At 53.3% G+C, this 46,034-nt stretch carries 40 protein-coding genes and 1 tRNA gene; 21 read left to right on the forward strand and 20 right to left on the reverse strand.

Features of this window, described 5'->3' with window-relative positions; all coding sequences use genetic code 11:
• Nucleotides 1-2,354, forward strand: a 2,354-nt coding sequence (locus BMX00_RS12950; protein ID WP_143053112.1) for a non-ribosomal peptide synthetase, incomplete at its 5' end; no start/stop codon positions are given.
• Complete coding sequence (locus tag BMX00_RS12955) at nucleotides 2,351-2,986, forward strand: class I SAM-dependent methyltransferase (RefSeq protein WP_090829443.1); 636 nt, start codon at nucleotides 2,351-2,353, stop codon at nucleotides 2,984-2,986. The genes BMX00_RS12950 and BMX00_RS12955, both read left to right, overlap by 4 nt.
• A gap of 26 nt (nucleotides 2,987-3,012) precedes the next feature.
• On the opposite strand, the gene BMX00_RS12960 is transcribed toward BMX00_RS12955, so the two are convergent.
• The 4 genes from BMX00_RS12960 to hda all read right to left on the reverse strand — a co-directional run bounded on the left by BMX00_RS12960 (nucleotide 3,013) and on the right by hda (nucleotide 6,523).
• The gene (locus tag BMX00_RS12960; RefSeq protein WP_090829444.1) at nucleotides 3,013-3,822 is read right to left on the reverse strand and encodes a 4'-phosphopantetheinyl transferase family protein; all 810 of its coding nucleotides are present in this window, start codon (nucleotides 3,820-3,822) and stop codon (nucleotides 3,013-3,015) included.
• A gap of 66 nt (nucleotides 3,823-3,888) precedes the next feature.
• Complete coding sequence (locus BMX00_RS12965; protein ID WP_245728069.1) at nucleotides 3,889-4,881, reverse strand: FecCD family ABC transporter permease; 993 nt, start codon at nucleotides 4,879-4,881, stop codon at nucleotides 3,889-3,891.
• 305 nt (nucleotides 4,882-5,186) lie between these two features.
• Nucleotides 5,187-5,849: a histidinol-phosphatase gene (locus tag BMX00_RS12970; RefSeq protein WP_090829445.1), complete on the reverse strand. Its 663-nt coding sequence runs from the start codon at nucleotides 5,847-5,849 to the stop codon at nucleotides 5,187-5,189.
• Nucleotides 5,846-6,523, reverse strand: coding sequence for a DnaA regulatory inactivator Hda (gene hda, locus BMX00_RS12975; protein ID WP_090829446.1), 678 nt, complete (start codon nucleotides 6,521-6,523; stop codon nucleotides 5,846-5,848). The genes BMX00_RS12970 and hda overlap by 4 nt, the downstream gene beginning before the upstream one ends.
• A 210-nt stretch (nucleotides 6,524-6,733) precedes the next feature.
• On the opposite strand from hda, the gene purM reads away from it, so the two are divergent.
• From purM to BMX00_RS13005, 6 genes are all read left to right on the forward strand, one after another.
• Nucleotides 6,734-7,792, forward strand: a complete 1,059-nt coding sequence (gene purM / locus BMX00_RS12980) for a phosphoribosylformylglycinamidine cyclo-ligase (protein ID WP_090829447.1) — start codon at nucleotides 6,734-6,736, stop codon at nucleotides 7,790-7,792.
• Nucleotides 7,793-7,834: 42 nt separating this feature from the next.
• Nucleotides 7,835-8,476, forward strand: a complete 642-nt coding sequence (purN, locus tag BMX00_RS12985) for a phosphoribosylglycinamide formyltransferase (protein ID WP_090829448.1) — start codon at nucleotides 7,835-7,837, stop codon at nucleotides 8,474-8,476.
• A 13-nt stretch (nucleotides 8,477-8,489) separates the two neighbouring features.
• Nucleotides 8,490-9,266, forward strand: a complete 777-nt coding sequence (locus BMX00_RS12990) for a DUF3108 domain-containing protein (RefSeq protein ID WP_245728071.1) — start codon at nucleotides 8,490-8,492, stop codon at nucleotides 9,264-9,266.
• Nucleotides 9,267-9,400: 134 nt separating this feature from the next.
• A complete protein-coding gene (locus BMX00_RS12995) occupies nucleotides 9,401-10,657 on the forward strand; it encodes an RsmB/NOP family class I SAM-dependent RNA methyltransferase (protein ID WP_090829449.1) in 1,257 nt (418 codons plus the stop codon).
• A 458-nt stretch (nucleotides 10,658-11,115) separates the two neighbouring features.
• Nucleotides 11,116-12,441 carry a mechanosensitive ion channel family protein gene (locus tag BMX00_RS13000; protein ID WP_090829450.1) on the forward strand — a complete coding sequence of 442 codons (1,326 nt, stop codon included), beginning with the start codon at nucleotides 11,116-11,118 and terminating at the stop codon, nucleotides 12,439-12,441.
• Nucleotides 12,442-12,453: 12 nt separating this feature from the next.
• Nucleotides 12,454-12,750: a hypothetical protein gene (locus BMX00_RS13005; protein WP_090829451.1), complete on the forward strand. Its 297-nt coding sequence runs from the start codon at nucleotides 12,454-12,456 to the stop codon at nucleotides 12,748-12,750.
• Between the two features lie 22 nt (nucleotides 12,751-12,772).
• Here the strand turns inward: BMX00_RS13005 and gloA are convergent, their stop codons facing one another.
• Together gloA and BMX00_RS13015 are read right to left on the reverse strand one after the other, a co-directional pair.
• The gene (gloA, locus tag BMX00_RS13010) at nucleotides 12,773-13,162 is read right to left on the reverse strand and encodes a lactoylglutathione lyase (RefSeq protein ID WP_090829452.1); all 390 of its coding nucleotides are present in this window, start codon (nucleotides 13,160-13,162) and stop codon (nucleotides 12,773-12,775) included.
• A gap of 4 nt (nucleotides 13,163-13,166) precedes the next feature.
• Entirely contained in the window at nucleotides 13,167-13,355 is a 189-nt protein-coding gene (locus BMX00_RS13015) for a rubredoxin (RefSeq protein ID WP_090829453.1), read from the reverse strand.
• Between the two features lie 49 nt (nucleotides 13,356-13,404).
• Here BMX00_RS13015 and thiD point away from each other — a divergent pair, with 49 nt between their 5' ends.
• The 3 genes from thiD to hemL are packed head-to-tail and all read left to right on the forward strand — an operon-like array spanning nucleotide 13,405 to nucleotide 16,203.
• On the forward strand, nucleotides 13,405-14,244 hold the full coding sequence (thiD, locus tag BMX00_RS13020) for a bifunctional hydroxymethylpyrimidine kinase/phosphomethylpyrimidine kinase (RefSeq protein WP_090829454.1): 840 nt from the start codon (nucleotides 13,405-13,407) through the stop codon (nucleotides 14,242-14,244).
• On the forward strand, nucleotides 14,241-14,888 hold the full coding sequence (thiE, locus tag BMX00_RS13025; RefSeq protein WP_090829455.1) for a thiamine phosphate synthase: 648 nt from the start codon (nucleotides 14,241-14,243) through the stop codon (nucleotides 14,886-14,888). Before thiD ends, thiE begins: the two co-directional genes overlap by 4 nt.
• Nucleotides 14,889-14,901: 13 nt before the next feature.
• The gene (hemL, locus tag BMX00_RS13030) at nucleotides 14,902-16,203 is read left to right on the forward strand and encodes a glutamate-1-semialdehyde 2,1-aminomutase (protein ID WP_090829456.1); all 1,302 of its coding nucleotides are present in this window, start codon (nucleotides 14,902-14,904) and stop codon (nucleotides 16,201-16,203) included.
• A 55-nt stretch (nucleotides 16,204-16,258) separates the two neighbouring features.
• Here the strand turns inward: hemL and BMX00_RS13035 are convergent, their stop codons facing one another.
• A complete protein-coding gene (locus BMX00_RS13035) occupies nucleotides 16,259-16,909 on the reverse strand; it encodes a c-type cytochrome (protein WP_342707163.1) in 651 nt (216 codons plus the stop codon).
• Nucleotides 16,910-17,470: 561 nt separating this feature from the next.
• Here BMX00_RS13035 and BMX00_RS13040 point away from each other — a divergent pair.
• The 3 genes from BMX00_RS13040 (at nucleotide 17,471) to BMX00_RS13050 (ending at nucleotide 22,276) form a co-directional block, all read left to right on the forward strand.
• Complete coding sequence (locus tag BMX00_RS13040; protein ID WP_090829458.1) at nucleotides 17,471-18,082, forward strand: SPOR domain-containing protein; 612 nt, start codon at nucleotides 17,471-17,473, stop codon at nucleotides 18,080-18,082.
• 635 nt (nucleotides 18,083-18,717) lie between these two features.
• Nucleotides 18,718-19,518: a type I methionyl aminopeptidase gene (map, locus tag BMX00_RS13045; RefSeq protein WP_090829480.1), complete on the forward strand. Its 801-nt coding sequence runs from the start codon at nucleotides 18,718-18,720 to the stop codon at nucleotides 19,516-19,518.
• Between the two features lie 76 nt (nucleotides 19,519-19,594).
• Nucleotides 19,595-22,276: a [protein-PII] uridylyltransferase gene (locus BMX00_RS13050; protein WP_177171867.1), complete on the forward strand. Its 2,682-nt coding sequence runs from the start codon at nucleotides 19,595-19,597 to the stop codon at nucleotides 22,274-22,276.
• Nucleotides 22,277-22,342: 66 nt separating this feature from the next.
• Here the strand turns inward: BMX00_RS13050 and metE are convergent, their stop codons facing one another.
• Complete coding sequence (metE, locus tag BMX00_RS13055) at nucleotides 22,343-24,670, reverse strand: 5-methyltetrahydropteroyltriglutamate--homocysteine S-methyltransferase (RefSeq protein WP_090829460.1); 2,328 nt, start codon at nucleotides 24,668-24,670, stop codon at nucleotides 22,343-22,345.
• 129 nt (nucleotides 24,671-24,799) lie between these two features.
• On the opposite strand from metE, the gene BMX00_RS13060 reads away from it, so the two are divergent.
• Nucleotides 24,800-25,729 (forward strand): LysR family transcriptional regulator, encoded by a 930-nt coding sequence (locus BMX00_RS13060; protein WP_245728075.1) that lies wholly within the window; start codon nucleotides 24,800-24,802, stop codon nucleotides 25,727-25,729.
• A 212-nt stretch (nucleotides 25,730-25,941) separates the two neighbouring features.
• On the opposite strand, the gene BMX00_RS13065 is transcribed toward BMX00_RS13060, so the two are convergent.
• Complete coding sequence (locus BMX00_RS13065; protein ID WP_090829461.1) at nucleotides 25,942-26,685, reverse strand: 4-aminobenzoate synthase; 744 nt, start codon at nucleotides 26,683-26,685, stop codon at nucleotides 25,942-25,944.
• A 386-nt stretch (nucleotides 26,686-27,071) separates the two neighbouring features.
• Here BMX00_RS13065 and BMX00_RS13070 point away from each other — a divergent pair, with 386 nt between their 5' ends.
• The gene (locus BMX00_RS13070) at nucleotides 27,072-27,494 is read left to right on the forward strand and encodes a YqaA family protein (RefSeq protein WP_090829462.1); all 423 of its coding nucleotides are present in this window, start codon (nucleotides 27,072-27,074) and stop codon (nucleotides 27,492-27,494) included.
• Between the two features lie 180 nt (nucleotides 27,495-27,674).
• Here BMX00_RS13070 and grxD read toward each other — a convergent pair whose 3' ends face one another.
• From grxD to hemA, 4 genes are all read right to left on the reverse strand, one after another.
• Entirely contained in the window at nucleotides 27,675-28,004 is a 330-nt protein-coding gene (gene grxD / locus BMX00_RS13075; RefSeq protein ID WP_090829463.1) for a Grx4 family monothiol glutaredoxin, read from the reverse strand.
• Nucleotides 28,005-28,127: 123 nt separating this feature from the next.
• Nucleotides 28,128-28,958 carry a peptide chain release factor N(5)-glutamine methyltransferase gene (gene prmC, locus BMX00_RS13080; RefSeq protein WP_090829464.1) on the reverse strand — a complete coding sequence of 277 codons (831 nt, stop codon included), beginning with the start codon at nucleotides 28,956-28,958 and terminating at the stop codon, nucleotides 28,128-28,130.
• Nucleotides 28,959-29,070: 112 nt separating this feature from the next.
• Nucleotides 29,071-30,159: a peptide chain release factor 1 gene (gene prfA, locus BMX00_RS13085; RefSeq protein ID WP_090829465.1), complete on the reverse strand. Its 1,089-nt coding sequence runs from the start codon at nucleotides 30,157-30,159 to the stop codon at nucleotides 29,071-29,073.
• Entirely contained in the window at nucleotides 30,156-31,409 is a 1,254-nt protein-coding gene (gene hemA / locus BMX00_RS13090; RefSeq protein WP_090829466.1) for a glutamyl-tRNA reductase, read from the reverse strand. The genes prfA and hemA overlap by 4 nt, the downstream gene beginning before the upstream one ends.
• Before the next feature lie 312 nt (nucleotides 31,410-31,721).
• On the opposite strand from hemA, the gene BMX00_RS13095 reads away from it, so the two are divergent.
• Nucleotides 31,722-31,946, forward strand: a complete 225-nt coding sequence (locus BMX00_RS13095) for a hypothetical protein (protein WP_090829467.1) — start codon at nucleotides 31,722-31,724, stop codon at nucleotides 31,944-31,946.
• Between the two features lie 120 nt (nucleotides 31,947-32,066).
• Here the strand turns inward: BMX00_RS13095 and BMX00_RS13100 are convergent, their stop codons facing one another.
• Nucleotides 32,067-32,861 carry a polysaccharide deacetylase family protein gene (locus tag BMX00_RS13100; RefSeq protein WP_090829468.1) on the reverse strand — a complete coding sequence of 265 codons (795 nt, stop codon included), beginning with the start codon at nucleotides 32,859-32,861 and terminating at the stop codon, nucleotides 32,067-32,069.
• A 513-nt stretch (nucleotides 32,862-33,374) separates the two neighbouring features.
• Here BMX00_RS13100 and BMX00_RS13105 point away from each other — a divergent pair.
• Complete coding sequence (locus BMX00_RS13105; RefSeq protein ID WP_177171866.1) at nucleotides 33,375-34,502, forward strand: acyltransferase family protein; 1,128 nt, start codon at nucleotides 33,375-33,377, stop codon at nucleotides 34,500-34,502.
• Nucleotides 34,503-34,565: 63 nt separating this feature from the next.
• On the opposite strand, the gene BMX00_RS13110 is transcribed toward BMX00_RS13105, so the two are convergent.
• From BMX00_RS13110 to BMX00_RS13125, 3 genes are all read right to left on the reverse strand, one after another.
• Nucleotides 34,566-35,063 carry an NUDIX hydrolase gene (locus BMX00_RS13110; protein WP_090829469.1) on the reverse strand — a complete coding sequence of 166 codons (498 nt, stop codon included), beginning with the start codon at nucleotides 35,061-35,063 and terminating at the stop codon, nucleotides 34,566-34,568.
• A 448-nt stretch (nucleotides 35,064-35,511) separates the two neighbouring features.
• On the reverse strand, nucleotides 35,512-37,074 hold the full coding sequence (locus BMX00_RS13120) for an anti-phage dCTP deaminase (RefSeq protein WP_090829471.1): 1,563 nt from the start codon (nucleotides 37,072-37,074) through the stop codon (nucleotides 35,512-35,514).
• A gap of 94 nt (nucleotides 37,075-37,168) precedes the next feature.
• Nucleotides 37,169-37,244 (reverse strand) — tRNA-Phe (locus tag BMX00_RS13125).
• 787 nt (nucleotides 37,245-38,031) lie between these two features.
• Between BMX00_RS13125 and BMX00_RS13130 the strand changes: the two genes are divergently transcribed.
• Genes BMX00_RS13130 through lspA form a run of 3 tightly spaced genes read left to right on the forward strand, consistent with a single transcriptional unit; the run spans nucleotide 38,032 to nucleotide 42,402 of the window.
• Nucleotides 38,032-39,033: a bifunctional riboflavin kinase/FAD synthetase gene (locus tag BMX00_RS13130; protein WP_090829472.1), complete on the forward strand. Its 1,002-nt coding sequence runs from the start codon at nucleotides 38,032-38,034 to the stop codon at nucleotides 39,031-39,033.
• Between the two features lie 24 nt (nucleotides 39,034-39,057).
• Nucleotides 39,058-41,886: an isoleucine--tRNA ligase gene (gene ileS / locus BMX00_RS13135; protein ID WP_090829473.1), complete on the forward strand. Its 2,829-nt coding sequence runs from the start codon at nucleotides 39,058-39,060 to the stop codon at nucleotides 41,884-41,886.
• A gap of 30 nt (nucleotides 41,887-41,916) precedes the next feature.
• Complete coding sequence (gene lspA, locus BMX00_RS13140) at nucleotides 41,917-42,402, forward strand: signal peptidase II (RefSeq protein ID WP_090829474.1); 486 nt, start codon at nucleotides 41,917-41,919, stop codon at nucleotides 42,400-42,402.
• A 26-nt stretch (nucleotides 42,403-42,428) separates the two neighbouring features.
• On the opposite strand, the gene BMX00_RS13145 is transcribed toward lspA, so the two are convergent.
• From BMX00_RS13145 to BMX00_RS13155, 3 genes are all read right to left on the reverse strand, one after another.
• Complete coding sequence (locus BMX00_RS13145; protein ID WP_090829475.1) at nucleotides 42,429-42,980, reverse strand: cob(I)yrinic acid a,c-diamide adenosyltransferase; 552 nt, start codon at nucleotides 42,978-42,980, stop codon at nucleotides 42,429-42,431.
• Between the two features lie 74 nt (nucleotides 42,981-43,054).
• The gene (locus BMX00_RS13150) at nucleotides 43,055-44,551 is read right to left on the reverse strand and encodes a DEAD/DEAH box helicase (RefSeq protein ID WP_090829476.1); all 1,497 of its coding nucleotides are present in this window, start codon (nucleotides 44,549-44,551) and stop codon (nucleotides 43,055-43,057) included.
• 285 nt (nucleotides 44,552-44,836) lie between these two features.
• Nucleotides 44,837-45,622, reverse strand: a complete 786-nt coding sequence (locus BMX00_RS13155; protein WP_090829477.1) for a hypothetical protein — start codon at nucleotides 45,620-45,622, stop codon at nucleotides 44,837-44,839.
• Nucleotides 45,623-46,034: the final 412 nt, after the last annotated feature.

The raw sequence follows: 46,034 nt of genomic DNA on the forward strand, positions 1-46,034 counted from the left end.
CATACGCGCATCAGGATCTGCCCTTCGAGATGCTGGTGGCCAGGCTCGCCCCGGAACGCCATCTGAGCCAGGCCCCGCTCTTCCAGGTGATGTTTAATCTGCTCAATATCGATGGACGCTTACCTGACGATAAAACGGAATTGCCTGACGCCGAACTCGCTGCCGAAGCTGATTTTGACTCCGGTGAGGAGTCAGCAAAATTCGACCTCACCCTCTATGCCATCGAATATGACCGGACCATCCAGCTCCACGCGGTCTATGCACGAGATCTTTTTGAGCGCGACACCGTGGGATACATGCTTGGCCACCTCACCAATCTCCTGCAAGCGATCGTTGCCGACCCTGACGTGCCGCTCGCGCGACTGCGGCTCACCCGTCAGTTACCTTCGGGAAGCAACACGGTCGCGCCCATGCGTCCATTTATAAAATTTTCCGGGCAAGCGATCGAACAGTCGATAGGAAGCCGTTTTCGCGAGCAGGCAGAGCGTTATCGCGATAGCATCGCCGTCCACACAAAAAATGAGCAGTTGACTTATACACAACTGGAAAAACTTTCCAATCGGATTGCCAACGCGCTCCTCGCCCTGCGCGGCACCGGCGAGGAGCGGATCGCTCTGTATTTTCACCACGGCTGGCAGATGATCGCCGCCATGCTGGGCGTGCTGAAAGCAGGCAAAACATACGTTCCGCTCGATCCTGCTCATCCTGTCTCCCGGGTTGAGAGGCTTATAGCCGATTCCACAGCCACCGCCGTCCTGACCGATATCGATGAATTTTCCACGGAACAGGCACAGGTGATTTCTTTTGTCGAGAACGAGCGCTTCGATGTCAATCCGCCGCCACCCGTCCCGCCTGATACAGTCGCCTATATTCTCTACACCTCGGGATCCACAGGAGAGCCGAAAGGCGTCGTGCAGACTCACCGCAATGTCCTCGCGCAGGTTCGGAACTACAGCAACAACCTGCATTTATGCGCAGAGGACCGGCTCACTTTTGTCGCTTCGTACGGCGTTGACGCGGCTGTTCAGGATATATTCGGCACCCTGCTTAACGGTGCAGCAGTTTATCCGATGTCCGTGCGGGATCATGGGATCGAGGCGCTCATCGACTGCCTGATAGAGCAAGAGATTACGGTTTTTCATTCTGCCCCGACTATATTTCGCCATCTTGTCCATGCACTAACGGGAATGGAGCGTCTGGAAAAAATCCGCCTCGTTGTCCTCGGCGGTGAGGCTGTTTACCGGCGCGACGTTGATTCTTTTCGGGCGCACTTTCCCCGGGATTGCCTGCTGGTCAATGGTTACGGGCTCACGGAGTCGACGATGGCACTGCAATGCTTCATAGATAGTAAATCAACGGTTGTACGCGACGCCGTACCCGTCGGTTACCCGGTTAATGACATCGAGGTTCTGTTGCTGGATGATGCCGGACAACCTGCAGATGTCTACTGCACGGGAGAAATCGTGCTGCATGGTTCCTTCATCGCCATGGGTTACTGGCGGCAGGGCAGTATTGCAGCATTCCCGTCGGATGACGGAGGGCGGCGGCTTTACCGCACGGGTGATCTTGGACGCAGACTTCCGGATGGCAGCATTGAGTTCATCGGGCGACGGGATTTCCAGGTGAAGATTCGCGGCTACCGCATAGAACCGAGCGAGATTGAAAACCACCTCCTTGAGTTTCCTGAAACAAAACAAGCAGTGGTTATCGCGCAAGAATATGCTGGCGAACGGCGGCTGGTCGCCTACATCTCGATGGGCTCGGCGGATTCGCCAGACTCGGCGGACTCGGGCCACCCGCCAGCCGACGACGACTTGCGCCGGCATCTCGCCCATCGGTTGCCGGATTATATGGTGCCGTCAGTGTTCGTTCTACTCGAAAAGCTGCCCATTACACCCAGCGGTAAGATCAATCGGCTGGCGCTGCCGGTGCCAGAAATGCGGGACGAAAGCTTTGTTTCACCCCGCGTCCCTGCTGAGGCAAAGCTTGTGGCGATTTGGCAGCAGATGCTGGGAGTCAGACACATCGGTATTCATGACAATTTCTTCACCCTCGGCGGACACTCTCTCCTGGCGACTCAAGTAATATCCCGGTTACGCGATGAGTTCGGCGTAGAAGTCCCGCTGCAACAGATTTTTGAGACCCCGACTATCGCCGATCTGGCGTCTGTGGTAATGGCAGCACAGGTGGCGAACACGCTTTTGCCAAAGATCGAACCATTGCCGCGCTGGCGCCATCGCGCAAAAATTTCCGCGCTGGGGGAGCTGGTGTTTTCGAGTGAGCTGAAGGCGCTGCTGGGCCGCTTTGCCGCCAATGATATGATTGAAACGCACGTTGAGGAGAGAGCGCAATGAACGCGATACAGCAAAGGGAAAACCCGGAAATCAAACTTATCGAAAGTGATAACGGCGAAGTCACGCTCTACATCGACGATGGCCAGGCAATGCAAGGGTGGGAAAAGGCATTGATGTGGGAATCTGCCGATATCCTGTGTGAATACGGCTCGGAGTTCCTCGAAGTGGGCCTGGGACTGGGCATTTCGGCGTTGCGTATTGCCGGCAACCCGGCCACGCGCCGCCATATCGTCGTTGAAAAATTTCCACATGTCATTGAGCTTTTTCACGAACGCAATCCATCCCCGCCGCCAGCGCTGGAGATCGCTCCAGCAGATTTTTTTGAATATGTCCACGGAATCGAACCGGAGAGCCTCGACGGCATCTTTTTCGATCCCTACCTCGTCCCCGTCACGCTATGGGACGATGAGGCGCTATGGGCGAAAGTAATGCCAGCAGTGACACGCTCGTTGCGGCGAGGAGGTGTTTTCATCCCTTGCTTCTCCACGCGTCCAGTACTTCGTTGGCAGTTCGTCCACCACTTCGATCGCATCATTGTCGAGCGCCGATCCTATTCTTCGTACGCAACCACGGATTATGTTGCAAGAGATACCGGTGATGCCTATATCCAATGTTTCGTCCGGACGCGCTGACGTTCAGTCTGACGCGGCATTAGGGCCTACGTCAGAGCTATACGCCGTAATGCCGTGCCGCGGCCGTATTCACGCAACTCGACTATTTTAGAAGCGCCGTTAACGGCGAGGCAGCCCAGCACATCGCGGCCGGGTTCAAAAAGCACGAGCCGCCACGAGGCCGATGCAGCGCCATCCTCGGAATCGTAAAAAAGCTTGGGTTCTATCCCCTCTATTCCCTCGATTCCTTCTTTTCTTTTTCCAAGTGTTATTTCAAAGCTGTCCAAAGACTTGGAAAGCCCTCGGCCAAGAGCTTTGATGTAAGCCTCCTTGCAGATCCAGAAAGTGAAAAATACAGTATTCCTCTCCTCAGGGTCCGCCGCATGCAGCCACCCTTGCTCACCAGCAGTAAAATATGAGGAAATTGAGGCAAGCCCAACAGAATCGCGGATGACTTCAACGTCTACCCCGACCTCGGTTCCATGCGTGATTGCGTGGACGATGCAATCGCCAGAATGCGTCACATTGAACTGAACAGAACTGGGGGGGTACTGCAGAAACGGTTTACCGTAGTGGTTCTGCTTGAATCGGATGAGAGCGGGGTCAGAACCCGTGTATTGTGCCAGGAGGCAGCGAAGGGAAGCACGACCTAGGACGAATCGGACCCGATCGCGCTCAAAACGGAACCGATGTGTCCGATAACGCTCTTCCTCATCGAGAATCGATAGACAGTGGTCAAGTGAAATATGCGTAGGGGGAACCGTCATATACCAGAGGTGGACCACGCCCTCAGGTAATTCAATAGGTAATTCAAAGGGTAATCCAAGGGTGATGTCTGAATTTACGAATTCATGCATTACCTGACTCCCACAGTGAAGAAGTTAGAGAAAGGTTCAGCCACCCGTCGAGATAGACCAAAACGATCACTGCTTCCTCGACAGTAATATCAACAGCATGGGGACACCCAGCAATGCTGTCAGGACACCCACCGGTAATTGCTGAGGCGCCCATAACGTCCGGGCCAGGGTATCGGCCAAGGTCAGGAAACTGCCTCCCAGCAGCACCGACAATGGCAGAAGCCAGCGAAAATCGTGGACGCCCAGCAAGCGGACAACATGCGGCACAATCAGCCCGACAAAACCAATGGCGCCTGCCAGTATCAGCGCCGCCACCGTCGCCAATGACGCGCAAAAGTATATCCCGAGCTGCAACGGCAGCACCGCCACACCCAGCGTTTTTGCCTTTATCTGGCCCAGGCTGAGAACGTTGAGACTACTGGAAAAGAGCATGCTCATGGCCATCACAACAATTAATACCGCCCACGCGGGCAGCAACTCTTCGGCACGGGAAACGTCGCCCATCAGCCAGAACAGCATGCCTTTTACATCGCCGGCAGGCGCCAGGGTCAGGATCAAAGTAATCAGCGCGGTGCAACCGGCAGATAACACCACGCCTGTCAGAAGCAACCGGTATAGATTCCAGTCGCCCGCGCGAAAACTCAAGCCGAACACGAGGGCGACCACAGCCAACGCGCCTGCCAGCGATGTCAGATTAACCCACACGATGCCCCACCCCAGCAGCATTGCGAGGAGCGCGCCCACCGCTGCCCCGCCGGAGACGCCGAGAATATAAGGATCGGCCAGCGGATTGCGTAATAAAACCTGCAAAAGAGCCCCAGCCAGGGCCAATAGGCCACCACAAGCAAATGCGGCCAATACACGCGGGACGCGAAGCTGCCAGACAATCTGATGAACGCTGCTGTCCGCAGAAAACAGCAGCGCCTGGACGATCTCTGAAAAAGGAACGCTCACGCTGCCAAACAGTAACCCCGTAAACAGGCTGCCAAAGCCAAGCAGAAAAAAGAGCACCAGCAGGACTGGGCGATGTTTCGTGAAAATCACATCAATAGAGGACAATCAAAATCTCAGGATTTCGCTGCCCGGCTATATCCTGAATCCGGCAGCTGGACACGCCCAAGTGAGCGGCGTTCGGGCTTTCCGCCACGCGCGACGCGCCGCAGAGCCGCTCCCCCGTCAAAAGGAGAAACAATGGGAGCAACAACGCCGAGCGGGCCGAGCGATGTGCAATCGGACCTGTAGCGAAATCATCAAGAGGGTAAAAGGTGCAAATCTGATTTCTTCAATAACCGCGATACCTGCCGGCTAATCCCGAGCGATCACCTGCCGGATTTAGGATGACGTACCTGTACAGCGACGCAACGTTATCGCAGACTGATGACGGGCCAGGCTTTTTTTTCCGCGTAACCCTTGAGTGTGGCGTCAGGGTCCACGGCCACGGGATGGGTTACCTTGTTGAGCAACGGAATATCGTTCAGTGAATCGCTATAAAACCAGCTTTCCAGAAAAGACAGCCAGGTGAGGTTGTGCTCGTCCAGCCAGCTTTCCAACCGGGCTATCTTGCCTTCTCTGAAGCAAGGAACACCCAAAACCTTACCTGTGAATTCCCCGTCTTCTTGTTCCGGTTCAGTGGCGATCAGGTGGTTTATTCCTAATGCGCGCGCGATAGGGCCGGTGACAAAACTGTTGGTTGCCGTGATGATGACGCACAGATCGCGGCCGAGCATATGTCTTTTAATCAACTCCCGCGCGCCCGGCGTTATCAGTTGCGCTATCCTGTTCTTCATGAATTCGCTGTGCCAGGCATCAAGCTGGTTGCGAGGATGGCGCGACAGTGGCTTCAACTGAAAATCCAGGAACTCGTGTATATCCAGCGTGCCCGCCTTGTACTGCTCATAGAATTCCATATTGCGCGCCTCGTACACCTCACGGTCGAGTACGCGCTTCTCGATCAGGAATTGAGCCCACTCAAAGTCGCTGTCGCCAGCCAGGAGAGTATTGTCGAGGTCAAACAGGGCCAGATTCATGACACGGCCTGAAATAATTCACGCACCAGCGGGATGGTGACCTTACGCTGGTTAGCTAAAGAAAAACTGTCGAGAGCGTCAAGCGTGGCCATCAACGACGGCAGATCACGCCTCCCATGCCGCAGCAAATAGTCACACACCTCCTGCGGCAGATCGAGTCCGCGGCCCAAAGCATGGCATTTCATGGCTTTTATTTTTTCCTCGTCGCTCAATTCATGAACCTGATAAACCAACCCCCATCCCAGGCGCGTGATGAGATCATCACGCAACCTCAGTTGCGCCGGAGCGGCCGGACCGCTTACCAGAAGAAGCGCATGGCCCTCGTCACGGATGTGATTATAAAGATTAAATAAGCTGATTTGTGCTTTGGCATTGAGACGATCCACGTCATCCACCGTTACGCAATGGGGCTCACTGCTGGCAATAAATTCAGTCTCCGGTGCACAGGAGAAATAGGCCACATTCATTTTGCGGCGCATGCATATCCCCGCTATGGCCTGTAGCAAGTGAGTTCTGCCGCATCCCGCTCCGCCCCATAAATAAATAAAACGCTCCCGTTCCAATCCCGCAACGACATTGCTCAGGGTCTGCAGCAGTTCAATGTTGCGCCCTGGGACGAAGTTAGCCAGCGTAGGTGGCGGCGAAGGGGCGATATCCAGCAGCAGCTGTTTCATGATGAAAGAAAAGATCTAGAGGTTGTCGCCCATGTGCCATGTGTAGATGTACCACATGACGTAAATATAACGCTCAAACGAATCACCTGGATATACGGTCTAGGTTCGGAATCAGTTGCTTCACGGCTGAGCAATGTTCACGCGTCATTTGCGGTAAAATCGACTTTTTTGAAAAGCGACACTCTATCCGCAACAAGACGAGAACTCAACTTGACTTCATCCAAAAAGGGAAATTCTGAACCTGTTCCACTTTCCTACCGCGCAGCGGGAGTAGATATCGATGCGGGCGATCGCCTGGTAGAAACTATCAAGCCCTACGCGAAACGTACCATGCGTCCGGAAGTGCTCGCGGGCATCGGCGGCTTCGGGGCGCTATTCGAGATTTCCAAGAGTTACCGAAATCCTGTACTCGTATCGGGCACCGATGGCGTGGGTACCAAGTTGAAACTTGCCTTCCAGTCCGGCAAACACGACCGTATTGGCATTGATCTGGTGGCAATGAGCGTCAACGACGTCCTGGTTCAAGGAGCGGAACCACTATTCTTTCTGGACTATTTTGCCTGCGGCAGGCTGGACGTCGATACTGCCAGCCGGGTAATCAAAGGTATTGCGGCGGGTTGCGAACAGGCGGGTTGTGCTTTGATCGGCGGGGAAACAGCGGAAATGCCGGGCATGTATCCCGAAGGAGAATACGATCTTGCAGGCTTCGCCGTGGGGGTAGTGGAAAAGGACCGCATCATTACCGGCGCGGCCATCCGTGAAGGTGATGCGATACTGGGCCTTGCCTCCAGCGGCGCGCATTCGAATGGTTATTCACTGATCCGCAAGATTATCGAAAAAAATAATATCGACTTGTCGGCCGACTTCAATGGCGAAACGTTGATAGACGTGATTATGGCGCCAACCCGGATTTACGTAAAACCACTGCTTGAACTGATGCTGCACTTGCCGGTGAAGGGCATGGCACACATCACGGGAGGCGGATTGGTGGAAAATATTCCGCGCGTTCTGCCAGATGGCATTTGCGCGATACTGAAAAAAGACACGTGGGATATGCCTCCGCTTTTTCGATGGCTGCAACAGCAGGGCAGTGTGACCGATAGTGAAATGTACCGCGTATTCAATTGCGGAATTGGCATGGTAGTGATCGTCGCGCCGGAATTTGCCGATACTGCTTTAAGATTATTGCGAATCGCCGGGGAAACGGTATGGCACATCGGCACGATTCGGCCACGCCATGCGAATTCAGCGCAAACTGTCATTGAATGATAGGCAGCATACCAGCCCCCTCTGTGGCCAGCCGCTGATACAGTGAAGTCTCTTGTTATCCTCATCTCCGGCCGCGGCAGCAATATGCAGGCGTTGATCGAGGCGAAACTTCCCGCAAGGATAAGCGCGGTCATCAGCAATAGGCCCAGTGCACCAGGCCTGGAAATCGCGAAAACGCATGGGATTGAAACCGGAGTAGTGGATCGACGGTCTTACCCGGATCGTGAAGCGTTCGATACCGCGCTGGCAAGGACAATCGACGCTTATGAGCCAGACCTGATCGCGCTCGCCGGTTTCATGCACATTCTGGAAGATGGTTTTGTTAAACGCTATCAGGGCAGGTTGATGAACGTTCACCCTTCACTGTTGCCTGCTTTTCCCGGTCTCAACTCGCACAGGCAAGCCTTGAAAGAAGGGGTCAAAATACACGGCTGTACCGTGCATTTTGTCACCCCGCAAACCGATCGGGGCCCAATAGTGCTCCAGGCAGCGGTCCCGGTCCTGCCCTGCGACACCGAGGAAACCCTCGCGGCCCGTGTCTTGCAACAGGAACATCGAATATATCCTGAAGCCGTGCGCTGGTTCATGGAGGGCAGGCTTAAGCTCTCCGATAACGGTGTTGACGTGAGCCATGTCGCTGATCCCGCGGTGAGTGGCTCAGTTTTATATTCGCCAGGATTATGATAAGGAACAGATGATGAAAAAATTGCGTATAGTCTTCTTGGGATTAAGCTTGTCCGCTTTTTCCGCTGCTTTTTCCGCTCTGCCCGCCTTTGGCGCCGGAATTCCGCCCCGCGTGGATATCAGTTATTCGATTACGTCGGGAACCTTGGAAGGCGAAGTGAATGATACACTCGAAATCAAGCAGGAAAATGGCGCGCGCAGCTACAGTATTTCCAGCGAGGGCCGCGCCAAGGGCCTGCTGGCGCTGACGCAACCGGACAACGTCATGCGCGACAGCGAGGGGACGATCACAGCAAAAGGGGTCCTCCGTCCTGCGCGCTTTTCGGATCAGCATGGCAAAAAGTTGCCCAAGGTCGCCATATTTGACTGGAATAAGAAGTCACTGACCCTTCAGTATAAAGGCAGGGAGGAACAAAGATCCTTGCCCACCGACGCTCAGGATAAGCTGAGTCTGCCTTACAGCTTTATTTTCTCTTCCGTTCCAGGCAAGGTCGTACACCTGCATGAAACCGACGGCAAGCGTCTCGAGTTGGTACGTTACGCAGTGAGTAAGGAAACGCTGGATACGCCGATGGGTAAACTGGAAACCATCGTTCTGACAAAGCAGTTGAACAAGAGTGTGGATGAAGACGGCGCGCGCGACAAAAAGATATGGCTTGCGGTCGAACATCATATGCTGCCGGTGCGCATCGTTGCGCATGAAAAAATGGGCATTGTGACGGACCAGATGGTTACAAAAATAAGCTATGGGGAACAGGCCGACAGCCTGAAACAGGGACGGCTGCAATAATCGCAAGGGTCAGCAACAAGGCAGAATCCGGATAAACGTCTCTTTCCGTACGTTTTGACGATTTTTGTCGTGCGTGTGGCCCGGCTTCCGCTGCTGTACTGTTCCGCTCCACTTTTTCCGATATTAACATTTCGATGCGTCTCACTCCTGCTCATCTGGATATGGCTACCGCAGCCCTGCGCGCCGTGCTTCCGCTGGAATTTCCCGCTGACGCGATACTCAGGAATTTTTTTCGCGCAAATCCAAAGCTGGGTGCGAATGACCGTGCATTTATTGCCGAAACCGTGTTTGGCATTCTGCGTCACCGGTTCTTTGTCGAGAATGCAGTTCATAGCGCTACGCCGCGAGCCATGCTGCTCGCCTATCTCGTCAAGTTTCAAGGTCTGAATTTGCGGGAGCTGACACCGATCGTTAGTGAAACCGAAGCAAAATCCTTGGCAGGTATCAAGGCAATGTCTGCGGCATCGCAGCTGCTTGCAATCCAGGCTGAATTTCCCGGGTGGCTGATGGAAAAGCTGAGTGGTTTCATGGCAGAAACCGAAATTCTCGCTCTGGGACGCTCGCTGCAACAACCGGCACCCCTGGATCTGCGTGTAAATACACTGTTGGCGAATCGCAATGATGTACTTGCGTTGCTTCGAAAGGATGGGATTGACGGAAGCCCTACCTTGTATTCGCCCATTGGTATTCGACTCTCCGACAAGCCGGCGATCAACCGGCATGAGCTGTTCGTCGGCGGCAAAGTGGAAGTGCAGGATGAAGGGAGCCAATTGCTGGGCTATCTGCTCGCTCCAAAGCGGCGCGACATGGTAGTCGATTTCTGCGCCGGGGCAGGCGGCAAGGCATTGATGCTGGGTGCAATGATGCATTCACAGGGTCGAATCTATGCATTCGATAATTCTGAAAGCCGGCTGAATAATCTGAAGCCACGCCTCAAGCGCTCCGGCTTATCCAATTTGTTTCCGCAGCTTATCGGAAATGAAAACGACATTAAGATAAAACGTCTGGCCGCAAAGATCGATCGGGTACTGGTGGATGCGCCTTGCAGCGGCTTGGGCACACTACGCCGTAATCCGGATTTGAAATGGCGGCAATCACCACGCAGCGTCGACGAACTCAAGCGCAAGCAGGCAGCAATCCTGTCCTCCGCAAGCCATTTGCTCAAGCCCGGCGGCAGACTCGTTTATGCGACCTGCAGTTTTCTACCGGAAGAGAATCAGGAAATTGTCGAGTATTTTCTGGCCACTCATCCCCAGTTTATACTGCTGAATTGCTCCGAACTGCTGGCACAGCAGAAAATTCCGCTCGACACGGGCGTATTCCTGCAGCTGTCACCCCATCTGCATGGCACGGATGGTTTTTTTGCCGCCGCACTGGAATTGAAAAAATAATCTGCTGCGGATTTTCTTCATCGTCATGGTGGCCTTCAAATGATTTTAACAATCTCGAACCCACAAGAAGGACGTGAGCAAGTCATCTGCTTAGGCAAACCGAGCGACCGAGCAGGGTGGAGCAATGCCTTCCACAGGAAGGTGCAACCTGAGAGTGAGCGGTTTTGAAGTGATGAGTTTCAGGGAACACGGTCGTGGGCATCCCCTCCGCTGCCCGATCCCGGCTTCGCCAGTTCCCTCGTACTACGCTCCCAGGCGTCGACTGCCCGGTCCGGGCTTCGTGGACCGCTCGGACAATGCTTTGGCCGCCACCATTGCGCTCCTTGGCATCGCAGGCCAAACTATGACCCGTCGTACTCCGATTCCATTGTGAGCGTCATCGTTTCAGCTGCATAACTCGGTTATAAATTAAGCCTCGGTAAACTTCGGTGGAGGAGGCTGGTTTCAGGGATTCCTTGATGCAATCCAATAACGAATTCCACAGCCTGCTACGCAACCTGATATCCAACGCGCAGGAAATAGTTGTTCTGTGGCAGATTGCGGTGCTACTCGCGAGTCTGGGGATCGCATGGCTGTTGAAGCGGCAATTGGAAAAGCGGATGGCCTCGCGGGTAGGTCCAGGCCTTACACTGGATGTACTGAACATCAGTGCTCGCAGCATGAGCCGGCTCATGTTTCCGCTTTTCGCGCTTGCGCTGGTCGTTGCGGGCAAATGGGCGCTAAGCCACTGGTATCCGACCCATCTTCTCAACGTCGCCATCCCCCTGTTATTTGCCCTCGCACTCATCCGGGTCACCGTTTACGCCCTTCGCAGAGTTTTCTCCAGCCAGGAATGGCTGCATCCCTGGGAGCGGTTTATCGGTTGGGCCGTGTGGCTCGGGCTGGCACTTTATATTACAGGTTTGCTGCCTGAAATCCTGACGCTCCTTGACGATATTTCCTTCCACATCGGTAAGCATCGACTTTCCGTATTGTTGATCATTCAGGGATTCCTTGCGTTCACGGCAAGCATGCTGCTGGCGCTCTGGCTCGCCAGTTCGCTCGAAACACGCATCATGGAGGCCACGGCGCTGGATATCAACCAGCGAGTGATCCTGTCGAAAATCAGCCGCACCATTCTTATTCTTATAGGCGTGCTGATTGCCTTGCCCATGGTAGGTGTAGATGTCACTGTCCTATCGGTGTTCGGGGGGGCGCTGGGCGTCGGGCTCGGATTGGGACTGCAAAAAATCGCGAGTAACTATATCAGCGGATTCATCATTCTGCTGGATCGCTCGCTGCATATCGGCGATGTGGTAGCGGTCGACAATCGCAAAGGTGAAGTGACGTCGCTCACCACGCGATATGTGGTGCTCAAGAGCGACGATGGCACCGAAGCCCTTATTCCCAATGATACCTTCATTACCTCGGCAGTTATCAGCCAGACTTACTCGAACCGGCGGATGCGCCTGATTCTGCCATTCCAGGTCAGCTACACAAGCCCCGTTGAGACTGCCATGAACATCATGCTGGACGCTGCAAAAAAAAGGCCCCAGATATTGACCGACCCGGAGCCGGTCGTATTTCTCAAGGAATTTGTCGACAACGGGATCAACCTGGAACTGTTCATATGGGTGGAAGACCCAGAGGGAGGGATATTGCGGCTGCGCTCGAATCTCAATCTCGAAATCTGGTCCGAGTTTCAAAAAAATGGTATCGAGATCCCATTCCCGCAGCGTGAAGTGCGGCTACTGCGGCCGGTAAAACAGGAATGCACGAAGGAAATCAATAAGGCACCGGATTGATTTAAGAAACCTATGGGCGCGCTGATCTTTTATACGGCCATTTATTTTATCGGTTATTATGCCGCGCACTTACTCAACCACGTGACCGGCCGCATCGTGATTCAGAACCGTCGGCTCGCGGGCCTCGTCCTCGTCCTCACAGTCAGCCTTTTTCATGGCTACAAGATAACCACCACTCCGCCTCCTCATGATCACGGCGACGGGGCGGGTTATGCACTTGGCTTATACGTTCTCCTGCCCGTCACTATAATCATCATAGCCGTCTTGTATCTCATGTGGCAGGAAAAGCAGGATGAGGATGCGCCTTAGCCTTGGTTGAAGTCCGGCGTGCTCATACGGTCTTTTTCTGTATGAACTCGATCTTGTAGCCATCGGGATCTTCAATGAATGCAATCACGGTGGCGCCATGTTTCATCGGCCCTGCTTCTCGAGTAACCTTGCCGCCGCGCTTTTTCACTTCCTCGCAAGCCTGGTAAGCATTGTCCACTTCGATCGCTATATGCCCATAGCCCGCGCCCAGGTCATATTTTTTGGTATCCCAATTATGGGTCAGTTCCAGTACCGCGCCATCGGCTTCATCCTGATAACCGACAAACGCCAAAGTAAATTTCCCCTCGGGGTAATCCTTGCGGCGCAGCAGCTTCATCCCCACGACGTCGGTGTAAAAAGCAATCGATTTCTCCAGGTCGCCGACGCGCAGCATGGTATGGAGGATGCGCATTTGTTTAAATCTCCACCATCTCAAAATCTTCCTTGCGTGCCGCGCATTCCGGACAAGTCCAATTCATCGGCACATCTTCCCACCGCGTCCCGGGAGGAATACCTTCCGCTGGCGACCCTTCGGCTTCGTCGTAAATGAAGCCACAAATGAGGCACATATAGCAACGGTAAACGCGAGTTTCGGTGGTAGGCATGATGAGCGAGCGTAATCTAGGTTAAAATGATATTTTACGGTATTCGTCTATGTCTCAGCCACCCCCAATTGTACTTTCTTTCGCTGCGAGCGACTCCAGCGGTGGCGCCGGTATTCAGGCTGATATCCTCACTCTGGCGAGCATGGGTTGCCATCCGCTATCAGTGATCACCGCCATTACCATACAGGATACCGCCGGGGTAGACAATGTGCTGGCGCTGGATCCCGAATGGGTAACGGATCAGGCGCGCGCGGTTCTAGAAGATATGCCGGTACACGTGTTCAAAATGGGCATGCTGGGTAGCGTGGAAATTATTACAGCCATCGCCGAAGTAATCTCGGATTACCCCAACATACCGCTGGTGCTGGACCCGGTGCTTGCGTCGGGCCGCGGTGACGAACTGGCCAGCGATGATATGCTGATAGCGATGCGCGAGCTGTTGCTTCCACAAGTCACGATCATCACACCCAATAGCCTGGAAGCACGTCGACTCGCGCAGGATGATGACGATGAAAACGATATGCCGGGTTTGAGTCAATGCGCAGACCGGCTTTTACAGATGGGCTGTGAATATGTGCTGATTACCGGAACTCATGAAAATACTTCTCAGGTGGTCAATAATCTATACGGAACCGGTGGTGTCGTGCGTACCGATTCCTGGCGCCGATTGGAGGGTTCCTACCACGGGTCGGGCTGCACACTTGCTTCCGCAATCGCCGCCGCGCTTGCCAATGGCCTGCCCATGGCTGAGGGTGTATATGAGGCGCAGGAATATACCTGGCAATCGCTGAAAGCCGGATTTCGCCCGGGTATGGGGCAGTTTCTGCCAGACCGGTTGTTCTGGGCTCGCGATGAGCCCGATACCACGGATGTGAATAAGGCAGGATGACACGGCCGAAAGTTGACGGCTTGTATGCGATCACCCCGGATATTGCCGATACCGCAAGCCTGGTTAGCATGACGCGGCAGGTACTCGCGGGAGGAGCCCGCCTGATCCAATATCGTAACAAGACAGCGAATGCTGTGCTGCGGTTGGAACAGGCCCGCTTGCTTGCCAGCCTCTGTCGCGAATTTTACGTACCTTTGATCGTTAATGATCATCTTGACCTCGCCGTCGAGGTCAACGCCGACGGCGTGCATGTGGGACAGGGCGATGCCTCAATTGCTGAAGCGCGGCGCAAGCTGGGGGATGGAAAAATCGTTGGGGCTTCCTGTTACAACCGGCTGGAGCATGCGTTCGAAGCCGAGCGTCAAGGTGCGGATTATGTGGCATTCGGCGCTTTTTATGTTTCCTCAACCAAACCCGGCGCAGTACGGGCATCCATGGATCTGCTGCGTCGCGCGAAGGCAACACTCTGCGTTCCGGTTGTCGCTATCGGAGGCATTACGGCGAGGGCTGCCGGAGAGCTGATACAGGAAGGCGCCGTTGCCGTGGCCGTGAGCAGCGCCTTGTTCGAAGTCCAGAACATTCAATCCGCGGCTGAAAGTTTTGCCGGATTATTCAACCGAAACTGTAATTCCATTACTCACTAGCATGGGCTATTAAATGATCTCTCGTAATCAGCAGCTATTTGAACGCTCCCAAAAATATATCCCTGGCGGCGTTAACTCACCGGTGCGTGCCTTCAAATCGGTGGGGGGTACGCCTGTGTTTTTCCGGCGGGGAAAAGGCGCCCATGTATGGGATGCGGATGACAAAACCTATATCGATTATGTGGGCTCCTGGGGTCCACTGATTCTGGGTCACGCTCATCCCGAGGTGATTGAAGCGGTAGAGGCAGCGGCACAAAACGGCTTGACTTTTGGAGCACCCACGGAGGCGGAACTGGAAATAGCGGAACTGCTGTGCAAGCTGGTTTCTTCGATTGAGCAGGTGAGACTGGTGAGTTCGGGTACGGAAGCCACCATGAGCGCCATTCGACTGGCGCGAGGCTATACCAGCAGGAACCGCATCATCAAATTCGAGGGTTGTTATCACGGCCATGATGACGCCTTGCTGGTAAAGGCAGGTTCGGGCGCCTTGACTTTCGGCCATCCGAGCTCCGCCGGAGTTCCTGAGGAAACCGCCTCCAGCACCATGGTGCTGGACTATAACGATCTCGCTGGAGTGGAACAGGCATTCAACCAGTTTGGCGATAAAATTGCCGCAGTCATCGTCGAACCTGTCGCGGGCAATATGAATCTGGTCGCGCCTAAGCCCGGTTTCCTGGCAGGAATACGTGAGCTATGTACAAAACATGGCAGCGTATTGATCTTTGACGAAGTGATGACGGGCTTTCGGGTGGGATTGGAATGCGCCCAGGGGCTTTTCGGCATCAAACCCGATCTCACCACGCTCGGTAAAGTGATCGGCGGCGGTATGCCGATGGCTGCTTTTGGCGGCAGACGAAACATTATGCAATGTCTGGCTCCGGTGGGAGCGGTATACCAGGCAGGTACGCTTTCGGGTAATCCTGTTGCGGTGGCAGCCGGGCTTGCAACCTTGAAACAAGTGCAAGCACCGCGATTCTATGAGAACCTTGCGGCCAGTACCCGTCAACTCACTGAAGGTCTCGCCGGCGCAGCAAAAAAACACGATATCGATTTTTGCGCGCAGGCGGTGGGAGGCATGTTCGGCCTCTACTTCCGGAATAATTTACCGTCCAGTTATGCCGAGGTGATGGGTTGCGATCGGGAAGCGTTCAATCGCTTTTTTCACGCTATGCTCCGGGAAGGCATCTACTTTGCTCCCTCGGCATTCGAGGCCGGGTTTGTTTCCGCGGCCCATGGTGAAACTGAAATCAGCGATACGCTGGCTGCAGCTGAACGGATATTCAGTGCCTGGAGTCTGGAATCAAGAAATGGATAATTGCAAAATCGCAATAAAAAGCGGCTTGGGTCAGACCGCTTTTTTTAACACAGGCTCAACGCAAGCCGGCAATAAACTCGGAGACTGTCCGCATTTCCCGTTCGCTCATACGCGAGGCGATCATATGCATCACGTTATTGGGATCTTTAGTGCGCTCTTCGGTACGGAAAGCGCGTAACTGGGCCAGCACATACTCCCCGTGTTGCCCGGCAATACGCGGATAGCTGGGTGGAATGCCAACCCCGTTGGGAGAATGACAACCGGCACAGGCGGGCACGCCGGTCTCCAGATTGCCCCCGCGATATATTTTCTCACCCTGTTCCGCCAGCGGCTTGTCCTTTGCTCCTACAGGTTTTGGAACTTGTTGAGCATAGTAAGCGCCAAGATTCTTCATATCTTCCGCTGAAAGCGGCGCCACCATTGCGCCCATAATCGGGCTCGCGCGCTCTGGCGGCTTACCCTCTTGAGACTTGAAATTCTCCAGTTGCTTGGTGATATACTCGGCATGCTGGCCGGCCAGGCTTGGATTAGTTGGGATGACGCTATTACCGTCCGGGTTGTGGCATCCCGCGCAAACCTGCGTCGCAATTTGCTGGCCTTTGGCCGGGTCGCCCTTGGTCTTGCCAGTTCCCGGAGCAGTTTCGGCGAAAATATGATTGGATAGGGCCAGTATGGCCAGTGCGATCATGCTTGAAACCAATTTCATGCCACGCATTCCTTGATGCTCCGGAAGAAAAGTCATAACCATGCCATTAACATTGTATTTTATCAAGACGGCGACTGGTCCACAACAATAAAGTTCTGGCATGCTATTCGTTACGCTAGCCCGAACCTTGGTATTGCACTTACCTTATTCTCCGCGATTATTTTGCAGAGAAACATGGCTGTCAAAAATCGGGTGAATCTACCCGTAAAACTTTAATTAGTCCGCGGAGGTTCCTTAAAAACGGGCTTTACGTTTAATTCCCGTTTACTAATGAGACCGCCGCCTGTGATGGTAGCGGTTCGTGAGCCGATCGCCGCGGGCAATTAAAGATTAAAGGCGCGACTATGCAAGAGGTGAGTTATACAAGTACCTAAATAATAAACTGGACCACAATCTGAACTGGACCACAATCGAATCTGCAGGGCCGCCACAAAGAAAGGAGAGATCGGGGGAAGATCACGGAAGAAATGTGGAGGGAAAGGAGAAACCGGATAATTAGTTTGCTATAAAAAGAGAGACTATACAAAAGAAAGACTTGTGTAACATATAAAGCCAAAAAAAATGAAAATATTGTTTTTCTTGCTGCTATTTTTTAACGTCGCGCTCGCGGCCTATATTCAATTGAAACCGGACACAAGCGGTGCCCTGCAATTGCCGACTGAACTTCAACCAGAAAAAATAAGGTCGGTATCCCAGTTCACCACTTGTCTGGAGTGGGGCAATTTTATTGAAGCCGATCTGCCGCGCGTCCAAGCCGCGCTTGCCGGCCAGCAGTTGATCGACAAAATAAATCCGCAAACCACCGGCAAAGTTCCGGTGTTTTGGGTGCATATCCCCCCGCTCAGGAGTAAATTTCATGCCGAGCGAAAAATCGAGGAGCTGGAAAAGCTAGGGGTCACAACCCATACCCACGTTCAGGATAACAATAAATGGAATAACGCCATCTCTATGGGGTTTTTTCAAAATATAGAAGATGCTCAGGCTTTTTTGGGGGCGCTCAGAAGCAAGGGCGTAAGGTCGGCCATCATCGGCGCCCGCAACCTGGAGCAGATGAAATTTGTTATCGCTGAACCGCCGCAGAGCGTGGTCGACAAGATGGTAGAGTTGAAACAGGCATTCCCCCACACCGAGCTTAAGACCATCAAGTGCGAGTCCACCAATAATAAAGTTTGATAAGCATTGAACCTGGATCCGGCAGTTGACCGCTCATCTTTCAGTTGGAACTGATTCGCAAAGATTTTTTGCGCGCCTGACTTTCACCTTTTTTGCCTTCATTTCTTTGGTGAGTTCGCTACAGGGCGGATTGGAGGGTTTTTGCGGCACATAGCTGCGTTGCAACTCCTCGGAATGGGCGCTGCTCCCCCCCGCAGAGCGTCGCCCAGTGGAACCCGCGAAGCGGGGATCGGTCGGCGTGGGCGATGATCCCGTGCATACCGCGATCGCTTATGGTATGCCCCGGGGCGCCCGTATCCCGCTGCGGGGTCCCACCTTCCTAGGGAAGGCACTGTTGAAGGCGCTGCTCCGCCCTTCGCGGTGGCCCCTTCAGCGTTATTGCGCTTTGCCCTGCACCCCAAAAGCCGCTCACATCAGCCTGTCCAACTACCGCTTTAGGTGATAATCGCCTGGGCGCGACGGGTCGATTGCCTTAACTATCAAAACGGGGGTTCGCGCTCACACGTCATTGCGTCACCCGCAGCGACCAGACTTCGTGATTCTCCGATCTATGCTCCATGCCGGATGCAGATCTTGCAATACGATGCGGCAGCCCCCATCATATAATTCTACTTATTCTATTTAAAAAGCTATTTATGACGGTGCCTCTCAAGTCCCAGGAAGAGATAGAGAAAATGCGCATAGCAGGCAAGCTCGCGTCGGAGGTGCTGGATTACATCACGCCTTTCGTCAAGCCGGGCATTACCACCGCTGAGCTCGATACACTGTGCCACGATTATATGGTCAATGTGCAGGATACAATTCCTGCTCCGCTCAATTACGCTCCGCCGGGCTATCCGCCTTATCCTAAATCGATTTGCACTTCCGTCAACCATCAGGTGTGCCATGGTGTACCAGGTGAAAAAAGGCTTAAATCCGGCGATATCCTCAATATTGACGTGACCGTCATCAAGGACGGCTATCACGGCGATACCAGCCGCATGTACTATATCGGCGAACCGGGGATCCAGGCCAGGCGGCTATGCGAAATTACTTATGAGTCGATGTGGCGCGGTATCGAAGAGATTAAGTCAGGCAAGCAACTGGGCGATATTGGCCACGCCATCCAGCGCTTCGCGGAAAGTCATGGGTACAGCATAGTGAGAGAATTTTGCGGCCACGGTATCGGCGTAAAATTCCACGAGGAGCCGCAGGTGCTTCACTATGGCCGCGCCCATACCGGGTTGAAGCTCGAAGCCGGAATGATCTTCACGGTTGAGCCCATGATCAACGCAGGGAAAGCCCCGATACGTCAAATGGCCGACGGCTGGACTATTGTAACCAAAGACCATAGTCTGTCCGCCCAATGGGAACATACCATTTTAGTCACGGATTCCGGCTATGAAGTGCTGACGCTATCCGCTGGCTCACCGCCGAAACCTGCATTCCGCGTCTGATGTCATGCGTTCCCGCAAGGCCATCGGAAAGTCCCGGAACAATTCCCTAGAAAATCCCTTGAAAAATCCTTTGGATATGGAAGTGATCAAGGAGAAACTCCTTGAGGGCCGAGAGCTGTTGCGCCAGTGTTATTCCGAAAACCGGGATGGCTCGGCCTTGCTAAGAGGCCACGCCAAACTGATCGATGGTATCCTGCGTCGGGTCTGGCATGACATGGCCATGCCCAAAGGCATCGCGCTGGTAGCGGTAGGCGGCTATGGGCGCGGACAGCTTTTCCCCCACTCGGACGTGGATTTGCTGGTGCTATTTCCTTCAGTAGAAGGTAGCGCCCACGAAATCGATAGCGCAACCAGAGCCCGGCTGGAGCATTGGGTAAGTTTTTTATGGGATATCGGACTGGAGGTTGGTCATAGCGTTCGCACGCTCGCCCAATGCATGGAAGAGGCGGCGAAGGATATTACGGTACAGACCAGCCTGCTTGAAGCCCGTCAGCTTGCGGGACCCGGCTCGTTGTTCAGGAAATTCTCGCGCGCGATGCAAGATACGCTTGAGCCACACGCATTTTTCATGGCGAAGCAGCTTGAGCAACAACAACGGCACGGTCGTTATCATGACGCGATTTATAATCTTGAGCCTAACTTAAAAGAAGGTCCCGGCGGCCTTCGCGACTTGCAGAATATTCTGTGGGTCAGTCGCGCTGCGGGGCTGGGCAAATCCTGGCGGGACCTTGCTAAACATGGGTTCATCACTTATCGCGAAGCGCGCCTCGCGCATTGTCATCAAGCGATCCTGCAAGATTTCCGTATACGGCTGCACTATCTTGCGGGGAGGCGGGAAGACCGGCTGGTATTCGATTATCAGACGTCTCTTGCCGAAGAGCTTGGCATAGCCGCCAAACCGCCGCGCCATGCCGTGGAAGTACTGATGCAGCGGTATTATCGCGCCGCCAGAGGGGTAACACAGATCAACGCCATCCTGCTGGTCACTATACATGCGGAGATTTTTCCCGCTTCGCGCGAAGTTCCGGTTGTCATCAATGAGCGTTTCCAGAAGCGCGGCGAATTGCTGGAGGTGCGCGATGAAGCTACTTTTCGCCAGAATCCAGGTGCGATTCTGGAAAGTATACTGCTGCTGCAACAGAACCCCGACTTAAAAGCTCCGAGCGCAGCGACGCTGCGAGGGATGTGGCGGACGGCGTCGCTGATCGATTCGGCGTTCCGGCGTGAACCGCGCCACCGCGCCATGTTCATGGAAATCCTGCGCCAGCCGCGCGGGTTGACCCGCGAACTGCGCCTGATGAACCGGTACGGCATCCTCGGACGCTATCTGCCGGCTTTTGGCCGCATTGTCGGTCAGATGCAACACGATCTGTTCCACGTCTATACGGTGGACGAGCATATTTTAATGGTGGTACGAAATCTGCGCCGCTTCATGGCGCCGGAATTTTGTCATGAATATCCCCTATGCAGCCGGCTTATCGGCGAATTTGAAAGACCTGAAGTGCTCTACCTGGCCGGACTGTTCCATGATATTGCCAAGGGACGCCACGGCGATCACTCAAAATTAGGCAAGGCCGATGCCAGGCGTTTTTGCGAACAACACGGGATGCTGCCAGAAGATGTCGAGCTGGTTACATGGCTGGTGGAAAATCATCTCATCATGTCCATGACGGCGCAGAAAAAAGATCTGTCCGACGTGGACGTCATCGCAGAGTTTGCCGGGCGGATGGGGGATGAGCGCCACCTTATAGCCCTTTATCTTCTCACGGTTGCAGATATCCGGGGCACTAGCCCAAGGGTGTGGAACGCGTGGAAAGGCAAATTGCTGGAGGATTTGTTTTGGGCAACACGGCGGCATCTGTGCGGTGAGGCAGCCCAAACTGCCGGGATGCTGGAAAATCGCAGAAACGAGGCGCTGGAACTACTGCGACGCGACGATATACCCGCCGAGGTGCATGAACAGCTCTGGTCGGCGCTTGATTCCAGCTATCTCCTGCTGCATGAACCGGAGGAAATCGCCTGGCACACACGGCATTTGCGCCACCAGATCAAAGCTTCCGCAGCGGTGGTAAAGGCCCGTCTGGCGCCTGCTAAAACAGGGATCGAGGTGCTGGTTTATACCGCCGACCAGAAGGATTTGTTCGCCCGGATTTGCGATTTTTTCGATCACAGCGATTACAACATCGTTCAGGCCAAAATTCATACCACCCGGCATGGTTATGCCCTCGATACATTCCTGGTGTTGGACTCCGCCAACATGACGGAGCGCCACGGCGACATACTAGGCTTTATCGAACATGAACTGGCAGGGCGACTACAGCAGGAGGAACCCCTTGAGCCTCCACCGCGAGGGCGCCTGAGCCGGCACCTCAAGCATTTTCCTATTACCCCGGAAGTTGACATTGAGTCGGATGAAAAAGGCGTGTTCCATATCTTATCGATCGTTGCGGGCGACCAGCCGGGACTGTTGTCGCGAATCGCGCAGGTGCTGGTGCAGTTTGGCGTAAACGTCCATAGTGCAAAGATTAATACCTTGGGCGAACGTGCCGAGGACACGTTCCTGGTTACAGGAAATATATTGAGCGAAGCGAAAACACTGATCCACTTGGAAACACAGCTGATAAAAGCGCTACAAACTTCACGCGAAACAGCCGGGGAATCTCTGGAAAAAAATGCCGCGGAGCCGATCGCTGAAGACGTGCATAAGGGATTCACTGAGGCTCATAGCGATTCATTGGCACTCGCTGGGGCTCGGTAAGCGCATCGACAAGGAGCCTGCCGGTACTGTTCTGGCCGGATCCTCGTCTCACATCAACGCCTGCGCTCACGCTATAGCATCTGCTGGTGCATCCACTGATTCAGTTTCCGAAACCTCCATGCGGTTGCGCAGCAGGCGTGCAGCTGCAACCATCCGCTTGAGCGCCGTCACAACTTCAGGCCAGGTTCGTGTCTTCAAGCCACAATCGGGGTTAACCCACAACTGTTTCGGATCAATGACCGAACACGCTTTCTCCAGCAATTCCAGCATCTCTTCTGTCTGAGGAATTCGAGGCGAGTGGATATCGTACACCCCGGGCCCAATTTCATTAGGGTATTTGAATTGGCCGAATCCGTTCAGCAACTCCATACGTGAGCGCGAGGTTTCGATGGTAATCACGTCTGCATCCATATCCGCAATCGAAGGCAAGATGTCATTGAATTCGGAGTAGCACATGTGGGTATGTATTTGGGTATCATCCTTCACACCGGAACTGGATACTCGAAACGCTTCTACCGCCCACTTCAAATAAACGTTCCAATCCGCTTTTTTTAGCGGCAGTCCTTCACGAAACGCCGGCTCATCAATCTGGATCATCCCGATACCGGCCTTCTCCAGATCGGCGACTTCGTCGCGGATCGCAAGCGCCAGTTGAAGGGTCGTAATGGGGCGAGGCTGGTCGTCACGCACGAACGACCACATCAGCATGGTGATGGGTCCGGTTAACATGCCTTTAACCGGCTTTGTGGTCTGGCTTTGCGCATACTCAATCCAGTCCACTGTCATCGGTTCGGGCCGGTAAATATCCCCGTAGAGGATAGGCGGCTTTACGCAGCGCGAACCATAGCTTTGAACCCATCCGTTCTCGGTAAAAGCGTAGCCCCACAATTGCTCGCCAAAATACTCCACCATGTCGTTGCGTTCGGGTTCTCCATGCACGAACACGTCCAGCCCGATCTCCTCCTGTTTTTTTACCGCCAGCCGTATTTCATCGCGCATCGATTCCAGATACAGCAAATTGCTGGCTTCACCTTTCTTGAAAGCGGCGCGGACCTTGCGAATCTCCGGTGTCTGTGGAAATGAACCTATGGTTGTAGTGGGTAAAAGGGGCAGTTGAAAGCGTTTATGTTGCAGCAACCGTCGCACCGGAAACGGGTTTGCGCGTTCGCTATCGCTCCGCGTCAGGCGCTGAAGACGATCCTGAACGACCGGGTTGTGTATGCGCGGCGATTGCTGGCGCGCCTGCCTGGCTCGGGTAGAGGCGTTTAATTGCTCCTGTATTGCATCTTTCCCGTGGTTCAGGCCTCGTCCCAACGTCGAAATCTCGCTCAACTTCTGCACCGAAAAAGCCAGCCAGCTCTTGATCTCCTCCTCCAACCGCGTTTCCAGCGCGAGATCCACCGGGCAATGCAGAAGCGAACAACTGGGTGCAACCCATAATCGCTGCCCCAAAGTGGAGTAAGCGCGGTTCAGTGTCGAGAATGCTTGCACGAGATCCGCACGCCACACATTGCGTCCATCGATGATGCCCAGCGACAGTACTTTATCCTCCGGATAGCCGTCGAGAAAAGTATCGAGTTGATCGGGTGCGCGGCACAAATCGATATGGAGGCCACTCACCGGCAGCGCCTTCAAGCGCTCCGCATGGTTATCCACCGCTTCGAAATAAGTCGTTAGCAGCAACTTCGGCAATTTCGCACCCGCCTCATGCAAGGCGGAGTACGCCTGATCCAGGCCGTGTAGCCACTCGTCATTCAGGTCAAGCGCCAGCACTGGCTCGTCGATCTGGACCCACACCACGCCACGGAACGCGAGCTGAGCCAGGATGTCCCTATAAACTGGTAACAGATGCGGCAACAAATCAAGGCGACTGAAACCGGCCTTGGTTTCCTTGCCAAGATACAAATAAGTCAGCGGTCCGATGAGCACCACCTTTGGAGAGATTCCTAGAGCCTGGGCCTCGGCGACTTCCCTGAAGAGTTGGAGGGAATCAATGCGAAATGTCGTGTCCGCATCGAATTCAGGGACGATATAGTGGTAATTGGTGTCAAACCATTTGGTCATTTCCATCGCCGGCTGAGTCGCGGTTCCACGAGCCATGGCGAAGTAAAGATCCAGTCCGGTTTCGCCATGTTCCGGGGCGTTAAACCGCGCGGGCGCCGCGCCAAGCAATGCGGTCATGTTCAGCATTTGATCGTAGAGCGCAAAATCGCCGACGGGAATCAGGTCAATGCCTGCTTCCCGCTGCAAAATCCAGTGCCGCTTTCTGATTTCCGCCGCGGTGGCCCGCAGCCATTCATCATCGATGTCGCCGCGCCAGTATGCTTCAAGCGCGTGCTTCAGTTCTCGCCGCGCGCCGATCCGCGGGAACCCCAGGTTGTGCGTCAGTGCCATGATCGATCTCCTGTGTTTATACTCAATAGATCCAATGCAGATCCGTTGCAACAGTCCATGATTTTGTGGCAGACTAACTTATGAATCAAATGAAATCTTATAAAATATTAATGAATCTAATTCATATATATGTCGCTCTCATCAATACTTGAATTGCGCCATCTGCGTACGCTTATGGCCCTGCAGGAAACCGGCAGCGTATCGCGCGCTGCCAAACGCGTGCATCTCACGCAATCTGCATTATCACATCAGATCAAATCGCTGCAGGAACACTACGGGCTATCGATCGTACAGCGCCGGGGACAATCCGTCGAACTCACCGATGCCGGAAAACACCTGGTGACCCTCGCTGAAAAGGTACTGGAGGAGATTCAGGCGACTGAGCGAGGGTTGGCGAAATTGTCCCAACAAACATCGGGGAGCTTGCGTATCGTGCTGGAATGCCACACCTGTTTCGATTGGCTGATGCCCCTGATGGATGCGTTTCGCCAGCATTGGCCGGACGTTGAACTGGACCTCGTATCCGGATTCCACAGCGATCCCGTCAAGCTGCTGGAAGAGGGGGGCGCGGATGTAGTGATTGGGTCGGAATACAAGCCGCGGCGCGGCATTGTCCACCATCCGCTATTCCGTTTCGAAATTCTCGCGGTGCTGGCGCCGGAACACCCCTTACGCGCGAAACGGATATTGCACGCGACCGATTTCGCTGATGTAACGCTTATCACGTACCCGGTGCCGGAAGATCGTATCGATTTGATTCTCCATGTGCTGAAACCCGCCGGCATCCACCCGCTGCGGCGCACGGCGGAACTGACGGTAGCTATACTGCAACTGGTTGCCAGCCGTCGTGGAGTAGCGGCCCTGCCCAGCTGGGGTATCAAGAATTATGTGGATCACGACTACGTGATTGCTCGTCGCATCGGCACACAGGGACTATGGAGCGATCTGTACGTATCCACGCTAAAGGAAACGGCTTCCCGTCCTTATCTACGCGATTTTCTGACCACCGCCAGGAATACGTGCTTTGCAACGCTTGATGGAATCATTCCGCTGGGGTGACTTCACTGAAACTACACCGTCGTTAAAAATGAATTGAAACGGAAGAGAGGAGAACGAAAGGAGGAAGAATAGGAGAAATAGGAGAAGAAGGAGAAGAAGGAGAAGAGATGGGGGCAGTTCAGACAGCGATATAGATCAGGGGATAGGCAAACTCATGCGCAAACCAATGCGCAAAAAATCCTTGAGTTTCTCTACCCCTGATTTAGAGCAAGTTAATGCAAAGTCACAGCGGTTTCTTCTTCACCGAACAGGTTTGCACAGTAGTTCTCATAAATTCCATCCAGAAAGCCCCACAGCGCGTCACAGGCTCGGATAGTCGCGGCCAGAACTTCAGCCTGCTTCTCCGGGGTATCGGCAAAACGTTCGATCAATGCCCATTCCGCTTGTGAATGATGCACGTCGGCTTCCTGGTGGACAGTAAAGAACTCGTAACTGTTCGCGTCGTCCATTCCATAGAACTTTGCAAGCCCGTCAATTTTCACGGCGGCAATCGAGGGCACCTGCGATTCAAAAGCATGCATTGCAGCAAGACCGGCATAAAATGGCTGGTTCAGACAGATATCACGGAACGTTGAAACCAGCTTGGCTGTGGTGGGTAGAGCTGTTGCATTGGCCAGACTCTTGTCGCTCGAGCCCAAGGCCAGGGCAAATGTCTTCCACAAGGCGGGATGATTTTTTTCGCCGTACTCTTCACTAATCAGATTCCTCAGTACTTCCTGGCGCACGCTGATATCGCCGCTATTGGTTTCAGTATGAAGGTGCGGTGTGTTGAAATGTACCGCGCTCAAATAGGTGGGCTCCGCCAGGACATTATGAAAATATTGTTCCGCATAATGGCGCAGTTGCTCTTTGGAGAGCTTGCCCTCTGTCCAGGCAATATAAAAAGGATGCTTGAGCAAGTGTCTGGCATCAATGATGGAATCGATCTTTTGCTTAAGAGATACATTGGTTTTCATGGTTTTTCCTCTTGAACAGAGATGGTGGACGGTCGGCGTATCATCGCGAAATAATGACGCCAAGTCAAATTTTGATATGTGAATGGCAAGCTGGAACCCGCAAACAGCTTCCGGGTTATCAGTGGAGTACAACCGTGGCCTCATTTAAGATAGGCTCGGATGGGGATATCGAAACCCATAAAAAACGCCAGCCACAATCGTGTTGCGCCTTCTGATCCCCTATAATCACCTGGTTTTTACCAGTCGAGCTGCCAGTCCGGCCGGGCACCGCCGCCAATTCAGCGCTGCCCGGCAATCGCTGAGATTCAGGGACCCGTGAGAGTCTCTTTGAAAGTCTCTCCTCGCCTATACCATGGCTTTACATATCCGGGATATCCGATAACTTTATGGATGAGCAAACGAGCCTGTTCGCGCTGTTCACCAGCAGTTTCCTTGCCGCCACGCTGCTGCCGGGTGGTTCGGAAGTAGTGCTATTCGGGATCCTGACTGCTTATCCTCAGCTATATTGGCCTGCTCTAGGCGTGGCAACGTTGGGTAATACCTTGGGTGGCATGAGTTCTTATGTGATCGGGCGGCTGTTACCCGACGAAAAGACGCTCGTGAAAAAGTCGGGTGGAAACTTGCAAGGCCTCGAGTGGGTGCGGAATCATGGCAGCCCGGTATTGCTGCTGTCATGGGTACCTCTTATCGGGGATCTGCTATGTGTTGCTGCGGGATGGCTACGAATTAACTGGGTAGGGGCGATGTTGTTCATGGCCGCCGGAAAGTTTGCCCGTTACTGGGCGATTGCGGCAGCGATCAGCTCCTGATCTGCTTTAAAAGCATCGATTGCCCTGACAAAAAGCCGACGGAAGCTAATGATCACGCCGGCTTTTTTACTCTGCTGAGCTTGTTGCTCCACTGCTGCTCAATGCAGCCTATGTGGTTTTACCTATAGGCCGAGATGATTCCTGCCTGGACCCTGCCAACGACTCACTGCCAACCACTGTCTACGACGCAGCCTGATCTTTCTTCTCTTGGAGCAGCTTCTGCAATTCGCCGCTCTGGTACATTTCGGTAACGATGTCGGAGCCACCGATAAATTCACCGTTGATGTAGAGTTGCGGAATAGTTGGCCAGTTTGAGTACTCTTTAATGCCCTGCCGGAATTCCGGTTCTGCAAGGACGTTCACGGCAAACAGATTATTTACCCCACACGCATTAAGGACTTTTACCGCATGGGCGGAAAAACCGCATTGAGGCGCTTGCGGCGTGCCTTTCATATAAAGCACGACGGGATGAGTCGTAACTTGTTGTTTAATAGTTTCTTGTGTATCCATATTAACTCGTCCTCCTCCTGAAATTTAATCAACCGGCAAATCAGCATAGGGGAAAGCCGAGCTGTTTTCAAGAGATATTGGTTTAAACATCGAAAGACATAATTAGGTTCTATTCGTTCCCTGCTAAATCATACAGATTCCCCCGCTAATCCGAGCTATTCCGGCTAAGTCGGGACGGCAAATTATCGCCCCAAAACCGGCCTCTTCCAATAACAGGCGGCAGGTTTGCGCCTGATCATAGCCATGTTCCACCAACAGCGTACCACCCGTTTCCAGGTGAGCAGGCGCGGCGGCGATAATCGTTCGCAGGCAGCTCAGGCCATCGCCGCTATCGGTCAGAGCCATGGACGGCTCAAAGCGCAAATCGCCTTGAGCCAGATGAGGATCGGCACCTGCAACGTATGGTGGATTGGAAACGATGAGATCAAATCTTTCCCCGACAAGCCTGTCAAACCAGTTGCTTCTGATAATGTTCACGTTGCTTACGCCAAGCTGCTTGGCGTTTGACTTGGCGATAGCTACCGCATCGTTCGACGCATCCACAGCGGTAACAGATGCCAGGGGGCGATATTTCGCTATTGTCAGCGCGATAGCTCCGCTACCGGTCCCGAGGTCGAGAATTTTCAGGAGACAGTCTACAGGACTTCGCTCCAAAGCCAGATCCACGAGTAATTCGGTTTCTGGCCGGGGGATGAGCACTGCGGGGCTGACCTTGAAATCCAGACTGTAAAACTCACGCTTGCCCGTAAGATAGGCAACCGGCTCGCCATGGGCGCGGCGCTGCGCCAATTGGACGAAGTACTGCGCCTGTTCCGGCAAAAGCTCCCGATCGGAGTGGGCAATTAGAACTGCATGGCTCATGTCGAGTACATGCTGCAATAACATTCGCGCATCGATATCGCCAATAGTCCGCCGTGCTTGATGCACTGCTTCCAAGACGGTGATTTGCCGCATTCGGTTTATCTCAGACCCCGCTTAGCCATAGATATTCGGTGACCTCGCGATTTCGATAGCGCCAGCTCAGGAACAGACACAAGAACAGACACAAAATGCAGAATGCTTGGCCTTATTCGCCCAGTGCCGCCAATTGCTCAGCCTGATGTTCGGAAATCAGCGCAGAGCAAAGCTCGGTCAAATCGCCATCCATGATCTGTTCGATCTTGTAGAGCGTAAGATTGATCCGGTGGTCGGTTACCCGACCCTGAGGAAAATTGTAAGTACGAATGCGCCCGGAGCGGTCGCCGGTACCGATCAATGATTTGCGGGTGGCGGCCTGCTTGCTCTGCTGCTCCTGCATCTGCTTATCGCGAATCCGCGCAGCCAAGACGCTCATCGCCTGAGCCTTGTTTTTGTGCTGAGAGCGCCCATCCTGGCACTCAACCACGATATTGGTCGGCAGGTGGGTGACGCGCACCGCCGAATCCGTCTTGTTGATATGTTGGCCACCTGCACCGGAGGCGCGGAATGTATCGATTCTCAGCTCGGCCGGGTTGAGCACCACATCCATAATCTCATCCGCTTCAGGCATTACCGCAACGGTACAGGCGGACGTGTGAATGCGGCCCTGAGTCTCTGTAGCGGGTACGCGCTGGACCCTATGACCACCGGATTCGAACTTGAGCTTGGAATAGGTGCCATTACCGATGATCTTGGCGATGATTTCCTTATAACCACCCGCTTCGGAAGGACTTTGCGAAATGATTTCCACCTGCCAGCGTTGGCGCTCAGCAAAGCGCGTGTACATGCGGAACAAGTCACCCGCAAATAGCGCGGACTCGTCCCCGCCAGTGCCAGCGCGTATTTCGAGAAAAATGTTGCGCTCATCGTTCGGGTCTTTCGGCAGTAGTTCCTTCTGTAGCTCCACCCCGATTTGCGCCATTCTCTCTCTGGCATTGCGCATTTCGGCGTCAGCAAATTCCCGGATCTCGGCATCGGCGGTAATTTCCGCAGACATCTCCCGTGCGGTATGAATGTCGCGTTCGCTTTGGAGATAGGCATCATAGAGTTCGACTACCGGCGCGATCTCCGCGCGCTCGCGCGTGAGCTTGCGATACTTGTCGAGATTAGCGGTGATGGTTTCGCTGCTCAGCAGGCGATTCAACTCCTCCAGGCGCACGCTAAGCTGCGTGAGCTTGGCAGTCATGCTTTTGTTCATTCCGGACGGTGGAGATGGTACAGGCGGTTTATCAGATCGACCAGATCGTCACGCTCGTTCGCTACAGCGTGATTGAGCGCGTAGGAAGGGATATGCAGGAATTTGTTGGTCAGGCCGTTACTCAACGATTCGATTATTTTTTGCGGGTCCTCGCCCTTGGCAAGAAGCTTTTTGGCCCGCTCCAGTTCATGGCGGCGGTAGCGTTCAGCCTGATCGCGCAACGCACGTATGGTGGGGACGACTTCGCGCGACTCGAGCCAATGCATGAAATTGACGACGTTCGAGTCGATGATCGCCTCCGCCTGTGCAACGGCGCCCTGGCGAGCATCCAATCCTTCCTTCACCACCTCGGCAAGATCATCCACGGAATAGAGAAACACGTCATCCAATTCCGCCACTTCCGGCTCGACATCGCGCGGCACGGCCAGATCCACCATGAAAATCGGTCGGTGTTTGCGCGCCTTGATTGCGCGTTCCAGCATTCCCTTGCCCAGTATGGGAAGTGTGCTCGCGGTGCAGGTTACCACGATATCGTGGAGTGCTAATTGTTCGGGAAGCTCATTCAAGGTGATGACCTGCGCATTGAAGCGATGAGCCAGGGCCTGTGCGCGCTCACTGGTGCGATTGGCGACGGTGATACGCTTGGGATTGCGTGCAGCGAAGTGACTCGCGCACAACTCGATCATTTCTCCCGCGCCGATGAATAGCACGCGCTGCTCATTGATCTCACCGAAAATTCGCTCTGCCAGCCGCGTAGCGGCCGCGGCCATGGAAACCGAATTTGTGCCGATCTCGGTGGAACTGCGAACCTCCTTGGCAACAAAAAAAGTGCGCTGAAACAGTTTGTGCAACAGCATTCCGAGTGTGCCGGCGTGCTCGGCGGATTTCACTGCATTTTTTAGCTGACCCAGTATCTGCGGTTCACCCAATACCATGGAATCCAGACCGCTGGCCACGCGAAAGGCATGCTTCACCGCTTGCTCGCGCGGCAGCTTGTACAGATACGGCTCCAGCTCCCGCGCGGGCAACTGATGAAAATCGGCCAGCCAATGCGTTGCCTCCTCCGGTTTATCCGTACTGCAATAAACCTCGGTTCGGTTGCAGGTGGACACAATCGCCGCCTCCTTCACCGGGCGGCGTCCTACCAGATCGAGCAACGCGCGCTCCATCGCATCTTCCGGGAACGCGACCTGCTCGCGCACGTCCAGCGGCGCAGTCTGATGGTTAATGCCAAAGGCAAATAACTGCATTGAAGACACGATAGGCGACGGGGCGGAAATTTAAAAATTCGCTGATTATAGTCTTACAAGCTTTTGAATACCATCACTTAGAAGAGTTTCTGTTTTAGAGAAAAATATGCGAGTCCGAAGATCAAGCTGCTTCCTGGGGCGCTTGGGCACTTCTGCGGGAAAGAGCAAACTGGGGCCAAGAGGGGCCGGGGAAAAAGGAAATAAAGGGCAAGTCTATCGGAAAAATTGCTGAGCTTATAAGAATTTCGTATAAATTCCGTAACAAATAGCCGCTACAATCTGATCGTACTTCATCATTACATGAGGCTAACCATGGCTAAATATGTCCCGTATGTGCGAACCGCGGAAGGCCGCGTGGAGCGGAAGTCCTACGCTATCTTCAACGCTACCGGCGACAGCTTGTCACCTTATGTACATGAAGAGCCGCTCGTGGGATGGCCTGAATCCAAGGTATATTGGGCGAGCGAAGCCGGGCCGAGTGTCGGCATCGCCCCACTCAACCCCCATCCCGATCATGTTTCATCTGCAGAACAATAAAACACACCGGATATTGGAAGGGGATCGATACAAGAATCACATCACATCGCTCTTGCACTGCATGCCTGTGCCGGTCGCACGTGTATTAAATGTTCAATTTAGTACAAACCGATACGGGAACTACGGTCTGCCGCGCATGGCAGACCATGTTCTTGACGCGCTGTTGAGCGCCCTTCCCAACGCGGGCGAGGACCCTACCGAGCATAAGCGTTTGATGTAATCAAAAGGCTTTTCACCGCTCAGGCGCATAATCTTCCTGATATCGCAACCCGGATAATTGGTGCCTGGCTGCGTCGTGTACGAGAATCTGATTCCCAACGCCGACAGATCATCGAGCCATTCCTGACGAAAGTAACCCCAAGGCCACGCAAGATGAATCTCATGCGTGTACCCTTGATCACGCAGTGTTTGAACCGAAATAGCGATATCCTGCTGGACGACCTGCCGGATATTTGCGGAAGAACTGTTAATCCAGGACGAGTCGTGCGAGTGCGTATGGGAATGAAGCTCAAAAATTCCGCTATCGACCATTGACTTTATTTCATCCCAGGACAAGTAGCGCTCGTCCCCTTCTTCAAGCCAGGTGTCGGTCGGTTGCCCTGTTTGCTCATCCTTTATTTTTCCGGTGACAACGAACAATATTGCGTTCATCCCGTATTTCTCGAGAAGCGGCGCGGCGATGTAACAGTTATCACGGTACCCATCATCAAACGTAATAACGAGGCCACGCTCAACGACTTCCTCTCCGGCGAGGGCACGCTCGAATTGCGCGCTTGTAAGGCTACGAAAGCCCCTTTTCCTGAACCACTGCAAATAATGATCAAATTCGTCGATAGTGACCGATATCGAATTCTTGTAAGGGAGCACGCGATGAAAGGCTATGACGGGAATAGGCGACGAAAAAAATGGGGTCATATGCGGGGCAAAAGCGTCAGTATGGGAATCTGAATCCGACGCTCATGCCGCCCCGCAACAACTGCCGCTTCCCAGCGTCTTCAATTGCCTCTCCGATCGCATCGGCTAAGCGCTTCATCGCGTTCTCAAGCGTATAAACGTCAGTTCGCATAGGGCTTTGTAAATATAAATGAAGGAAAGTTTTTTTGGCGCCACGCCAACTTAGCATATCCGAAAAAGACAGTGGATTCGATAGACCATAAGGACTTTTAACATGACCTTTAACATGGGGATCTTTAACGCGGGAACATCAAGCTCAACAGTTTTTTGTTATCCGAACACTCCATGCGAGGGAAATTCCAATAGAATAGTCGCCGGCGATAAGTAACACTCGTCTTAATCCACTACTCCCAGCAAAATTTTGATCAGCGTCATACAACGTTTCTGTTTCTCTTTGTCGACTTGGTCATGACGCCCTGGATAGCTCGTTTATAAGCGGCGCTGTACGCATCTCTCTGGTCAAACCTAAGCGACATGCACGCTAACATTTCGAGAGTGCCCCTTCTGGATGCGCTCAAAGCCATTGCCTGCTTATCAATTGTATCGCATCACTTGGCAGCCTACGGCCCCATGTCCGAGATAGCGTACCCGCTGTTTCCCGGGTTGATTGAGGGAGTCTACGAATATGGAAGAATGGCGGTACAAGTCTTTATCGTCATTGCGGGCTTTCTGTTCGCGGGAAAGCATGCACCAGGCGGGGTACTGGTCATGGCTTACCCCGTTCAGGCAATTAAACAACGCTATTTCAGACTGGTCGTGCCCTATCTCGCCGCCCTGATCTTGGCAATCGCGTGTGCGGCCGTTGCCAGGCGTTGGATGATTCACGATTCGATCCCTGATGCACCTAACCTCCTCCAACTTCTGGCACATGCATTTTTACTGCAGGATTTGCTCGATCAGGAGGTTCTATCGGCAGGTGTCTGGTACGTAGCTGTTGATTTTCAGTTGTTCATGCTTACCGTGATGTTGCTGTGGCTATCGGGACAAATCCAGTGTTGGTACCCGAACCTCAAGGCGGCCGGTCAGATTGTGATTACAGGCGTAACTTTAGCCTCGCTGTTTGTATTTAATCGGGATAATTCCTGGGATGAAACTGCTTTCTATTTTTTTGGCTCGTTCGGTCTCGGGATTTTGGTTTATTGGATTGCGAACACGCGGCACCGTAGCCTTTGGCTCCTGCTACTCGTTCTGGTGGTAATCATGGCATTGCTGGTGGATTTCCGTGCACGGATAGCGGTTGCGGGGCTTGTAATGCTGATGCTGGGACTTGCGCGGCAATATAGCTCGTTGCTTGAGAATTTGCCCTTGCCGAATTTTCTTACCTCTCTCGGACGCATTTCCTACTCGATATTCCTGGTTCACTTTCCCCTGTGCCTGGTTGTCAATACAACATTCTTTCACTTTTTCCCAGCTCAACCTGTCACGAATGCGTTCGGGCTGATTTTGGCTTTCTGCGTCAGTATCTTTGGTGGCGCTTTATTTTTCAGATGGGTCGAAAACATCTGGAGTAGCCCCGCTCATGTCTGGAAGAGAACCAAGGGTACCGTTGTTTCTGTCGCCGAGGCCGGAGACTTTTCTCGTAGCAAGGGCACACTCCAATAGCAATCTGAAATAGTCGTATAAGCCAGTTTCGAGATGTGGTTGGGTTGTCAAAACAGGCGAATATTACGCATGAGGAGGCGCGCTCAGCGCTTGAAGACGCTCTCCCGTGAGCTTTTCGTACAACTCGTCCAAAAATCCCCGCTGTCCAGGAAGAATGCGGCGAGCGGCTTCCGCTATATCAAACCACTCGGCGCGGTCCACCTCGGGAAACTCCCCAATTTTGCCCGAACCCTTCGGCCACTCCATGCTGAATGTGTTTGAGACCAGGCTGGAAGGATCCCAGTCGCTTTCGGCCGCCCATGCATCAACGATTTTTCCGCTAGGCTGCTTGCGGCGTGCAAGCGGAAAGAACGGCCCAGTTGGTCGGTGTCCGGTTTCTTCGAAGAATTCTCTCAGGGCGGCCTGAAGGGGATCTTCGTTTTCGTCATACTCACCCTTTGCGATTGACCACGATCCCAAGTCTCTCTTGGCCCAAAATGGTCCTCCGGGATGGACAAGGAGAACTTCAAGGTGACCGGCTTTCAAGCGGTAGGGAAGGATGCCGGCGCTAGTGGGGGGCATGGGGAAGTCCCATCGTTAACGAACAATAACTATGACTTCCCGTTCTGCCTGTATGTGTGACGGATAACCCAAGTACAGGCATATAAGCCGATTAAATGGCTTTTGGACGTCTGGCCGCCTTTTGGATACTTGCGATGCGCTTATGGTGAAACGGTTTATAGATGGGAGAGATTAATAAGGGCAGCGCTATATTTCCAGCTGATTGTTCAGTTATCGAAATTTGCAACAAGTAAAAAGTATTGTCGCGTAAGCGAGACCTCAGACCTTCGTAATCCTTGTCTTTAAGAGATTTTCTAAGACTCTACTACGAATGTCTATATTGTTTAGGTTTTGCGTAGCTTTGAATTCATTATTTGCAACGTATACAAGCCGGAGAGTTTCAATTGCCCGTTTGCTATTAGCTACAACTTGGCTTGAAAAGTCAAAAACTAGCTGACGTCCTTCATCCTCATCTTTCATTATTCTTCTCCGATATTGCTAGTTTCCCGATCACCCACTGCTCGTGAGTTGAATAATCGTCAAGAGAAGTTGTTATTATAGGCTGAGCCATTTTTTTGTCCATCAAGATAAATCTGCCTTTTTCCTTTCTTGGCCTCTTTGTTGAGTCAAGTCGAAAAAGTCGAAGTATGTTCTGTGGGGCAACGCCTTCATACTGAATAAATCTCACCCTCCTTTCAGTAGTGTTTTCCTTTACTGAAACAGAATCACTATGCAATACTGTGGCTAAACTTTTTGGATAAGGTTCGATAAACACGACTTTTTCAATCCCACTTGCGACAATATGTCTAGCACAAGAATGGCAAGGAAAAGTCGTACAGTATAATGTCGATCCCACGATACCTGTCTTTTCGCCCCTTGCGACAGAAATAATTGCTTCCATTTCTGCGTGAACAGCTCGAGAATACTCAATCAGTTGTTTAATATCTGTCTGCTTTAGCGCGTCCTCAACTGCTTGAGTATTGATGTCTTCTTTCAATAACGGTTTTAATTTATCGCACGCAGCTTCATACAGCCGGTTTTTTCGTTCATCATTGTGGCAAATCTTGTCCGCCCACTTGTAACAACGGTGATCATCCTTACCGTCCTCCTCACTGTATAGGCCACCGCCGAATTTTGGAACGTCATTCCTGCCCAACCCGATTATCTCCCCTTTCTTGCTTACGATCACCGCGCCTACTTGTCGAGAGAGACAGCCAGAGATAGCAGCTTGGGCATGCGCCGCGTGCATCGCGGTTTCATCGGATGTCGGAGAATGAACCGGTATGGCAAAGAGTATTTCAAGGTAACGCTCTAGCGATTTCCTCAACTCTACATCATTTGGATGATCATTGCGTACAAAAAAATCAGCTTTATGAAACGCGTCACTCACTTGTTGCCCGAAGTCATCATTTTCCCCATAATCCTTCTCGATTATCTTGGTAATTTCAGCTTCGCTTGGGCTATTTTTTTTTAATCGCTCCTTTCTGATGTCTTCAGGCGCAAAAACTCCAAAAACCCAGAAAATGTCACCATATGTCTCGCGAAGCAAGTCAAGTTCAGCTGGATGCTTGAGCGAGTCAATGATATGAGCATATCGTAAAGATTGCGGAACCTTTGCTTCACCTCCTTTGGCAGGCTTAAACCCCTTCTCTTGTCTAATCGAATGTATACGCTCTATGATTTTCGCAACTAAATAATTGTTGCCAAATTTTTCTCGTAGGGTATTTCCAACCGCCTGATATTTTGCTATGCGATTACTTCCGGTTAAACCAACTTCGATATTTTCAGATAGAAGTTTTGCGCTACTCGCGATCTGGTCACTAGGTTTGTAAGGTATTACCGTGTAACCATACTGAGTCTCGAGCGTGTTTTCTAGTATCGCTTTGGCTGTTGTGCAACCGGATGCCACAGGGCCGACAAGCGCTATTACAAGCTCTTGGGTACGTCGGTCCTTTGGCGCTAGAAGCTCGCTTTCCGTAACGGTTACGCTCCCCTTCTGGGGCAGACTGACTATCGAGTCATTTCTAATCATTTATTTTTCTGACCATTCCTTCGCTACTGCAAATGGATTACATAAAGAAAAAGGCTTGCCGTTGTATTAACGGACAAGCCTTTGACTTTCTTTATGGTGGCCAAGGGCGGAATCGAACCACCGACACAAGGATTTTCAGTCCTCTGCTCTACCGACTGAGCTACTTGGCCATTTGAAACATTTACAACTTTAGCGTGACACAAGGATTTTAGCTTCGGCCGCCCGGCTCTCGCCGTGCTTAACATGCCCGATAAACCCTGGGGCAATTAGCCTTCACTCCAACAAGCCTCGACATTCCCATGTCGAGCCGTGTTGTCAGTCCTCTGCTCTACCGACTGAGCTACTTGGCCATTTGAAACATTTACAACTTTAGCGTGATACAAGGATTTTAGCTTCGGCCGCCCGGCTCTCGCCGTGCTTAACATGCCCCGATAAACCTGGGGCAATTAGCCTTCACTCCAACAAGCCTCGACATTCCCATGTCGAGCCGAGTTGTCAGTCCTCTGCTCTACCGACTGAGCTACTTGGCCATTTGAAACACTACAACTTTATCGCGACACAAGGATTTTAGCTCCGGCGCGCCCGGCTCTCGCCGTGCTTAACATGCCCGATAAACCCTGGGGCAGTTAGCCTTCACGCAACAAGCCCCTTGCACGTCAATCCCCCCCTGAAGCTCAAGCAGCGAAACGAGGGCAATGTGACGCTTTTTTGACCGCGCAATTCTAGCACAGCGCCCAAGTCATTGGAACAAACTCCGGTTATCACCATGCTGTAGAATTGCCTAAGGCTGGGCATTATAAAGTTGGGGCTCTTCCGAATTTCCGTTTGCGCGAAATGACCAGCGTTGTTTGCTGGCCGATCTGATAAGGAAAGTTTGCCATATTCAGTTACAACCGGGCCATATAGACCCGGCGGTTTAAAACAGGCTACAATTCAGCATTTTAGCAGTTGCATGTCATGCATGTTTGCCGCGGTATCCCCGTTAAGCCTGAAGCTCCCGTTGCGCTCACCATAGGCAATTTTGATGGGGTGCACCTGGGCCATCAGGCCATGCTTGCCCGTCTGGAAGAAGCTGCCGGTCGGCTTGGTCTCGCCTCTTGCGTGATGATTTTCGAGCCCCATCCGCGCGAGTTTTTTGCGCCCGATAAAGCGCCCACCCGTCTTACCAGCCTGAGGGAAAAACTGGAGCTGCTGGCGGCGGCGGGCGTCGACCGGGTGCAGATATGCCGTTTCAATTTCGACTTCGCCAGGATAAGCGCGGAGGATTTTATTGTGCATATCCTTCAGCAAGGGCTTGGCGTCCGCTGGATTCTGGTAGGCGACGACTTTCGTTTTGGTGCGCGCCGCGCCGGGGATTTTGCCATGCTCAAGGCTTTTTCGGACAGATGCGGTTTTACGGTGCAAGAAATGCCGGGTTACACCGTGGATGGCATGCGGGTTTCGAGCACGGCTGTTCGCAAGGCACTTTCTGCGGGCGACCTGAATCTTGTCGAGCGCCTGCTGGGACACCCCTATAGCATTAGCGGACGTGTGGTGAGGGGGGATCAGTTGGGAAAGAAAATCGGCTTTCCCACCGCCAACATCCAGTTGAAGCATAACCGGCCACCGCTGTCAGGAATTTTCGTGGTGGAAGTCGAGATGGAAGGCTTCGATAATCCAGCGCTGTCTCCGTCCCAGGCGTTCCAGGGGGTTGCCAGCCTGGGCGTACGTCCGACTGTGCATGAGGGCGGCAAACCGGTATTGGAAGTTTATCTGTTCGATTTCGATCAGGATATTTACGGCCGACACTTGCGGGTACATTTTCTTCGCAAGCTTCGCGACGAAAAGAAGTATTCCGATCTTGTTACGCTTACTCAGCAGATCGGGCGGGATGTGGAGGATGCCCGGAATTATTTCCGAGCGCTTCCTTCCACCGCTTCTGCCACGATTGAAAAGAAGCTCCTGCACAGGCCGAACTGACGATCGCATTATTTTTTATATTTCATGACTGACTATAAAAAAACGCTTAACCTGCCTGATACGCCCTTTCCCATGCGCGGCGATCTCGCCAAACGCGAACCGCTCATGCTCAAAGCCTGGCAGGAAAAGAATCTTTACCGGAAAATCCGGGAAGTCTGCAAAGGTCGTCCAAAATTCGTACTGCATGATGGTCCCCCTTATGCGAACGGCGACATACACATCGGCCACGCGGTCAACAAGATTCTCAAGGACATCGTCATCCGGTCGAAAACGCTGGCTGGCTTTGATGCCCCCTACGTGCCTGGATGGGATTGCCATGGGCTCCCCATCGAGCATCAGATAGAAAAAAAGCACGGCAAGAATCTGCCCCCGGAAAAGGTGCGGGAACTGTGCCGCGCTTTTGCGCAGCAGCAGGTTGACCGGCAGAAAGCCGATTTCATCCGGCTTGGTGTCCTGGGCGATTGGGATCATCCGTATCTCACCATGAATTACAACACAGAGGCCGGCATCATCCGCGCGCTGGGAAAGATTCATGAACGCGGATATCTCTACCAGGGGCAAAAGCCCGTCAATTGGTGCATCGATTGTGGTTCCGCGCTGGCGGAAGCTGAGGTGGATTATGAGGACAAGACTTCATCCGCTATCGATGTGAAGTTCAGGGTGGTCGATCTCGTCGCCTTCCGGAAAAAAATCTCGAATTCGTCTGGAAATTCCGGCTCGGCTGATCAATCTGCTAAACCGGTGTATGTGGTTATCTGGACAACCACGCCGTGGACCTTGCCCGCGAATCAGGCGGTGAGTGTGAATCCTGATGAGCTCTACGTCATCGCGGATATGGGGAGCGAGTGCTTACTGATAGCAGAACCCCTGCTGTATGGTGCGCTACAGCGCTATGGTATTGATAGGGCTGGCGTTAATACCGTGGGGAAATATATGGGGCGCGCGCTCGAGGGTATTTTACTTCAGCATCCATTTTACCAGCGCCAGGTTCCCATCATTTTGGGAGAGCACGTGACGATGGACGCCGGAACCGGCGCGGTGCATACCGCACCGGCGCATGGCGTGGACGATTATGCCGTGGGGCAGAAGTATGGTTTGCCGGTGGACAATCCGGTGGGGGATGACGGGCGGTTTTTCGAAAATGTGCCGCTTGTTGGCGGACTCCTGGTCTGGAAAGCCAATGAGGTGGTTATTCAGGAGCTGGCGAGAAGTGGCCTCCTGCTGAAAGAAGAGAAGCTGCAGCACAGCTATCCGCATTGCTGGCGGCACCGGACACCCATCATTTTCCGCGCGACGCCGCAATGGTTTATTTCCATGGACAAGAGAGTCAGGAGCACGGATCCAGATGATGTTAACCAGACCTTGCGGGAAGCGGCATCGGCTGCGATAGAGGCCACTGCGTTTTACCCCTCCTGGGGGAGGGCGCGGCTGGAAGCGATGGTAAAAAACCGGCCGGACTGGTGCGTCTCGCGCCAGCGCAACTGGGGCGTGCCCATGGCGCTCTTCGTAAACAAGCAAACCCATGAATTACATCCGCGTACCGATGAACTGCTGGAGCAGGTGGCGCAGCTCGTGGAGCAGCGGGGAATCGAGGCGTGGTTCAGCCTGAATCCCGTGGAGCTATTGGGCGATGAAGCGAAAGATTACAAGAAATTGCCGGATACGCTGGACGTTTGGTTCGATTCTGGGACCACGCACGACACGGTGCTCAAACACAACGCACAGCTCGGGTATCCCGCAGACCTGTATCTCGAGGGCTCCGACCAGCACCGGGGCTGGTTTCAATCTTCGCTCTTGACCGGCTGTGCCATTGATGGCCGTGCGCCTTACAATGCGTTGCTTACGCATGGCTTCGTCGTGGACGGACATGGGCACAAGATGAGCAAATCGAAGGGGAATGTCATTGCTCCCCAGAAGATAATGGATACCTCGGGAGCGGATATTCTGCGATTGTGGGTGGCTTCCACCGATTACTCCGCCGAGCTTTCCATTTCCGACGAAATTCTGAAACGGGTGGTGGAGAGTTACCGCCGCATACGCAACACGCTTCGTTTTCTTCTGGCCAATCTGGCTGATTTCGATCCGAACAGGGATGCCGTTGCGGTGGAGGAATGGCTGGAGATTGATCGCTATATGCTGGCGTTCATGAGAATGCTCCAGGATGGCCTGGAACGCGATTATCAGCATTACGATTTTCATCTGATCGTGCACCGGCTGCACAACTTCTGTTCAGAGGATCTGGGCGGTTTCTATCTCGATATTCTGAAGGACCGGCTTTATACCGCTGCCGTCAAGGGTATACCCCGCCGCTCGGCGCAAAGTGCGCTATATCACATCGCCCACAGCCTGGTGCGGCTGTTCGCGCCCATTCTCAGCTTCACGTCCGAAGAGGTGTGGGAGCATCTGACCAGCGACGCAGAGGGTAGCGTGCTGCTGCATACCTGGCATATGTTCCCCGAGCAGGCGGACGAGGAAACCTTGTTGCAGCGCTGGGCGCGACTTCGTGAGCTTCGCTCGCGGGTGCAGCGGGCGCTGGAAGAGGCGCGTTCGGCGGGCAAGATTGGTTCATCGCTGGCCGCCACCGTAAAAATTCATGTGGGCGGCGATGATTTTGAGCTGCTCGATTCGTTGGGGAATGATCTCCGCCTGGTACTCATCACGTCCGAAGCCCAGGTGATGCAGGCGTTGGATTCGCAGGAAGAGCAAATTCTTATAGCGTCAAGTACGCATCGCAAGTGCGACCGCTGCTGGCATTATCGTGAAGACGTCGGGATCGACGCTGGTCACCCGACGATTTGCGGCCGATGCCTGTCCAATCTGTACGGTTCGGGCGAGGTTCGACATTATGCCTGAGGAAATGCAATCTCTATCGCCCGAGCTAAGATGAAGCTGTCGGCCAGCCTGATCCTCGCGTTTGTGGTACTGGTCCTGGACTTAGCCACCAAACGCTGGGTGGAGAGTTCACTCTTCAATGGCGAACAGATTCCATTGACGAGTTTCTTTAATCTCGTGCTGACCTACAATGCGGGCGCAGCATTCAGCTTCCTGAGTGATGCAGATGGGTGGCAACGCTGGTTTTTCAGCGTCATTGCGGCGGGGGCTTCGACCCTAATCGTTTACCTGCTGCGCAAGCATGCGGATGACAAGTGGTTTTGTATCGCGCTGAGCCTGATACTGGGCGGGGCTCTGGGTAATCTGTGGGATCGTGTTACCCTCGGCCATGTCGTCGATTTCCTGGATTTCTATATCGGCACCTACCATTGGCCGGCGTTCAATGTGGCGGACTCAGCGATCTCCGTGGGAGCAATGTTGCTGATAGTCGACAGTTTTCGCAGAAGGGAACCCGTGGCAGAGAAACGAAAAGGATAAGGCGCCTTTGAGCTAAGCTAAAGCTGTTAGAGGTTTTTAGCAGGCTGCCACAGCACTTCCGCGGCATTCTGTTGGCGATTTATGATTCGGCTTAATACGAATAAAAAATCGGATAAACGGTTGAGATAATGGATATGCATGGGCATCGTTGTTTCGTTCCGATAGAGCGCCACTACACATCTTTCAGCGCGGCGGGACACCGACCGGGCAACATGGCATAGAGCGGCGGCGCGGGCCCCACCCGGCAGTATGAATTCCTTTAGCGCCTCCAGAGTGGAGTTATATTCGTCCAGGTCTTTTTCCAGGCGGGCGACTTGCGTTTTGGCCAAGGTTACTCGTCCGGGTATACTCAGGTCCCCTCCGAGATCGAATAGATCGTGCTGAATGTTTTCCAGCTTGAGCCGCACGTCTTTTTCAAGATCTTCTGCAAGCAACACGCCGAGATGGCTGTTCAGTTCGTCCACCGTACCAATTGCTTCGATACGCGGGCTGTCCTTGTGGGTCCGGCTCCCATCGCCCAAACCGGTGGTGCCGTCGTCACCGGTGCGGGTATAAACCTTTGTCAGGCGCTTTCCCATAGGAGTTTTATGTCATGTTGTTCAGGTGATGGGCTGCCTACCAGGAAGGAGGGAACCGGACGGTTTAATTCAGATTAACCGTCCTGTTGGGGTTTACGGGGCGGCCGTGGCATGAATAGCGCGGCGAGCGGCTGTTCTTTATGGCCGTGCCGGAGGTGATCCGGGCGTCCGAGAACGACTGACGCCGTGGCGGAGGGACTGGCCGAACGCGATTGGCTACCAGTTGACATCGAGGGCATATAGGGCTGGCTGAATAACGGATCCTCCGGGATTTTGGAGCGGCTTCGCGGCAAATACCGATGGTCTTTTGTATGTCCGCGATCTTTGAAATGGGTTTCTCTTAGTTCAGGGCGTTTTCCGGGTTCGTGTTTGGCCCGGTCGCTGCCGTGGCGGCTCTCGCGCTCGGTGCTTGCGGTTCCGGCCGTTACTCCCGGCTCAAACTCGGCTATTACCTTTTTCGTCAGCTTGAATTTCAAAAGCTTTTCAATAGCGTCGAGTTGCTCGCGTTCATCCTCGCTCACCAACGAAATTGCGTCGCCTTTCGTGCCGGCGCGGCCCGTACGGCCGATGCGATGAATATAATCTTCGGGTGTGGTAGGCAATTCGAAATTGACGACATGTGGCAGTTCCTCGATATCCAATCCGCGCGCAGCAACATCAGTTGCCACCAGCACACGCACGATGCCTTGTTTGAATTGAGCCAGCGCTTCAGTGCGCTGAGGCTGAGTCTTGTCGCCATGAATTGCTGTCGCGGTTATTCCGTCGCGCTCCAACTGATGCGCCAGGCGGCTGGCACCATGCTTGGTTCGGACAAATACCAGGACCTGCTTCAGATCCTGGGATTTAATGAGATGCGTCAGCAAGCCACGCTTATGGTCCCGGGCTATCGGATGTACCACATGGGTTATGAGTTCCGCGATGGAGTTGCGCCTTGCCGCTTCAATCAGTATGGGATCTTTCAAGAGCTTGTTCGCAAGCTTCTTGATCTCTTCGGAAAAAGTCGCTGAGAACAGCAGGCTCTGCCGCTGCTCAGGGATCAATCCCAGGATGCGCTTGATATCGGGGAGAAAGCCCATATCCAGCATGCGATCCGCTTCGTCCAGAACCAGAATCTCCACCTTCGACAGGTTCATGGTTTTCTGCTGAATATGATCCAGTAGACGGCCTGGGGTGGCCACAAGTATTTCCACGCCTGTCCGCAGCGCTCTGGTCTGCGGCTCCATGTCCATTCCGCCGTAAACCGCAGCGCACCTGAGCGGCATGTATTTTCCGTAAGCTTTTACGCTTTCATACACCTGGATAGCCAACTCGCGTGTTGGCACCAGGATGAGCGCGCGGATGGGATGTCTTGCGGGGGATGCACTGGTATTAGCTTCGGGCTGCAGGCGGTTAAGCATCGGTAATGTAAAACCTGCGGTCTTGCCTGTGCCGGTTTGAGCTGCTCCCATGATGTCCCGGCCTTCCAAAATTGGCGGGATTGCCTGGGCCTGTATGGGGGTAGGTTCGGTATAACCTTGATCTGCGATGGCACGCAGGATTTCAGTGGATAAATTGAGTTGTGCGAAAGACATATGGATGGTTGTTCACAAACGATCTATAAGAATTTTTGAGCATGCCTAGGCCGGACTTGTACAGAAAGTCCTTAATGCGTTGTGTGCATGGCACATACGGTGTGCGTGTTGAGCCTATTACGACCGGTTCAGGCAGAGAATTTATGAAAAGAGGACTACAGATAACGACGGAATACAACGGTGGGCAGAAGCTTTGACCGAACAGTTTTGGACAACCATGAATAGACATTAGGTTGTACATCGAGAAAATTGAAAATCGCGCATTGTCAGGCTATAGACATATATTTAATCATTTCGTGCGCCCTGATGGACATCTTTTTGAGGTTTTCCGGCTTTAAGCCATTCATTACCCTTTCTTAATCCGCTCAGTAGCGCTGGGGCCGAGCCGATGGCAACAGCATCAACCAAACAATACCACGCTGCCACGCCACTCGGGGGATTTCCCTGAGACAGAGACATGACAGGTTCTATCGCTGCCCATTTCCATGTTCCAGCCGCGGTGCCGATGAGTTCCAGCCAGGTTGTGATAAAAAAGGCAGCGAGGTACACCATTGGCGAGCGGCCCTTGAAGAGGTAGACGAGGAAAACGCAGAATAATAACGCACCCACCTGATCCCCTTGCTCGGGATAACCGCTGATTCCCCAGATTGACCATGTACCGCATGTGAGGACAACGAATGTAGCGATCTTCCGGGAATATCTCAGGAAAAAACCGGAACGCGCAAGCGCGACCGCGGTTAAATACACCATACCGTGGCCTGGCGGCACGTAGGCGGGCACATTGCCGAATCGATAGGTATATCCACCCATATAGATCGATGCAAAATGCTCGCCCAGTGTGGCAAAGGCAACGGCTACGATGACCTGCATCCGTATCTCTTTATTTTCTCCAAACAACAATCCAAGCAGGAATGTCCATGCGATGAGCCCCATGAAATTCTGTTGCTCCATACTCCCGCTGGCGTCCATGTTTAAACTGATGGCGACGCAAGTGAAAGTGAGAGCCGCGATGAAGTAATCCCGTATTCGATGGGGATAAGCGACGTTGGGTTGTGGAAAATGGTGCAGCATTTCTAACGTATTCTTAAGTTCTGTTTATGAAAAATATCCGGCTGCTGTTCTGGCTGAGAGATTATTTCATTTCGGAGCAGGTGGAGTAAAACACGAATAAACGCTGGGGCGGGCCGCTTGTCTTTCTGGCTTTGACGTACGGATTGCTCATTTTGCGCAAATCAAAACCGCTGTCTCCACTCAGGCATCGGAGGCAGCGGTCAAAGAAACAACCGCAGAATAGCGATTAAACAAAATGCGGCGATAGTGTTTGAAATACGCAGGTTGGTATTTTACTCCTCCTCGTCCTCGTCCTTGGATTTCTTTTCGGGTTTGAGGACCATCTTGCCCTGTTTGCGGCTCTCGTTGAGGTCGGTTTCGGCCACTTCCTTGTGTACCAGGTTCTGATGGCAGTCGATGCAGGTGGCCCCTT

The organism is Nitrosovibrio tenuis, assembly GCF_900109785.1.
GTDB classification, from domain to species: Bacteria; Pseudomonadota; Gammaproteobacteria; order Burkholderiales; family Nitrosomonadaceae; genus Nitrosospira; species Nitrosospira tenuis_A.

Excerpts from the sequence above, each read along its gene's own strand:
- BMX00_RS13120 (WP_090829471.1), bottom strand. The coding sequence starts at position 37,074 with ATGATTAGAAATGACTCGATAGTCAGTCTGCCCCAGAAGGGGAGCGTA.
- BMX00_RS13070 (WP_090829462.1), top strand. The coding sequence starts at position 27,072 with ATGGATGAGCAAACGAGCCTGTTCGCGCTGTTCACCAGCAGTTTCCTT.
- ileS (WP_090829473.1), top strand. The coding sequence starts at position 39,058 with ATGACTGACTATAAAAAAACGCTTAACCTGCCTGATACGCCCTTTCCC.
- BMX00_RS13050 (WP_177171867.1), top strand. The coding sequence starts at position 19,595 with ATGGAAGTGATCAAGGAGAAACTCCTTGAGGGCCGAGAGCTGTTGCGC.
- thiD (WP_090829454.1), top strand. The coding sequence starts at position 13,405 with ATGTCTCAGCCACCCCCAATTGTACTTTCTTTCGCTGCGAGCGACTCC.
- BMX00_RS13005 (WP_090829451.1), top strand. The coding sequence starts at position 12,454 with ATGGGCGCGCTGATCTTTTATACGGCCATTTATTTTATCGGTTATTAT.
- grxD (WP_090829463.1), bottom strand. The coding sequence starts at position 28,004 with ATGGATACACAAGAAACTATTAAACAACAAGTTACGACTCATCCCGTC.
- BMX00_RS13100 (WP_090829468.1), bottom strand. The coding sequence starts at position 32,861 with ATGACCCCATTTTTTTCGTCGCCTATTCCCGTCATAGCCTTTCATCGC.
- BMX00_RS13000 (WP_090829450.1), top strand. The coding sequence starts at position 11,116 with ATGCAATCCAATAACGAATTCCACAGCCTGCTACGCAACCTGATATCC.
- BMX00_RS13040 (WP_090829458.1), top strand. The coding sequence starts at position 17,471 with ATGAAAATATTGTTTTTCTTGCTGCTATTTTTTAACGTCGCGCTCGCG.
- thiE (WP_090829455.1), top strand. The coding sequence starts at position 14,241 with ATGACACGGCCGAAAGTTGACGGCTTGTATGCGATCACCCCGGATATT.
- BMX00_RS12955 (WP_090829443.1), top strand. The coding sequence starts at position 2,351 with ATGAACGCGATACAGCAAAGGGAAAACCCGGAAATCAAACTTATCGAA.
- BMX00_RS12990 (WP_245728071.1), top strand. The coding sequence starts at position 8,490 with ATGAAAAAATTGCGTATAGTCTTCTTGGGATTAAGCTTGTCCGCTTTT.
- BMX00_RS13150 (WP_090829476.1), bottom strand. The coding sequence starts at position 44,551 with ATGTCTTTCGCACAACTCAATTTATCCACTGAAATCCTGCGTGCCATC.
- hemL (WP_090829456.1), top strand. The coding sequence starts at position 14,902 with ATGATCTCTCGTAATCAGCAGCTATTTGAACGCTCCCAAAAATATATC.
- map (WP_090829480.1), top strand. The coding sequence starts at position 18,718 with ATGACGGTGCCTCTCAAGTCCCAGGAAGAGATAGAGAAAATGCGCATA.
- BMX00_RS13110 (WP_090829469.1), bottom strand. The coding sequence starts at position 35,063 with ATGCCCCCCACTAGCGCCGGCATCCTTCCCTACCGCTTGAAAGCCGGT.
- BMX00_RS12960 (WP_090829444.1), bottom strand. The coding sequence starts at position 3,822 with ATGCATGAATTCGTAAATTCAGACATCACCCTTGGATTACCCTTTGAA.
- metE (WP_090829460.1), bottom strand. The coding sequence starts at position 24,670 with ATGGCACTGACGCACAACCTGGGGTTCCCGCGGATCGGCGCGCGGCGA.
- gloA (WP_090829452.1), bottom strand. The coding sequence starts at position 13,162 with ATGCGCATCCTCCATACCATGCTGCGCGTCGGCGACCTGGAGAAATCG.
- BMX00_RS13145 (WP_090829475.1), bottom strand. The coding sequence starts at position 42,980 with ATGGGAAAGCGCCTGACAAAGGTTTATACCCGCACCGGTGACGACGGC.
- BMX00_RS13130 (WP_090829472.1), top strand. The coding sequence starts at position 38,032 with ATGCATGTTTGCCGCGGTATCCCCGTTAAGCCTGAAGCTCCCGTTGCG.
- BMX00_RS13155 (WP_090829477.1), bottom strand. The coding sequence starts at position 45,622 with ATGCTGCACCATTTTCCACAACCCAACGTCGCTTATCCCCATCGAATA.
- prfA (WP_090829465.1), bottom strand. The coding sequence starts at position 30,159 with ATGAACAAAAGCATGACTGCCAAGCTCACGCAGCTTAGCGTGCGCCTG.
- BMX00_RS13035 (WP_342707163.1), bottom strand. The coding sequence starts at position 16,909 with ATGAAATTGGTTTCAAGCATGATCGCACTGGCCATACTGGCCCTATCC.
- BMX00_RS13015 (WP_090829453.1), bottom strand. The coding sequence starts at position 13,355 with ATGCCTACCACCGAAACTCGCGTTTACCGTTGCTATATGTGCCTCATT.
- hemA (WP_090829466.1), bottom strand. The coding sequence starts at position 31,409 with ATGCAGTTATTTGCCTTTGGCATTAACCATCAGACTGCGCCGCTGGAC.
- BMX00_RS13105 (WP_177171866.1), top strand. The coding sequence starts at position 33,375 with ATGCACGCTAACATTTCGAGAGTGCCCCTTCTGGATGCGCTCAAAGCC.
- lspA (WP_090829474.1), top strand. The coding sequence starts at position 41,917 with ATGAAGCTGTCGGCCAGCCTGATCCTCGCGTTTGTGGTACTGGTCCTG.
- BMX00_RS12995 (WP_090829449.1), top strand. The coding sequence starts at position 9,401 with ATGCGTCTCACTCCTGCTCATCTGGATATGGCTACCGCAGCCCTGCGC.
- BMX00_RS13065 (WP_090829461.1), bottom strand. The coding sequence starts at position 26,685 with ATGAAAACCAATGTATCTCTTAAGCAAAAGATCGATTCCATCATTGAT.
- hda (WP_090829446.1), bottom strand. The coding sequence starts at position 6,523 with ATGAAACAGCTGCTGCTGGATATCGCCCCTTCGCCGCCACCTACGCTG.
- BMX00_RS13095 (WP_090829467.1), top strand. The coding sequence starts at position 31,722 with ATGGCTAAATATGTCCCGTATGTGCGAACCGCGGAAGGCCGCGTGGAG.
- prmC (WP_090829464.1), bottom strand. The coding sequence starts at position 28,958 with ATGCGGCAAATCACCGTCTTGGAAGCAGTGCATCAAGCACGGCGGACT.
- BMX00_RS13060 (WP_245728075.1), top strand. The coding sequence starts at position 24,800 with ATGTCGCTCTCATCAATACTTGAATTGCGCCATCTGCGTACGCTTATG.
- BMX00_RS12970 (WP_090829445.1), bottom strand. The coding sequence starts at position 5,849 with ATGAATCTGGCCCTGTTTGACCTCGACAATACTCTCCTGGCTGGCGAC.